This is a genomic window from Bacteroides sp. 1001136B_160425_E2 (assembly GCF_015559655.1).
Classification (GTDB): domain Bacteria; phylum Bacteroidota; class Bacteroidia; order Bacteroidales; family Bacteroidaceae; genus Bacteroides; species Bacteroides luhongzhouii.
This window is the reverse complement of record NZ_JADMQH010000004.1, coordinates 230,687-288,357: the sequence shown is the minus strand read 5'-3', so window position 1 is coordinate 288,357 and position 57,671 is coordinate 230,687. Positions and strand designations below refer to the sequence as shown.

Genomic DNA, 57,671 nt, shown 5'->3' with positions numbered 1-57,671 from the left:
GTCGTCGGGAAATATTATTGCAGTTGGAAGAAGAGGGAGTCTTGACGTTGAATAAAGAACTTGAAATGCCGGTTCTTCCTCAACGTGTTGCCGTCATTTCTTCGGCTACTGCGGCCGGATATGGAGATTTCTGCCATCAGTTGCAACACAATCCGGGGGGATTCTATTTTTATACAGAACTTTTTCCGGCTTTAATGCAAGGCAATCAAGTTGAAGAGTCTGTATTGGCGGCTTTAGACCGTATCAATGCCCGTGTCAATGATTTTGACGTAGTGGTCGTTATTCGTGGCGGTGGGGCTACTTCCGATTTATCTGGTTTTGATACTTATCTACTAGCAGCTGCATGTGCGCAATTTCCATTACCTATCATTACCGGTATTGGTCATGAACGCGATGATACAGTGCTTGACTCTGTGGCTCATACCCGGGTAAAGACTCCTACGGCTGCTGCCGAGCTTCTGATTCATCAGGTAACGGAAGTAGCAGAGCATCTGGAGGAATTATCTGTACGTATCCAACAGGGAGCTTATATGCTTCTTGATCAGGAACAACGAAGGTTGGAGGCGCTCCAAATCCGTATTCCCAATCTTGTTCACCGCAAACTAGCGGACGCTCGTTTTTCTTTGCTGGCAGCAAAGAAAGATTTATCACAAGTGGCGAAAGCATTGTTGGCCCGTCAGTCTCACCGGTTGGAACTTTTACAACAGCGAATAGCAGACGCCTCTCCTGATAAACTCTTGAGCCGGGGATACAGTATTACAATCAAAGACGGGAAAGCGGTGACGGATGCATCTTCGCTGAAATCGGGAGATCGCTTGACAACCCGGTTGCTGAAAGGAGAAGTGCAATCTGTGGTGGAAAAGTAACTATCCGTCGACTGTGTATTTGTAAGAACATTCATCATTAACCATTAAATATCAATCATCGTGGCAGCAAAAAAAGAAACATATTCCCAAGCAATGGAACGTCTCGAAAAGATCGTTCGCCAGATAGATAATAACGAACTGGATATCGACATTTTGAGTGAGAAAATAAAAGAAGCCAATGAGATTATTGCCTTTTGCAAGGATAAACTGACAAAAGCCGACCGGGAAGTCGAAAAATTATTGCAAGAAAAGAGGCTATCTGAAGAATAAAAGTTATTTTTGCGTTTCAATGCAATAGAAAATAAACTAATACATAACAATATGAAAGAAATAGACTGGGCGAATCTGTCGTTTGGATACATGAAGACAGATTACAATGTGAGAATCAACTTCCGTAATGGTGCATGGGGAGAATTAGAGGTTAGTAGTGACGAACACCTCAATTTGCACATGGCGGCAACCTGTTTGCACTATGGTCAGGAAGCCTTTGAAGGACTGAAAGCATTCCGTGGAAAAGATGGTAAAGTACGTATTTTCCGTTTGGAAGAGAACGCTGCCCGTTTGCAATCTACTTGCCAGGGAATTCTGATGGCAGAACTTCCGACAGAACGGTTTAAAGAAGCAATTTTGAAAGTCGTAAAACTGAATGAACGTTTTATTCCTCCTTATGAAACCGGTGCTTCTCTTTACATTCGTCCGCTGTTGATCGGAACAAGTGCCCAGGTAGGTGTACATCCTGCTGAAGAGTATATGTTTGTTGTGTTCGTAACTCCGGTAGGTCCATATTTCAAAGGTGGTTTCTCTACCAATCCGTACGTTATCATTCGTGAGTTCGATCGTGCCGCTCCTCATGGAACAGGTATTTATAAAGTGGGTGGCAACTATGCAGCCAGTCTTCGTGCTAACAAGAAAGCACACGATCTGGGTTATTCCTGCGAGTTCTATCTTGATGCGAAAGAAAAGAAATATATCGATGAATGTGGTGCTGCCAACTTCTTCGGTATTAAGGATAATACTTATATCACTCCGAAATCATCTTCTATCCTGCCTTCTATTACCAATAAGAGTTTGATGCAGTTGGCAGAAGATATGGGTATCAAGGTGGAACGCCGTCCGATACCGGAGGAAGAATTGGAAACATTTGAAGAAGCAGGTGCTTGTGGTACTGCCGCAGTAATCAGCCCGATTCAGCGTATCGATGATTTGGAAAACGGAAAATCATACGTTATCTCTAAAGATGGTAAGCCGGGACCTATCTGTACAAAATTGTACAATAAGCTGCGTGGAATCCAGTATGGCGACGAACCGGATACACATGGCTGGGTGACGATTGTAGAATAACTATATATAATGAAATAACACATTTATCAATTAATATTATTCACTATGTTAAAACTAAATTCAGAACTACGTGCTCAGGCACGTGAGGCACTTCGAGGAAAGTGGCCTATGGCAGCCGTTGCTGCACTTATTTATTCAGTTATTGCCGGTGGATTATCTGCTATTCCTGTGATTGGCGGATTATGCTCATTGTTTGTCGGACTTCCGGTTGCATACGGCTTTGCTATCGTGATGCTTGGTGTATTCAAAGGCAAAGAAATTGATTTCGGAGTGTTATTTGAAGGTTTCCAGGACTATGGACGTATTTTTGTAACGAAGTTGCTACAGGGTATCTATACCGCTTTGTGGATGTTGCTGTTGGTTGTACCAGGAATTATCAAGCACTATTCTTATGCAATGACCGACTATATCTTGAAAGAAGAACCCGAAATGAAAAACAATGCAGCTATTGAGAAAAGTATGGCTATGATGGAAAACAACAAGATGAAACTGTTCATGCTTGATTTGAGCTTTATCGGTTGGGCTATCCTTTCTCTCTTTACTTTCGGTATCGGATTCTTTTTCCTGCAACCTTATGTGCAGGTTGCTCATGCAGCTTTCTATGAAGATTTGAAAGCACAACAAGGTGGAAATGTAGAAGTAAACGTTGAGGTGAATGTTGAGATTTAATAACACGAATCATTCAATATTATAGAAGAATGGAGCATAGAGAAATCTGTGCTCCATTTCTTTTTGTCGGTTGCGTCAAAATCAGTACCTTTGCGGCCTAATCAGGATTGATATGGGAAAGAATAAATTAGAAAAGTTTGCCGATATGGCGAGTTATCCACACGTGTTCGAATATCCTTATTCGGCAGTAGATAACGTGCCTTTTGACATGAAGGGAAAATGGCATAAGGAGTTTTTTAAGAACGATCATCCGATTGTGCTCGAACTAGGCTGTGGACGTGGTGAGTATACCGTCGGCCTGGGTAAGATGTTTCCCGAAAAGAACTTTATAGCAGTTGATATAAAAGGTGCCCGTATGTGGACGGGAGCGACGGAGTCATTACAGGCCGGAATGAAGAATGTCGCTTTCCTGCGTACCAATATTGAAATCATTGAGCGTTTTTTTGCCGAAGGCGAAGTAAGTGAAATATGGCTTACCTTCTCTGATCCGCAGATGAAGAAAGCAACCAAGCGGTTGACTTCTACCTATTTTATGGAACGGTACCGTAAATTTTTGCAGCCGAATGGCATTATCCACCTGAAAACGGACAGCAATTTCATGTTTACCTATACTAAATACATGATTGAAGCGAATCGTTTTCCAGTTGAGTTTATGACCGGAGATTTATATCATTCCGATTTGGTAGATGATATTCTCGGTATCAAGACTTATTATGAACAACAATGGCTCGATCGTGGTTTAGCTATTAAGTATATCAAATTCCGGCTTCCGCAGGAAGGTCAATTGCAAGAACCGGATGTTGAAATAGAACTCGATCCTTATCGTAGCTACAATCGTAGCAAACGTAGCGGATTAAGTACAAGTAAATAGTTTTGTGCAGGAACAATCGCCTTAAAAGTGAACTGACACTTAATCGAATGGTGATTTTAAATAGTAAATAGTAAATCGTCAAATAGTAAATAAAATGACTCTCTATCCTAAATTGATATTAGATGCATTGGCAACGGTGCGTTATCCCGGTACGGGAAAGAATCTGGTGGAAGCGGAGATGGTTGCCGATAATCTTCGTATTGATGGCATGACTGTCAGCTTTTCATTGATCTTTGAGAAACCGACTGATCCGTTTATGAAATCAATGTTGAAAGCTGCGGAAACAGCTATTCATACGTATGTCTCTCCTGATGTGCAGGTAACGATTACAGCGGAAAGTAAGCAAGCTGCCCGTCCGGAAGTTGGCAAGCTTCTTCCACAAGTGAAGAATATAGTCGGCATATCTTCCGGTAAAGGTGGAGTAGGCAAGTCTACAGTGTCTGCTAATTTAGCCGTTGCTTTGGCTAAATTAGGTTATAAAGTCGGTTTGCTTGATGCCGATATTTTTGGTCCTTCTATGCCGAAGATGTTTCAGGTGGAAGATGCACGCCCTTATGCTGAACGTATCGACGGTCGTGATATGATTATTCCGGTAGAAAAATATGGAGTGAAATTATTATCTATCGGTTTCTTTGTCGATCCGGATCAGGCAACTTTGTGGCGTGGTGGAATGGCTAGTAATGCGTTGAAACAGTTGATTGCTGATGCAGCTTGGGGAGAACTGGATTATTTTCTGATAGATCTTCCACCCGGAACCAGTGATATTCATTTGACAGTTGTTCAAACACTGGCCATGACAGGGGCGATTGTTGTCAGCACTCCGCAGGCAGTAGCTTTGGCAGATGCCCGTAAGGGAATCAATATGTTTACCAACGATAAGGTAAATGTGCCTATCCTTGGTTTAGTTGAAAATATGGCTTGGTTTACTCCTGCCGAACTACCTGAAAATAAATACTATATCTTCGGAAAAGAAGGCGCAAAGAAGCTGGCTGAGGAAATGAATGTTCCTTTGTTGGGACAGATACCTATCGTACAAAGCATTTGCGAAGGGGGAGATAATGGTACACCTGTTGCGTTGGATGAAGATTCCGTGACCGGACGTGCTTTCTTATCCCTGGCTGCCAGTGTCGTTCGTCAAGTAGATAGACGGAATGTAGAGATGGCTCCGACTCAAATCGTGGAAATGCATAAATAAGTGGAATCTGGAGTTGGATAGCTTTGCAGTAAGTTATCCATAGGATATAAAACGAGCTTCTGTAGTCTTCTCAAAGACTATGGAGGCTCGTTTATTTATTGGGATCATATAGAATTCGTTGTTGGCGGATTCTCTTCTACAAAATAGTGACGCTATCCAATACAAATAGTGACGGTATATGACAACGATACCGTCACTATCCTAAGCATATACCGTCACTATTTTTTTCTATATCAATCAGGAACCTTGCGTTCATTTATGGCGTCTGTCGGCAACGATTTCTGTTTGGTCCATTTTTAACTTTGAATTACTTATTCAAAGCTTTCATAAGCTCTTTTTTCATGGTGTCTATTCCAGGAAATCCAGTTTGTTTGAAGGTGATATTACCTTCCGGATCAACAATGAAATAAGTGGGAACTCCCCGGATATTGAAGCTGGACATCAGAAAACTCCATTGTTCATTTGTCACACGGAAATGCTCACCATGAATGTCGGTAATCATATTTTCCCAGGTGCCTTTGGGTGAAGTTTCGCCTGTGATGTAGAGGTAGATAATATCCTTGTTTTTTAATTCCTCTTTCATTGGAGTGATGGCTTTATTGGCTGTGCGACAAGGGCCACACCAGGTTGCCCAAAAATCAACTAACAGCGTATGTCCCCGGAATTTAGAGATAATAGATGGGAATAAGTCCTCATTGGAGACTTGTCCCGTCTCGTTTACAGTGAAGCCTGTCTTTCTTTTATTTAATTCTATTTTCTTTATTATTTCTTTGTTCGTTTGAGTAAGCATCTCTGCATATGCCGGGGAAGAAAAAGTTTTTAGTTCGGCATTCTGCTCTGCCGTTAACGGGGTAAAATCCTTTATGGACTGATACAGCTTATTAAATTTAATGTTATCGAATAAGGGTCCTTGTCCCGTTCCCAGTGTCTCTTTAAGTACATCTGAAGAATTTGGCAGAAAACTTATCAGGTATATTGTTGACGCGTAATATTTACCGTATAGGGCTTTCAGAGTGTTGATAGAAGTGAACTCTTTCAATATATCATAGTATCCTGCAGGAATATCGATACGGGTATTGTAGAAATACTCGTCAGTCTGTTCCTTATTCAGTTTATTAACAGCGATATATGCTGATTTTAGTTCTCTCTCTGTTAAGGCGATCTTACCTGTTGCAGCCAGATCTACCTGAATATTTAATAGCTCTTTACATGCATTGCTGTATGAGGATTGTGCAATTTTTTTTCGAATGGATGGAAGATGCTCCAGTACATAAGCCTTGTATTCATCTGCGCTTTTCCCGGCAATGTCGTTGTACATGTCCATGTAATAAACGCTTTTTAATACAATATCTATATCTACGGATGCTAATTCTTGTTGTAGGCTAGCCAGATAGCCATTAAAGTATACAGGTTCTCCATACGTTTTATCCTTTCTTTGCAGATGCGCCTGTCTACGGCATAGTTCCTTTGTATTGATGATGAGTGATGTCTCTTCGTTGGGAGCTATCAGACACTCGATCCAACCAAAAGGAAGTTCTAATGCTACACTTGTAACGGACGCTACTTTGACCTCCGCCTGAAAAGTGCCGTCTTCTTTGATCTTTATGATATTCTGTTCATTGTGGACATTCAATGCAGGACTTTCTATATGCATCTTCACTTGCTTTATCATATCTTTCTGATAGTCCAGCATTTTCCCTTTGAGTGTAGCAGTCCCATAAACTAACTTAGGAGTAGGTAATATCGCTTTCTTGTTTATTTTGTGTATGACTGCTTCTTTGGGAAGTTTTTGTTTATAGAATGTATCTTTGTCTAATTGTATTCCCCATATCTTATAGGCCCCGTCGAAGTCCCCTTCCGAAAAATCCAGGCTGGTTACATTTTCAGGTATTGGGGGAAATAAGAGTTGAAATTCCGCTTCTCCCGATTCCGGCATCCAGAATTCCTTATCCAATGTGATTCCAACTCCCTTTCGGATGGGATAAAGTATCCCGTTATTATCTTTCAGAAAACTGCCTGTTGCTATTTTAATCCAGTATTTAGGACGATAAAAAGCCTTTATATACACTGTTGTCACTGTATCACTCATGACAATTTTATCAATCTCAATACTATTGGAACTCCATGCTAGAAAAGGAGGCCGCTCGATAACTCTGTCTTTGGCTTGTATGGTGCAGATTGTGCAGAATATTAAACCGATAATCCATGCGAATCTTTTCATGTGAATCATGTTTTATTACACGAACAAATATAAGGATCTTTTTATAACTATCCTTGTGAAAATCGGAAAAAGAAATGACTTTTTTCAGCACCGGGGAAAGATACGTCCGGCACCGGGGAGGAGAGAGTTCCCCACCGATGAACGCCCCTTTCCTCACCGATGAGGAAAGGGAGCGGTATCGGGAAAGTTATTTATTGTAACCGGAACGTGATAGGGAGGGTATACTTAACCGGGACTGCCTGTCCTTTTTGTATTCCCGGTTCCCATTTAGGCATGTTGCCCACTACACGAATGGCTTCTGCATCCAGTGACGGAGATACGCTGCGTAATACTTTTACGTTTGACAAATTACCGTTTACTCCGATAATCATTTGTATGATCACTCTGCCTTGTTCTTTGTTTTTTTGAGCAATGACAGGATATTTGATACTTTTAGCAAGATAATGCATCAATCCGCCTTGTCCTCCCGGAAATTTGGGCATTGTTTCTACTACCGTGAAAACTTGGTCTGCGTTTTCTCCTTTCACGCCCACTGCTCCCGGAGTTGAATCTTCCTGTGGTTCATATCCCACTACAACTACTTCATCCAGATCAGATTGTTTGATTTCTTCCGCCTTGGGTGGTTCAGGATCGGATAGTCTGAAAGCAACGGGAACTGTAAACCTTACATTTACTGCTTCCCCTCTTTGTTTGCCAGGTTGCCATTTAGGCATGGCGGCAATGACACGCATAGCTTCTTTGTCGAGATACGGATTGACACTTCGTTCTACTTTTGTGTCGGCTATACTTCCGTCCTTTTTAACAGTAAAGCTTACAATTACACGTCCTTGTGCGCCGATTGCATGTGCTTCAACCGGATATTTGACATTCTTCGACAAGTAATCCATCAATGCCTTCATCCCTCCCGGGAAATCCGGCATTTCTTCTACAACCTGAAAGACAACGGAATCCGGTACACTTTTAATTTGAGTTTCCGTTATTTCCTTTTCTTTTGTACCCTGCGGAAGAGTGATTTCTTTTGCAAATTTTTCAGTAGTACGTGCTACCATTTCGATGTTACTGACAATCATCAAGATGGCAGCCAAGGGAAGCAACATCAGATATTTTGTTCTTCCTATTTCTTTCGTTCTTCGTTTATTCATCATTTTAATACGATTTTTGAGTGGTAAAACATTGAAACTATTTGATAAATTTGCTGCAGCCTTGTGATGTGCCAGTCCCAATAAGTGGTACTGGTATGATTTACTATCATGTCCCGTCTCCAATACACGATGGTCTGCCATGTATTCGAGGTTTCCTCTGACTTCCCGTTTCATTAACCAGATAAATGGGTTGAACCAGCAGAATATGCACATTATTTCGCTGAAAAGCACATCCACCGAATGGTATTGACGGGCATGTGTCTCTTCATGCGTAATGATTTCACTGATTTCAGATTCCGTATGTGATTGCGGGTGTATGAATATCCAGTGGAAGAAAGAAAAAGGACCTGTTTCTTTCTTTAATAGATGTACGCGTACTCCTTGTATATTGTTTTTTGAGCATTGGAAATGCAATCGGATGATGCTACCCAGTTGTATGAAGAAACGCGCGGCAAGTAATAACATTCCGCTCCAATAAATAATTTTTGCGAACTGTATGATAACCTCTTGCCAATTTATGACAGTTTCTTGTGAAGGGGTAACAACTTGCTCCGGAAGCAGGATGGTTGCATAAAGATCTGCCATTGCCACCATCGGTTCGTGGGCTTTTATCCATCCCTGAATATTCAATAGGGGGTAAAGCAAAGAGATGGCAAAGAAACATAACAAAGCCATTCTGCGCCAGTGGAAGAAGGTGTCTTTATGGAAAAACAACCGATAGAATGCGTAGAACAGAGCTATCGCTACATTTATCTTTAGAAAATAAGCTAGTTCCGGAGTCATGATGATGAATGTTTTCTATTAATCTTCTTTTCCTTTTTCAATAAGATCGATAATGTCTTTGAGATCATCGGTCGAAATCTTCTGGTCTTTGGCAAAGAAAGAAACCATTTCTTTGTAAGAGTTCTCAAAGTAGTTACGAACTACACTACTCATGAAATGACGTTTATATTCATTTTCACGAATGGCGGGAGTATATTGGTAGGTGTTACCCACACGTTTCGGTGTGACATATCCTTTCCGCTCCAGGTTCTTTACGATAGATGCTACTGTGGTATAAGGAGGTGCCGGTTGCGTATACTTTGCAACAATGTCTTTTACGAAACAGCATTGTAACTCCCAAATGTAGATCATTACTTCTTCTTCTTGTATAGTTAACTTTTCCATGGAGATGTTGTTTAATTACGAATATTTCGCAAATCTACGAATATTTCGTAATCATGCAATAGCTAGTCGGTTAATAATTGTAAATGTATAAATCTTGCAAGAATATTTTGATTGTGATATTATCCTGAAAATATTTAGGCATAAAAACAGACCGGATGAGCATTATTTTTGCCTAAATAGTCACACTTTAATAACATTTACGTAATAAATATAGTATCTAGGATTTTTTTATATAAAATAAATGAAATATATTTGCGGCTACAAAATATACGTTAAATACGGAAGGGTGCGTTTCAATACTGGATAAGTAACGAATAATTCCCCGCACTTAAGAACAAAACTATAAACTAACAATGCTGACCAAAGGGAAGAGGAAGGCAACTAAAAAATGAATGATATGAAAAAAGGTTTGATTTTTGTGCTATTTGCACTTGTTTCTATCGTTTCTTATTCTCAGATTTCTTGGAATGCCAAAGTAGGTATGAATATGAGTAATTTTACTGGGGATATGGATACTGACATGAAGATTGGATTCAATGTAGGTGTTGGCATGGAATATCAGTTCTCTGATATGTGGTCAATTCAACCTTCTTTGATGATTTCTCAAAAAGGTGGTAAATCTGATCTTGGAGAAGATGGAACAGTGAAATATAATCCAATGTATCTTGAAATACCTGTATTGGCAGCTGCAAGATTTGCCATAGCTGATAATCAGAACATTGTAGTGAAAGCTGGTCCTTATTTTGCATTTGGAATTGCTGGTAAGGCAAAATATGAATATGAAGGCGAAAGTGAAAAATTTGACTTCTTTGGTGATGGTGATGATCAAGAAGGAGCAAAAAGATTTGATTTAGGCTTGGGAGTAGGCGTTGCTTATGAAATAGGTAAGTTCTTTGTCAGCTTGGATGGAGAATTTGGATTGACAAAAGTTATGGATTTTAAAGTTGATGGAGTAAGTAACCCGAAGAACATGAACTTCTCTATCGGTGTAGGTTACAAGTTCTAAACTTATTATACTCTCTTTATAATATCTTTAAAATCCCTCGTTCTATACTCTCTTGGAACGGGGGATTTTTTTATGTTCTTATTCCCCCAAAAGAAAAACGGCATACCCCCCCCTATGGAAAAGATACACCGTTGATTCTCTCTCTCTTGTAATTCTTGCTCATTAATTACTTGTCTGCTTGGATAAGTTTTCTTTCTCTTTTAATTCTTTGTATCGCTCTATTGCATGTTTACGGCTCATTAGTATTTGCCAGCGGTATACCCAACAGGTGGTAAGGAAATAAATGCCAGCTTGCAACCACAAGGCCTTATATTCAAAAGCTACTTCACTAAGGGTAGCTCCCATATTATTGATTTTTACAAAGCCGTTAATTCCAAAGGTAGAGGGGAAGATGTAAGATATATACTTCCAAAACGGGGGAATAGCTGCTCCCGGCCAAGAGATTCCGGAAATAAATAACAAGGGGACTGACGTGAATACAAAAATCAGCATACACGTCTCCCGGTTGCGGATGGCAATGGAAGCTGTCATGGCAAAGAAGATACAAGCCGCAAGGTAGGGGACAACAAATAATACTAATGAGCTGGGCTGTCCGATCTGGTTGAGGCTAAACAATCTTGGAACCACATAAAGTACATAGAAAGCTACCAATATATAAACCAAGAAATAACTCAAGCCTTTTCCTAATACAATTCGTAGCGTTCCGTTGTAATGGCGGTTAATAGGTACAAGGTCTTTAAACCTGTTGTTTTCACGTGCTGTTCCCGCAGCGAGACCGATGCCGAGTAATAATGTTTGTTGGATAATCAATACCAGCACGGCAGGAATCAGGAAAGCGGCGAATCCGGCAGTCGGGTTGAAGATGGAAATCTCTTCATATTCGATCGGATAAGCGGTGATTTCATCCTGCCGGTCGGTTGTATTTCCACTGCGTGCAATCTTGATATCCTTATTCATATTCAGAGAAACCGCCGTGTTGGCAAGAAGCATCGATTTATAATACAACAAACCGCTCATGTCGCAATAGATGCTCACTTGTGTCTGTTTCCCTTTGGCGATATTGTCACTAAAATCCGAAGGGATATAAATGATGCCGTATGCACGCCGGTTTTTCAGCATTTGTTTAGCCTCTTCCATATCGGCACAGTAAGAGACGATTTGAATATCGGGCGTAGCATCTACCTTACGCAGATATTCGCGGCTAAGAGATGAATGTGAATCGTCTACAACAACAGCAGGAACTTCACGCACTACTTCATTATCATAGATGAAGCTATATAGCAACGGATAACCTAATGGGACGAGTATAAAGAATATCAGTACCCCCTGGTCGCGGAAAGTTGTCTGAAACTCCCGTTTCCAGATATAAAACAGGTCATTGATGCCTTGAGCTATCTTATCTTTTAATTTTATATCTTTCATTTAGGGTATATATTTATAGTAAACCAATGCTTCCTTCAGGCGGTGAACCACAAAGAAGGGGAGCATCATAAATATTAATAGTGCCATATAGTTGGTCCATGAGTAAGCCATACTGTACCCGTTAAGCGCCTGGTCGACATAAATAAGGAAATAGTGCCGCAACGGGAATAGATTGCTCAAAGCCTGTAAAACAGGATGCATAGCCATGACCGGGAATGAAAAACCGGAAATGGAGAACGATATGACTCCCCACAGGGAAGCAAAGCTTAATCCGAGTCGTAGAGTAGGCAGGGTTCCTATCATGACAATACCACAACATTGGGATGCCAGTACGAGACACAGCGTGGCAAATATCATTGGAAATATACCGCTGTTGCAAGGAAAATGCAGGAATCCATACAGGTATACATTATAAAATATCCCCATGATGAAAAAGACTACAGTGTGGGGAAGCAACTTTCCGGCCAATGCAATATATATGGAGTTGTTACTCATTCGTAACCATTCGCGAGCCGTACGGTCTTTGATTTCTACGCCGATTGAATAAACAGTTACCATAAATATTAATAGCATGAGTACTCCCGGTATTAGTGTATTGCATAAGTATACCGAATAGTTCAGCCACGGATTATTCAGTGGGTGCGTGTCGATAACAATTGGTTGCAAATACGCCATAGCTTGATCCTCTGTTGCACCTTTGGCGTACAACATGGTCCTTGCAGCGGCTCCCGAAGTGAGTTCTCCCATCATTTTCATATCTCTGAACAATAGAGAACCTGCGATCAGGTAGGAGTAATTGGTGTAGAAGGAGATTGTCGGTTGACGTTGGCTCTGTGCCTCTGCCGATAAACCTTTGGGAAGGTAAAAGAATCCATAGATTTTCCCCTCCTGCATGGCAATACGTGCATCTGTCACATTACTGTAATGAGCTACAACCCCTGTTTGTGAAAAAGCATCCAGGTTGCGGACAATATTACGGGAAGTAGACGAATCATCCATGTCTACTACTCCTGCAGGAAGATCCTTAGGAAGTCCTGAATCCATTAAGGTAGTGAAAAATATATAGCAAAACAGTGGCGCGATGACCATACAGAAGAGGTAGAGCGGGCGTGATACCAATCGCCGGCACTCTCTTTGCATGACCTGCCACAGGGCTATATATTTCTTTTCTCTCTCTTTCATGATTACTTGTCAATGATAACAGACATACCCGGACGGAGATTTTCTACCTTCTCTATCGGAAAAGCTTTCACTTCGAATGTTTTCAGGTCGAACTGTCCGGTTGTTTTGGTCGCTTTCCAGGCGGCATAAGTGCCTAAGTCTTTCAGATAATATACTTTGAGATTGATCTTTTTGTTATCCAAAGCAGGAATGACTGCCTCGAACTCCGACCCCATTGTTAGATTTTTGAGCAGATCCTCGCGTACGTTGAATGTTATCCACATATCGTCGAGTTCAGCAATATTCATGATAGGAGCACCGGTACCCACCAGTTCGCCTACTTTCGGGAAAATCTCTGAAACTTCTCCCGCAGCTGGAGCAATAAGATAAGTCTCCTTAATATATGATTCAACTTCGGCAACAGCACCTTTTGCCCGGTTTACCAAAGCTTCCGCAGCCATCTTATCTTCACGTTCCGCTCCGTTCTTTGCCATGGTGTATTGCGCTTTGGCTGCTTTTTCTGTAGCAATGCTTGCATCCCGTTGCGCAGTGACTTCATCCAATTTCTGTGCAGGCATTACTCCCTGCTCATAGAGATTCTTTATGCGTTGATATGATTTCTCGGCAATGGTGACGCCTGCTTGGGCTTTTTGCCACATTTCATAAGCTGCCTGGATTTGTTCCTGACGCGCGCCCTTGATTGCTTTTGCGTTTTGTGCCTGTGCGGCAGCTTCGGCAGCACGTGCCTGTTCCATTTTTGCCACTACGTCAGGAGCTTCCAAAATGGCCAGCGTATCTCCTGCATTGACACTTTGCCCTTCTTTCACGCGAAATTCCAATATACGTCCCGGAACTTTGCTCGAAACGCGATACTCGGTAACTTCAGCCTGCCCCTGTATGATTTCAGGACCTTTGCGAAGCATGAAGAAGCCAACGACTGCAACGATTGCAATAACTCCCAGTAGAGTAAGGAATGCAAGCAGCATATTGCTGTTTTGTGATTTTATAGGTGCCATATGATTTATGAATTATGATTTATGTTTTATGGATTGTGAATTAGTTAGGATTTGTTTTTTCTGATTGGGTTTTTGACTTTGATTTTTCTGCTTCTTATTTATTTCAGTGTTCCCAAAGACTTCTTCAGATAGATTTCTGTTAATTTCACATCTATTTGTGCGTCAATCTTTTCTGAATGGGCGGACAGCCATGCCGTTTGTGCTTCGAGAACATTACTGGTGGCAATCACTCCCTCTTTAAAACCAAGCGTTGCATAGCGCAGATTCTCTTCCGCTTTTTCCATGTTTTTGGAAGACATTACCAGTTTCTTTCCAGCCTCCTTTACCTTGAAAGCGGCTTGATTGACCTGCAACTCTATTTTTTCGCGTGCGTCCTGAAGCTGGTATTGTGCAATGCGGGCTTCGGCTTTTGCCGCTCTGGTTTTATAAATACCTTCTCCCCAGTGCCATATAGGTATCTGTACCATCACTCCCACATTCCACATGCCTTTGAATTTGTTTTCAAAGCTGTTGAAGACAGAAGGATTGGTTACCATATAATTCCCCATCAATGCGATGGAGGGAAGATGTTCGGCACGGGTTACGTTTACTTTCTGTTTATAAATCTGTGTCGCTAATTCGAGACTACGTATTTCCGGACGATTCTCATAAGCGGTAGATAAATCGAAATGAGGGTCTGTTGTCAGTAATGGAATATCTTCCATATTTTCATCTGCCAGAGTGATGGGTGAGCTAAGATCAATGCCACATAGTTGACACAACAACATTCGGGCAAGGCTCAATCCGTCTTCCACTTTGGTGAGTGTCATTTCCGCTTCATTAACCTTGACGCGTACAGATAAACCATCCGCTTTGGTGGCTACTCCTTCATTAATCATTTTTTCCACATCACCGTCCAGCTGTTGCAAGAGCTTTAAATAGCCTTCTGCCAACTTCTTCTTATTAACCAGTGAAATAACTTGCCAATAAGCCTGATCTGTACTCATGATTACTTCCTGCATGCCACCGTGGTGTTGTTCTTGAGCCAACTCTTCGGCATACTTTGTTATTTTGTTGTACGCCCGGATTTTTCCACCCATGTATAAAGGCTGCGTTAATGTAATGGCACCGGCATAAACATTTCTGGTATCTGTGCGGAGCGCATCCACTAGAGAGTTTCCTGCTTGGTCAAGAGCAGGCAGAACCGCCCCTAATTTTCCGCTTAAGGAGGAAATTAGTGGTGCCAAATCAGGATGTGCTGTTGCGATCTCGGTTGCGGCCTGTTGGATAGGACCTGCCAGATTAGTTCCTAATCCTGAAAGCGCAGCTTTCTGGTCATTGTTCAGTAATGAAAACTCTTTCTGGTTTCTCATGTACGCTCCGGTTGCCGAGAAGTTGGGCAAATAATTCGTAAATGCGGCTTTCCGTTGATAATGGGCAGCATTTATTTTCTCATTGCTTATCAACAAATCTTTGTTGTTGGCAAGAGCTAATGCGCGGCAACTATCCAGACTTAGGAAGCTCTGCGCTTTTACTATAAAAGTGAAACTTAGCAGAATTGTCAGAAGAAATACTTTTTTCATCGCATCTTGCATATTAATAAGGTGATACTTCTATTTTAAATAACCCGATTCTCATGTAATTTGTTTATTGAAGTAGTCTGTTTTTTTGAACTTGTTTACTTAAACAATAATTGCATAAACAACGATGCAAATGTATGAGCTTTACTTGAAAGCGCAAAATGAATTAGCTTTTTTTAAAATATAGTGGGGTAGGATTCTGTAGAAAAGAAAGAAGGCTGTCCCTCGTAGTGAAGAACAGCCTTTCTTGATATATAAAGTAAGGGGATTAATTACAGAGCACCTACTTCTTTCAAAGCAGCGTTCGTTCCGTGAACAGCTTTTGCGCTAGCTGCGAACTTAGCTTTTTCATCTTCGTTCAGGTTCAGTTCAACGATCTTTTCGATACCGTTTTTGCCAAGAATAACAGGGACACCGATGCAAAGATCTGATTCACCATATTCACCTTCCAATAATACAGAACAAGGAACCATCTTCTTTTGGTCGTGAAGGATAGATTCAACTACGAATGCTCCTGCCGCACCCGGTGCATACCATGCAGAAGTACCCAGCAATTTAGTCAGCGTAGCACCACCTACCATAGTAGCAGCAGCAACTTCTTCCAGCTTCTCTGCAGAGATGAAATTAGCTACAGGCATACCTTTGTAAGTAGCGAAACGAGTCAAAGGAATCATAGTAGTATCACCGTGACCACCGATAACCATACCTTCTACTTCATTAGCATTGCAGCCGATAGCTTGAGACAAGAAATATTTGAAACGAGAGCTATCCAAAGCACCACCCATACCGATCACACGATTTTTCGGCAAGCCCAGAGCCTTCAATGCCAAATAAGTCATTGTATCCATCGGGTTAGAAATAACAACGATGATAGCGTTAGGAGAATATTTCAACAGGTTTTCTGCTACCGATTTAACGATACCAGCGTTCACACCGATCAATTCTTCACGAGTCATACCCGGTTTACGAGGAATACCTGAAGTAATCACAACAACGTCAGAGTTAGCGGTCTGAGCATAGTCGTTAGTGCAGCCTACCAATGTAGTGTCGAAACCCAACAATTGAGCTGTCTGCATCATATCCATTGCTTTACCTTCTGAAACGCCTTCTTTAACGTCCAGCATTACTACTTCGTCTGCTACTTCATTAAAAGCAAGTACATTTGCACATGTAGCACCTACGTTACCTGCGCCTACTACGGTTACTTTTGACATAATACTATATATTTAAAAAGTTGATAATTTGTTTTATCTTTTAGCGCGACAAAATTACAACGATAATCCTGATTAAAGAAATTTTTCCGTAATAATTTTAGTTAAAGGTCTAACTTCCCCATAATATAATAAGTATGGTGGGAAGTTGTTTTGGGTATGGTTATAAACCGAATGTAGTCATGGTAAGAATGTACTATTATGGCAAATGATTTATTCTGGTGTTTTTTATAATTGCTTGCCTATCCGGATTTACTTTGTTCGCTACTCTTACTTCGTTCCACTATAGTTACCCTTGCGTCCCACTATAGTCTCCTTTGCGTTACACTATAGTGGAACGCAAGGGTAACTATAGTGGAACGAAATAAGTGTGGGTAATGAAATTAATAATATTAGGCAACGACAGAAGTTTAACTGGCATCTTGGCGAAAAAAAGTGTTTGAGCACTTTGTATCTGCTGATCTGAATAAGTTAGTAAGTAAATAAGTTAAAATTGTATGGATTAGCAGAGGGTTATGAAAAAACTCTCTGTTTTTCTGCTTGACTTCTGTTGCGAAATGATTACTTTTGCGCACGTTATCAATTCACAACTGAAACTATGAGTAAAAAAAGCCTTCTTATTGCGGCCGTGGCTGTCTTAGTGATAGCTATTATTGGTATTACTTATTTATTGTTTACCGAGAAACAAGCTAACCGGGAGTTAGTGCAGGAATTTCAATTAGACAAGGAAGAACTGGAAAACGAATATAGTCAGTTTATGCAAAGGTATGATGAGTTGAAGTTTACAGTTACTAATGACTCTTTATCACAATTGCTGGAACAGGAACAATTGAAGACACAGCGTCTTTTGGAAGAGCTCCGCACGGTAAAGAGCTCGAATGCGACAGAAATTCGTCGTCTGAAGAAAGAGTTGGCTACTTTGCGTAAGGTATTAGTAGGCTATATCAATCAGATTGATTCATTGGATAGGATTAATAAACAGCAGAAGCAAGTCATTGCAGAAGTAACACAGAAATATAATCAGGCTTCACAGCAAATCAGTAATCTTTCCGAAGAAAAGAAAAATCTGGATAAGAAAGTGACATTGGCGGCACAGCTTGATGCAACTAATATTCGTATCGAACCGCGCAATAAACGCGGCAAAGTGGCGAAGAAAGTGAAAGACGTGGTGAAATTGGCTATCAGTTTCACGGTCGTGAAGAATATAACAGCTGAAAACGGGGAGCGCACCATTTATGTACGTATAACCAAACCGGATAATGATGTGCTGACCAAAAGTGCATCCAATACTTTCCCTTATGAAAATCGTACACTGGTCTATTCTATCAAAAAGTATATCGAATACAATGGCGAAGAACAGAATATAAATGTATTCTGGGATGTAGAAGAATTCTTGTATGCCGGCAACTATCGTGTTGATATTTTTGAAGGTGGTAATCTGATAGGTTCTCAGACGTTTACATTAAATTAATCTGTAATATATAATTGATGTAGGCTAACTGTCGAAATTTTCAGTTTATGACTATGTCAATATGAATGTCAGAAGAATTTATGCTTATTCTGCTATAACTTGTTGTTATATATGACTGCTTTATCGGTTTAATGGTCGAGAAGCTATTTGCTGTGAATAGTTCTCTCCTTTCTATATTACCGTCTGCCGTCTGCTCCCCACATCATTTTGCTGCGGAGTGTATCGAAAAAGATATGATTAAAGCGTTTTACTACTTTTACGCTATAATCTGCCTGGCGGATAGTGAGTTGAGTTGTTTCTTTACAGGTTTCGCTCCGTCCGTCAATGGCAACGAGGAAGTTATGGCTCCGGCTTTCCACATCCAATGTGATTTCCCAGTCGTCACGGATAACGATAGGACGGACGTTGAGGCTATGCGGAGCTACTGGAGTAATGACAACGGTATTGGAATGAGGAACCATAATTGGACCGCCTACGCTCAACGAGTAAGCGGTAGAGCCAGTAGGAGTCGCAATCACCAGCCCGTCAGCCTGATAAGTGTTCAGATAGGCACCATTGATTGCTGTGCGAATACTAATCATTGATGAACTGTCCCGTTTGAGAATAGCAATTTCATTGAGAGCATAAGGAGAATCTTGAAGACGTTTCTCGTCACAGATAAGTTGGAGCACGCTTCGTTCCTCCACACTGTATCTTCCGGCTTGGATTTCATCGAACGTTTCTTCCATTTCCTCAGGAGAAATATCTGCCAGAAAGCCCAAACGGCCTGTATTAATTCCCAAAATAGGAATTCCTTTTCTCCCTACGCGGCGGGCAGCTTTCAGGAATGTTCCGTCGCCTCCAATACTGATTACCATATCAGCGTCAAAATCATTTCCGTCAAACAAGTGATCGGCATGAATGTCCATTTTGAGCTCTGTAGTCAGGAATTGATAAAAGTCCCTGCACATACAGATTTCTGCTTTCTGTCTTCTCAATAGTTGGAACAGTCTTAGCGCATGAGAGGATTTTTTAGCCTGATAAGTATTTCCGAAAATGGCGAATTTCATAAGCAATATCATTAGTTCAGGATGCAAATTTGGCATTTTTTCTTGGATTTCTACTTTAAATAACCAAAAAAGAACCCATAATGCGTTTCGTATTATTAGGCAACTAATAATAATATTTGTATTTTTGCGGCAAATATAACGTAGAACTATGACTAAATTAAGTGTAAACATAAACAAGATTGCTACGCTCAGGAATGCTCGCGGAGGAAATGTCCCCGATGTAGTAAAGGTGGCGCTTGATTGTGAATCTTTTGGTGCAGACGGTATTACTGTTCATCCTCGTCCCGATGAACGCCACATTCGTCGTTCAGATGTATATGATTTGCGGCCTTTGTTGCGTACGGAATTTAATATCGAAGGTTATCCCGCTCCGGAATTTATTGACCTTGTGTTGAAAGTTAAACCTCATCAGGTAACTTTGGTCCCCGACGATCCTTCACAGATTACTTCCAATTCTGGTTGGGACACCAAAGCAAATCTGGAATTCCTGACTGAAGTTCTCGATCAGTTTAACAGTGCCGGTATTCGTACTTCCGTTTTTGTGGCAGCCGATCCTGAAATGGTGGAATATGCAGCAAAAGCAGGGGCGGATCGCGTTGAACTGTATACTGAACCTTATGCAACGAATTATCCGAAGAATCCGGAAGCTGCCATCGCTCCTTTTATCGAAGCCGCGAAGACTGCCCGTAAACTGGGTATCGGATTGAACGCCGGACACGACTTGAGTCTGGTTAATTTAAATTATTTCTATAAAAACATTCCTTGGGTGGATGAAGTCTCCATCGGACATGCATTGATTAGCGATGCGTTGTATCTGGGACTCGAACGTACCATTCAGGAATATAAAAACTGTCTACGCTCATGAATGCAATGATCTTGTTAGCCCAAGGGGCTATGAATATGGCCGACTCGCTGGCTACTGCCAACCCCGTATTGACGGAGGTGAACGCTCCTGAAATGAACATGCTTGATATGGCTATCAAGGGTGGATGGATTATGATTGTGCTGGGTGTATTGTCAGTGATCTGTTTCTATATCCTGTTTGAACGTAACTATATGATTCGCAAGGCGGGAAAGGAAGATCCGATGTTTATGGAGCGGATTAAGGACTATATCCATAGTGGTGAGATCAAAGCGGCTATAAACTATTGCCGTACGATAAACACTCCTTCGGCACGTATGATAGAAAAAGGTATCAGCCGTTTGGGACGTCCTATTAACGATGTACAGGTAGCTATTGAAAATGTAGGTAATATTGAGGTTGCGAAACTGGAAAAAGGATTGACTGTAATGGCAACTATTTCCGGAGGTGCTCCGATGCTTGGATTCCTCGGTACGGTGACCGGTATGGTACGTGCATTCTACGAAATGGCGAATGCCGGAAGCGGAAACATTGATATCACTTTGCTTTCCGGTGGTATCTATGAAGCTATGATTACTACGGTCGGTGGTCTGATTGTCGGTATCATTGCTATGTTTGCCTACAATTATTTGGTGATGCTGGTAGACCGTGTGGTAAATAAAATGGAGTCTCGTACAATGGAGTTTATGGACTTGTTGAACGAGCCGGCAAAATAATAGGCTGATGGGATTAAAAAGAAGAAATAGAGTATCGCCCAATTTTAGCATGGCTTCCATGACGGACGTCATCTTCCTGTTGCTGATATTCTTTATGATAACCTCTACGGTAGTGTCGCCTAATGCTATCAAAGTCTTGTTGCCGCAAGGTAAGCAGCAGACTTCGGCCAAACCGCTGACAAGAGTGGTTATCGATAAAGACTTGATTTTTTATGCCGCTTTCGGCAATGAAAAAGAGCAGCCGGTGGCACTGAACGATCTGACTTCATTCTTGCAAAGTTGCGCGGAGAAGGAACCGGAAATGTACGTGGCATTGTATGCGGATGAATCGGTACCTTACCGTGAGATCGTAAGGGTATTGAACATTGCAAACGAGAATCATTTTAAGATGGTGTTGGCTACACGCCCGCCTGAAAACAAATAAGAAACAATGGACAGAAGAAAAAAGGGTGAATACATAGGAGCACTGGGTGCACTGTTGGTGCATGTGGCAGTGATTGCTCTTTTGATTCTGGTGAGCTTTACTGTCCCCCAACTGGATGAAGATGCGGGCGGAGTGCCTGTGATGATGGGAAATGTAGACGCAGCAAGTGGTTTCGATGATCCCTCTCTGGTAGACGTGGATATCATGGATGAAGATGCGGCAGCACCTGCGGAAACAGTACCGGAACTTCCTTCGGAACAGGATTTATTGACACAGACCGAAGAGGAAACAATAACTCTGAAACCTAAGACGGAAGAGCCGAAAAAAGAAACGGTGAAACCTAAAGAGGTAGTCAAGCCGAAAGAACCGGTGAAGAAGCCCGAAAAAACGGAAGCGGAAAAAGCCGCGGAGGCGAAACGACTGGCAGAAGAAAAAGCGGAGCGTGAACGTAAGGCTGCCGAAGAAGCTGCCAAAAAGAGAGTGTCCGGTGCGTTTGGAAAGGGAGCGCAAATGACAGGAAATAAAGGAACAGCAGCCAGTGGCACGGGAACCGAAGGTAGCAAGGAGGGTAACTCTTCTACCGGAGCGAAGACCGGAACCGGAGGTTATGGAACATTTGACCTTGGCGGACGTTCTTTAGGTACGGGCAGTTTGCCGAAACCTGCATATAATGTACAGGAAGAAGGACGTGTAGTGGTGAATATCACCGTGAATCCTGTAGGGCAAGTGATATCGACCAGCATTAACCCTCAAACGAATACGGTAAATTCCTCTTTGCGTAAGGCAGCGGAGGACGCAGCGAAAAAAGCCCGTTTTAATACGATAGATGGGGTGAATAACCAGACAGGGACAATTACCTATTATTTTAACTTGAGATAGTATCATTAACCAAATATATTAAGCATTATGGGAACTGTATACGCTTTTTTTGCAGATGGTTTTGAAGAAATTGAAGCCTTTACTGCTATTGACACGTTGAGACGTGCCGGACTTAATGTAGAAATCGTATCCGTTACGCCGGATGAAATTGTAGTGGGAGCACATGACGTATCCGTCCTTTGCGATATCAACTTCGAGAATTGCGATTTCTTCGATGCTGAACTATTGTTGTTGCCGGGAGGAATGCCGGGAGCTGCCACACTTGACAAGCACGAAGGGTTACGTAAATTGATCCTTGATTTTGCCGCAAAAGGTAAACCTATTGCTGCCATTTGTGCTGCTCCGATGGTGTTGGGTAAGCTGGGACTGCTGAAAGGAAAAAAGGCTACCTGTTATCCGAGTTTTGAACAATATCTGGATGGTGCAGAATGTGTAAATGAACACGTTGTACGTGATGGAAACATCATTACCGGTATGGGACCGGGTGCTGCCATGGAATTTGCTTTGACAATCGTTGACCTGTTGGTAGGTAAAGAAAAAGTGGACGAACTGGTAGAAGCGATGTGCGTTAAACGCTAAACCGCCCATGAAGAAATATGTAATCATTGTTGCCGGTGGAAAGGGCTTGCGAATGGGAAGTGACCTCCCGAAACAATTCCTTCCCATGGGTGATAAACCTGTATTGATGCATACCCTGGAAGTATTCAGGAGATATGACGAAACACTCCGAATCATAGTAGTGCTTCCGCGGGAACAGCAGGACTTTTGGAAGCAACTTTGCCAAAAACACAGCTTTGCGGTGGAACATACCCTTGCCGATGGAGGTGAAACACGTTTCCATTCTGTAAAGAATGGGCTGGCACTGGTGCAAGGACCGGGGCTCGTAGGAGTACATGATGGTGTACGTCCGTTTGTGTCGGTAGAGGTGATTCGCCGTTGTTATGACTTGGCAAACGTGCAGAAAGCGGTGATTCCTGTGGTGGATGTAGTAGAGACACTTCGTCATCTGACAGATGCCGGTAGTGAAACGGTCAGCCGGAATGATTACAAGCTGGTGCAAACTCCGCAGGTATTCGATGTAGAGTTGTTGAAACAAGCCTATGCGCAAGAATTTACTCCTTTCTTTACAGATGACGCTTCCGTTGTCGAAGCAATGGGAATGCCTGTGTATCTGGCAGAAGGTAACCGTGAAAATATAAAAATAACGACCCCTTTCGATTTAAAAGTAGGGAGTGCTCTTTTATAAATGTTTGATTTAGCCACACGCGACATAAAATTTATCTCCGGTGTAGGTCCTCAAAAAGCCGCTGTATTAAATAAGGAGTTGGAAATCTACTCCTTGCACGATTTAATTTATTATTTCCCTTATAAATATATTGACCGGAGCCGCATCTATTACATTCACGAAATAGATGGCAATATGCCGTATATCCAGTTGAAAGGAGAAATTCTCGGTTTCGAAACCATTGGTGAAGGACGTCAACGTCGTTTGACGGCTCATTTTTCGGATGGTACAGGAGTCGTGGATTTGGTGTGGTTTCAAGGCATTAAGTATATCTTAGGTAAGTATAAACTACACGAGGAATATATCATCTTCGGTAAACCGACAGTTTTCAACGGACGTATCAATGTGGCGCATCCCGATATAGACAAGCCGGAAGATTTGAAACTTTCTTCGGTGGGATTGCAACCTTATTATAATACAACGGAGAAGATGAAGCGCAGTTTCCTCAACTCTCATACGATTGAGAAGATGATGGCAACAGTGATTCAGCAAATACAGGAGCCTCTGCCTGAAACACTTTCTTCCAAATTGTTGGCGGAACATCATCTGATGCCTTTGACGGAAGCTCTCCGGAATATCCACTTCCCGACCAATCCCGATGTACTTCGCAGAGCGCAATATCGCCTTAAGTTCGAAGAGCTGTTTTATGTTCAACTGAATATCCTCCGCTACGCCAAAGACAGACAAAAAAGATATCGTGGATACATTTTTGAAAAAGTGGGAGATGTATTCAATACATTTTATGCAAAGAATCTTCCTTTTCAACTGACAGGTGCACAGAAACGGGTATTGAAGGAGATACGGAACGATGTCGGCAGTGGCAGGCAGATGAACCGCCTTTTGCAGGGAGATGTAGGAAGTGGGAAAACACTGGTTGCCCTGATGAGCATGCTATTGGCGTTGGATAATGGTTACCAGGCTTGCATGATGGCGCCCACTGAAATCTTGGCGAACCAGCATTATGAAACGATCAAAGAACTGCTCTTTGGCATGGATATCCGTGTCGAATTGCTGACGGGTTCTATTAAAGGCAAAAGGCGGGAAGCGATTCTGACCGGATTGCTGACCGGAGATGTGAAGATATTAATAGGAACGCATGCTGTTATTGAAGATACTGTCAATTTCTCTTCTTTAGGTTTCGTTGTTATCGACGAACAGCATCGCTTTGGTGTGGCACAACGCGCCCGCCTTTGGAGTAAGAATGTTCAACCTCCACATGTACTCGTGATGACTGCTACCCCGATCCCACGCACTTTGGCAATGACATTGTATGGTGATTTGGATGTGTCTATTATTGACGAACTCCCACCCGGAAGAAAACCGATTACTACCATCCACCAATTTGATAACCGCCGGGAAAGTATGTACCGTTCGGTGCACAAACAAATTGAAGAAGGGCGTCAGGTCTATATTGTCTATCCACTGATTAAAGAGAGCGAAAAGATTGATCTGAAGAATCTTGAAGAGGGATATCAACATATTCTGGAAGAGTTTCCGAAATGCACGGTTTGTAAAGTGCATGGCAAAATGAAACCGGCCGAGAAGGATGAGCAAATGCAGCTTTTTGCTTCGGGTAAAGCGCAGATCATGGTTGCTACTACCGTCATTGAAGTCGGAGTAAACGTTCCGAATGCTTCGGTGATGATTATTGAAAATGCAGAACGTTTCGGGCTTTCGCAGTTACATCAGTTGCGTGGTCGGGTAGGACGTGGGGCGGAACAGTCTTATTGTATTCTGGTGACGAATTATAAATTGACGGAGGACACCCGGAAACGATTGGAAATCATGGTGCGCACCAATGATGGTTTCGAAATAGCGGAGGCTGATTTGAAATTGCGTGGTCCCGGTGATCTTGAAGGTACACAGCAAAGCGGTATCGCTTTCGATTTGAAGATTGCGGATATTGTTCGCGACGGGCAACTGTTGCAATACGTTCGTGCCATAGCTGAAAGTATTGTGGAACAAGACCCTGCGGCACAGAATCCCGAGAATGAAATCTTGTGGAGACAGCTTAAAGCCTTGCGGAAAACGAATGTTAACTGGGCTGCCATAAGTTGAAAAACGGTTAAACATGCAGTTTATTTGCGTAAATGTGTTGCAAAACATATTTCGCCTCTATTCTCCCTATTTATAGGAGTTTAACGCCTCAATTGCCCCCTCTTTTCGTACTAAGCATCTGAAAAATAGTTAATGACTCTCTTGCCATTTCATAGGAAAATACTACCTTTGGAGGAATTTTTTTAGTAAATGTATTGTTTAACCATTTGCAAAGTCGAGTATTATGCTTGAAAAAACGCTGGTCATTTTAAAACCGTGTACCCTTCAACGGGGATTGGTTGGTGAGATTACTCATCGCTTTGAACGTAAAGGATTGCGGTTGGCTGGCATGAAGATGATGCAACTGACTGATGAATTGTTAAGTGAACATTATGCCCACCTTAGCGGCAAACCTTTCTTTCAGCGTGTGAAAGATTCGATGATGACAACTCCTGTCATTGTTTGTTGTTTCGAAGGTGTGGATGCTATTCAAACAGTCCGTACGTTGGCGGGACCAACTAATGGACGTTTAGCTGCCCCAGGCACCATTCGTGGGGATTACAGTATGAGCTTTCAAGAGAATATCGTTCATACTTCCGATTCTCCGGAGACCGCAGCTATTGAATTAACGAGATTTTTTAAACCGGGAGAAATATTCGATTACAAGCAGGCTACATTCGATTACCTGTATGCAAACGACGAATATTAATTGAATTGACAAAGAAGGAATGAATTTTAGCATTATTAAAACAGGATTGGTCGCTGTTGCGGCTATGGTCAGTCTGAGCTCTTTCTCGCAAGACCTGATTGCCCGCCAAGCACCGATAGACAAGAAATTAAAATCAGTAGACTCTTTGGCATTGCAGAAGCAAATCCGTGCCGAACAGTCCGAATATCCCGCCCTAAGTCTTTATCCGAACTGGAACAACCAGTATGTGCATGCTTACGGAAATGCTATTATCCCCGAAACGTATACAATCGACCTGACAGGTTTCCATATGCCAACTCCAAGTACTAAAATTACTTCACCTTTCGGTCCTCGTTGGAGAAGAATGCATAATGGATTGGACTTGAAAGTGAACATAGGTGATACTATTGTAGCAGCTTTTGACGGTAAAGTACGTATCGTAAAATATGAGCGTAGAGGATATGGAAAATATGTCGTTATCCGTCATGATAATGGATTGGAAACTGTGTATGGTCATTTATCAAAACAATTGGTTGAAGAAAACCAATTAGTGAAAGCCGGAGAGGTAATCGGATTGGGTGGTAACACCGGACGTTCTACTGGTTCGCATCTGCATTTTGAAACCCGCTTCTTGGGAATTGCAATTAATCCGATTTATATGTTCGACTTCCCGAAACAAGATATCGTTGCCGATACTTATACGTTCCGCAAAGCAAAAGGCGTGAATCGTGCAGGTTCTCATGATACTCAAGTGGCTGACGGCGCAATCCGTTATCATAAGGTGAAGAGTGGCGATACATTGTCCCGCATTGCTAAATTGCGTGGCGTATCAGTTAGTACACTTTGCAAGCTGAACCGTATTAAACCGACTACTACCTTGCGCATCGGACAGGTTTTGCGTTGTTCATAAAACAATATAGCTTATAAAACAGTAATACAATATCTTTAGAAGAGGGCACTTTAATATAATTTAGAGTGCCCTCTTTCTGTTTTTACTTAATTATTGTTACCTTTGCGCACTATTTGGAAGAAGATGAAAGATACCAAACAACAATTTGAACATGTCATCGCTTTATGCCGTGACTTATTTTCCAAGAAGCTGCACGATTACGGTCCTGCATGGCGTATCCTGCGTCCGGCTTCGGTGACTGACCAGATTTTTATTAAAGCCAATCGGATTCGTAGTATTGAAACCAAAGGAGTGACCCTGATTGACGAGGGAATCCGTGCAGAGTTTATTGCGATTGTCAATTATGGCATTGTCGGGCTTATCCAGTTGGAACTGGGTTATGCCGAATCTGCCGACATCAGTAATGAAGAAGCGATGGCTTTATACGATAAGTATGCAAAAGAGGCATTAGAGCTGATGCTTGCCAAGAACCATGATTATGATGAAGCCTGGCGGAGCATGCGTGTCAGCTCTTACACGGACTTGATCTTGATGAAGATCTACCGTACCAAGCAGATTGAGAGCCTGGCCGGCAATACATTGGTGTCAGAGGGAATTGATGCCAATTATATGGATATGATTAATTACTCTGTTTTTGGACTGATTAAGATAGAATTTGAAGGATAAGAACTTACATATCATTCAGGAGGTGGTGGCGAATACGTGTCGCTTTCTTTTGGCGGCATCGTTCATCTTTTCCGGATTTGTAAAGGCAGTTGATCCGCTGGGTTTCCAGTATAAGATACAGGATTATCTGACTGCATTCGGAATGGCTTCCTGGTTCCCTTCATTTTTCCCTTTATTGGGAGGTATCATTTTATCTGCCGTTGAGTTTTTTATAGGTATCTCTTTGTTTTTTGCAACGAGAAGAACATTGGCTACCTCATTGGCTTTGATGCTGATGATTTTCATGACACCACTGACTTTGTATCTTGCCATCTTTGATCCGGTTTCGGACTGCGGTTGTTTTGGTGATGCCTGGGTGTTGACGAATTGGGAAACATTTGGAAAGAACATCATTTTGCTGTTTGCGGCAATAATGGCTTTTCGTCACAGAAGGATGCTGATTCGTTTTATCAGTGTGAAGATGGAGTGGCTGGTTTCTCTCTATACGCTATTTTTCGTGTTTACTTTGTCGTTCTATTGTCTGGACCGTTTGCCTGTTTTAGACTTTCGTCCTTACAAGATCGGAAAGAATATTCTGGAAGGAATGACAGTGCCCGAAGGAGCCAAACCAAGCGTATATGAAAGCATCTTTATCTTGGAGAAGAACGGTGAGAAGAAAGAATTTACGTTGGATAACTATCCGGATAGTACCTGGACATTTATCGATACACGTACCGTCCTTAAGGAAAAAGGGTATGAACCGGCTATTCATGATTTCTCTATGATAGATCTGAATACGGGGGAAGATATCACAAACGATGTATTGACAGATATAGGATATACTTTCCTGTTGGTTGCCCATCGCATTGAAGAGGCGGATGATAGCAACATTGATTTGATTAATGAGATATATGACTATTCGGTGGAGCATGGCTACAAATTTTATTGCCTCACTTCTTCACCGGAGGAACAGATAGAATTGTGGAAGGACAAGACAGGAGCCGAATACCCTTTCTGCCAAATGGATGATATTACTTTGAAGACGATGGTTCGTTCCAACCCGGGATTGATATTGATTAAGAACGGAACAATTCTGAATAAATGGAGCGATGAGGATATACCGGATGAATACGTACTGACGGACAAACTGGAGAATCTGCCGCTAGGAAAGCAGGAAGTGAGCAGTGACGCTCATACGGTAGGATATGTCTTCCTGTGGTTTGTTATTCCGTTGTTGTTAGTGCTTGGGGTGGATGTTTTAGTCGTTCGCCGCCGAGAACGGAAAACCGCGAAGCGGAAGCAACAAGAAGAGATGAAAAGCAAAGAACCGGAAACAAAGAATCAAGGAATAGAAGAACAAGAATAAGAAATAAATGATAACGAGCGACCCTCTGTAACGAACACTAACCTGAATCGTTCAATCGTCAATCGTCCAATCGTAAATTTATTAACTCTTTAAAATAAAAAACAAAATGAGAAAGAACATTGTTGCAGGAAACTGGAAAATGAACAAAACCCTTCAAGAGGGTATCGCTTTGGCTAAAGAGCTGAATGAAGCATTGGCTAATGAAAAGCCTAACTGTGATGTTATCATCTGTACTCCGTTTATCCACCTGGCTTCTGTTACTCCGTTGGTAGACGCAGCTAAGATCGGTGTAGGTGCTGAAAACTGTGCAGACAAAGCATCAGGTGCTTATACTGGTGAAGTTTCTGCTGAAATGGTTGCTTCTACTGGTGCAAAATATGTAATTCTGGGACACTCTGAACGTCGTGCATACTACGGTGAAACAGTTGCTATCCTTGAAGAAAAAGTAAAATTGGCTTTGGCTAATGGTCTGACTCCGATTTTCTGTATCGGTGAAGTGTTGGAAGAACGCGAAGCTAACAAGCAAAACGAAGTAGTAGCTGCACAGATGGAATCTGTATTCTCTTTGTCGGCTGAAGATTTCTCTAAGATTGTATTGGCTTACGAACCGGTTTGGGCTATCGGTACAGGTAAAACAGCTTCTCCTGAACAAGCACAGGAAATCCATGCTTTCATCCGTTCTATCGTAGCCAACAAGTATGGCAAAGAAATCGCAGACAATACTTCTATCCTTTACGGTGGTAGCTGCAAACCTTCTAACGCTAAAGAACTGTTCGCTAACCCGGACGTTGATGGTGGTTTGATTGGTGGTGCTGCTCTGAAAGTATCTGATTTCAAAGGTATCATTGATGCTTTTAATTAATTGATAGTTGAATAAATGATAGTTGATAGCTGTTATACAGTATAGCTTGGCTATCAACTATCGTTTATCATTCTCAATTATCATTTTTCAATTGCCATTTATCAATCATCAACTATTAACTATAATGAAGGTTTTACTTACCCTATTGTTTGTCTTGGCAGCTACCTTTGTGCAAGCGCAAAGTATCGTCAAGAGTCTGGAACGTAACGTTCCGGGACAAGGAAAGGTGACTATCCATCAAGATCCTCGCATTGAGGCTTTGATAGGTATGGAACGTCCTGCAACAGGTGAACGGAAAGTAATAAAGACTTCCGGATTCAGAATACAGGCGTATGCCGGTAACAATACTCGTCAGGCTAAGAATGATGCTTATCATGTAGCATCACGCGTTAAAGAGTATTTTCCTGAATTAACGGTATATACTTCGTTCAATCCACCTCGTTGGCTTTGTCGTGTAGGTGATTTCCGGAGCATTGAAGAGGCAGACGCAATGATGCGTCGGTTGAAGTCTACCGGTGTGTTCAAAGAGGTTTCTATTGTAAGAGACCAGATCAATATTCCTTTATAATTGTATCATGTTAGAAAAAGAAGAAATTGTTTCTCCGAATCTGGAGGAGTTGAAGAGTCATTATCGTAGTATTATAACTTTGTTGGGTGAAGATGCCGAACGGGAAGGGTTGCTGAAAACTCCGGAACGGGTGGCTAAAGCAATGTTAAGCTTGACGAAAGGGTATCACATGGATCCTCATGAAGTGCTTCGCTCAGCTAAATTCCAAGAAGAATACAGTCAGATGGTGATTGTGAAAGATATCGATTTCTTCTCTCTTTGTGAACATCACATGTTGCCGTTCTACGGGAAGGCGCACGTGGCTTATATTCCTAATGGCTATATCACCGGGTTGAGCAAGATAGCCCGTGTAGTCGATATATTCTCTCATCGCCTGCAAGTGCAGGAACGCATGACGCTGCAAATCAAAGAGTGTATTCAGGAAACACTGAATCCGTTGGGTGTAATGGTGGTAGTGGAAGCCAAACACATGTGTATGCAGATGCGTGGTGTAGAAAAACAAAACTCTATTACTACTACTTCAGACTTTACTGGGGCTTTTAATCAGGCAAAGACTCGCGAAGAGTTTATGAATCTGATTCAACACGGGACTTTGTAGAGAAAAACTTGTAAGAAACGCTATTTTGTTCCGGTACCGGGGAAGGTAGGCTTCAGCACCATGAAGACATCTCTCGGCACCGATGAGGAATCATCGCAAAACAACCCTGTCTCCCAAACGTTTTGCCATGATGCTTTGTACGGTTTTCAATTCATTAAAGCGTTTCATAAGCGAGTCGCATTTTTCATTATTATGGGCGAGAGCTGGGTCTTGCAGAGCATAAAGCATGTGCTTCAATTCCTCTGTTACGATTGCGTATTTAAAATTAATCATTAACATCGGAACCATTTCGTAGAGGCGCTCTTCATCCGTCACGATCTTTTGGGATTTGGAGTGGTATTTACTAAGTTGATAACGCACATTAATCAAATCTACACTCAATTTGCTGATTACCGGATCAGGATGTGCCAGGAAATAACGTTCAGCTATGAAATTGGAATCGTGCATGTGTGCAGCAGCTTCTGATAGCATTTGGCGGTGCAGCGGATTATGAAAGGCTAACTCATCTTCCTTCAAATCATTAATCACATATTCTATAACGGTTACCGGAATTTCGTTTCCTTCTTCGTCCGTCAGGTTACACATGATTTTTTCTCCATACCGGACTACCGCCTGTAATATCAGGCGTTCGAACTTGTAAAATTCCTGTCCTTCCTTTCCTTCCTGGGGGATAAAAGAAGCATAGTTGTCTTCCTGCAAAGCGGGAGGAACTTCTGTATATCCGCTATCTACTTCAGGGGGCAACGGAATATCTCCATTAGACATGGGCATATCTTCAGAAGGAGTAGCTCCTTGAGACATCATAGCTGTTCTTTCGGCCATCCGGCGTTCCCGTTCCGTCTGTTCAGCTCGTTTCTCCGCTTGAGTTTCCCGTCTTTTGGCAACTTCCGATACCAGTAACTTGTCTTCTACATGAAGTAGCTGGGCACATTCTTTGATGTAGACATCTCTGACAATTGCTTCCGGAATGACGGAAATACTTTGTACCAAGTTACCAATCAGTTCCGCACGCTTGATGGGATCTTTTCCTGCATCTTCCAGCAGCAAGTTCGTTTTGAAGCGGATAAAATCCGTTTCATGTTCCGAGATGAAAGCCTGAAATTCTGTTGAGTTATGTTTGCGGGCGAAAGAGTCCGGGTCGTCCCCATCGGGAAGAAGACAGACTTTGATATTCATACCTTCCTCCAATAACATATCAATTCCCCGGATAGAAGCCTTGATACCTGCTGCGTCACCGTCGTAAAGCACAGTCATGTTGTTGGTGAACCGGTGAATCATACGGATTTGTCCCGGTGTAAGGGCTGTTCCTGAAGAAGCAACCACATTCTCTATGCCGGATTGATGCATGGAGATTACATCCGTGTAACCTTCAACCAAAAAGCAACGGTCTTGTTTTACAATAGCCTGCTTGGCGAAATATATACCGTATAGCTCGTTACTTTTATGATAGATTTCCGATTCGGGCGAATTGACATATTTTACTTTGATTCCTTTCGTTGCACTGGCAAGTACACGTCCGCCAAAAGCCACTACTTTACCGGAAAGCGTATGGACAGGGAAAATAACACGTCCCCAAAAACGATCCCGTAACCGATGGTCATCCGTTTCGTAGCAAAGCCCGGTCTTTACCAAATACTCTTTCTTATATCCTTTTTGGATTGCCTCTTTAGCGAAAGCGTCGTGACTTTCAGTACAGTAACCTAATTGGAATTTCTCAATAATGTCATCACGAAAGCCACGGTTGCGGAAATAGGCCATACCGATGCTACGTCCGTCTATATGATTCTTTAGTATGTTTTGGAAATAGTCGCGCGCAAAGTTGTTGACGATAAACAGACTTTCGCGTTCGCTTTGCACAAACTTCTCTTCATCGCTTAATTCCCGCTCCTTGATTTCAATATTGTATTTCTTGGCAAGGTATTTCAGTGCTTCCGGATAAGACATCTGCTCGTGCTCCATAATGAAATGGACTGCGTTTCCGCCTTTTCCACAAGCAAAACATTTGCATAATCCTTTGGCGGGAGAGACATAAAAAGAAGGGGTTTTATCACTATGAAACGGACACAAACCGACGTAATTGACACCACGTTTGCGCAGGGTGACAAAATCCGAAACGACATCTATGATTTGTGCCGCATCCAATATCCGGTCTATGGTAATTTGATCTATCATTCTTTCTCCTGTGAATCCGTTTTTGCGGATACAAAGGTACACATAAAAAAATCCCCTGCAAAGAACTTTTTTACAGGGGATCGTTAAATCTTATCTATGTCGGTACGGATTATTTGATCTTCTCCCGAATCTTTGTCAGATACTTTTTCATTCCTTCCGCATCCTTGTTCTCGATAATTTCAAGAAGGTTCTTCAACTCTGTCCGGATATTAGTCACTTGTCCCGGAGTGCGTGGGTTAAACAGAATTTCCTGAAGCAGGTAGTCGTCTTCGCTTAATAGACCTTTGGCAATTGCCATGTGTTTTTTGAACGTAGTTCCCGGAGCTTCCTGATGTTTCATTACGGCAGCAAATACAAAAGTCGATACGAACGGAATAGAAAGCGAGTAGGCTACTGTTTCATCGTGTTCGTCGAACGTATATTCGAAGATGTTCAAACGCAATGTCTGATAGAGGTCTTTGAAGAATATTTTTCCCAAGTGGTCGCCTTCACTGATGATGATGGCATTCTCGCTGCTCAGATTGCTAAGACTAGCAAAAGTAGGGCCAAACATCGGGTGGCTGGAGACATAACGGAAACCACTTTCTTCATAGAACTTCTTTAGTCCTGTTTTTACAGAGGCAATGTCACTAATGATACAGTCTTTCGGCAACACAGGCAACACCTTATGAAAGGCATCCAGCGTGTACTTCACTGTAACGGCATTAATAACCAGTTCCGGTTCAAATTCCTTAATCTCCTCCAATGTGGTGAAACGATACGTGTTATAGACAAAACGCAACTGGTGCGGGTTGACGTCGAACACGGCCGTCTCATGTTGAAAGCTTAATATATCAGTAAAGAAAGAGCCCATTTTACCGGCTCCAAGGATTAATATTCTCATAATGTTTATTTAATAATCTTTTCTCTAACCCTCTTCCAAGGAGAACAGACTGAAAGTTACTCTTGTCAATATGAACAGGAGATTGCTTTCTTTCCTCTCTTTGGAAGAGGGTTGGGGAGAGGCTGCTTTTTATTTATTAATAATTTCCATCTGTTGACGAACCGATTCTTCATGGATGGCTTCGAAAATCTTCTTCATAAACTCGCTGTCCATACCGCATTGTTCGCCCTGTGCGCCACGTTTTTCCAAGATTTCATTGTAACGTCCGGCTTGGAGAACGGTGATTCCATGTTCCTTTTTGTAGGTACCGATTTCGCGGGCTACGCGCATCCTTTTTGATAGTTCCTGAATGATATTGTCGTCACATTCGTCAATTTGTTTACGGAGTTGTGCCAGACTTTCGGTAGATTGCGTTTCAGTACGGATTACCAACAGATTGAGGATATAGTCGAGTACGTCCGGAGTAACTTGTTGAGAAGCATCACTCCAAGCACAATCCGGGTTACAGTGGCTTTCTACGATCAGACCGTCGAAGTTCAAGTCCATCGCCTGTTGGCAAAGTGGAGCTACTAATTCACGTTTTCCACCGATATGGCTCGGATCACAGAAAATCGGAAGATTAGGGATGCGACGACGCAGTTCGATAGGAATATGCCATTGGGGAAGATTACGGTAGATCTTCTTGTCATAGCTGCTGAAACCACGATGGATAGCACCTAGGCGTTTCAAACCAGCGTTGTTGATACGTTCCAATGCTCCGATCCATAATTCGAGATCCGGATTCACCGGGTTCTTAACCAATACGGGGATATCAACACCTTTCAGTGCATCAGCGATTTCCTGTACGGCGAAAGGATTAGCAGTGGTACGCGCACCTACCCAAAGAATATCGATACCTGCTTTCAGGCATTCGTAAACATGTTTGGCTGTTGCTACTTCCGTAGAAACATACATTCCTGTTTCTTTCTTTACCTCTTTCAACCAGGCAAGACCTTCTACACCGATACCTTCGAAACCTCCCGGTTTTGTACGCGGTTTCCAAATTCCGGCACGATATATTTTCTGTCCTTTAGCAGCCAGTTGTTTGGCTGTATCCATTACTTGTTCTTCTGTTTCTGCGCTGCAAGGGCCGGCAATGACAATTGGTCTTTTAGTTTCAATGCCCGGTAATAAAATTGATTCGAGTTCCATATTCTTATTTGTTTTTTATTCTTTTAATAACTTGTTTTCGTTGAAATTATTCTTTCCAATGCTTCCGCTAACTTATTGTCTTTGCAACAAAGAGAGATACGAATATACCTTGCTCCGTTACTGCCGAAAATAAATCCCGGAGTGATAAACACTCTTGCTTCATGCAACACCTTTTCCGTCAGTTCCTCTACATCCTTGCAGGAGGCGGGAATCTTTCCCCAAAGGAACATTCCTACTTGTTTTTCGTCGTAGGTGCATCCCAATGTTTTCATAATTTCACCGGCGAGGTGACGGCGGTTGCGGTAGTTTTCGTTATTGCCTTCATACCAGTCTGCTTCTGCTTCAAGAGCAGTTGCTGCAGCCAGTTGCATGGCACGGAACATACCGCTGTCGATATTACTTTTCACTTTCAATATCCATTGCACGAACTCCGCGTTCGATGCCAGCATACCGATACGCCATCCGGGCATGTTGTGGCTCTTGCTCATAGAGTTAAACTCGATGCAACAGTCTTTGGCTCCCGGTACACTCAGAATACTGATAGGCTTATCGTTCAGGATAAAGCTGTACGGATTGTCGTTCACAATCACGATATTCTTTCGGCGTGCAAAATCAACGAGACGTTCATATAATTCCGGAGTAGCATTGGCTCCTGTCGGCATGTTGGGATAGTTGGTCCACATCAGTTTTACGCGGCTAAGATCCATCTTTTCCAGTGCTTCAAAGTCAGGCATCCAACCGTCTTCTTCTTTCAGGTCATAGTTGATAACTTCCGCGCCAAGTATTTTACTCAAAGAAGTATAGGTGGGGTACCCCGGATTTGGGACTAACACCTGATCACCCGGATTGACAAATGCCAGCGTAACATGGAGGATTCCTTCTTTCGAACCGATCAATGGTTGTATTTCTGTATTCGGATTCAGTTCCACTCCGTACCAGCGTTGATACCAATTGGCGAAACCTCTGCGCAGTTCAGGGATACCTACATACGGTTGATAACCGTGTCCGTTGGGATCATGAGCATTGTTACACAATGTTTCGATGGTTTTCCTAGAAGGAGGCATATCAGGACTGCCGATGCCCAGACTGATGACATCTTTTCCTTCAGCATTCATCTGTGCTACTTCTTTGAGTTTCTTTGAGAAGTAGTATTCGCTAACACTTGCCAATCTGTCGGCAGGAGCGATTTTATACGTTTGATTTTCCTTCTGCATATTCGCCTAATAATTTAAGTTCTTTGGTTAATGGAGTGATTGCGGCAATAGATTGCTTGTATCTTAGATAATCGTTGAAAGCTACATCTACGTAAAATTGGTATTCCCATTCCCGTCCGATGATTGGCAACGATTGGATTTTTGTCAGATTGATATTATAGAACGATAGAATAGACAAAACCTGCGACAGACTGCCTTCCGTGTGCGGGAGAGTGAATACCATACTCGCCTTGTTGGTTGCATTGACATGATGTTGACGGAGTTCATCTACTTGCCAGGGATCGGCAACTACCAGAAAACGGGTGAAATTATGTTTGTTCGTTTCAATGCCTTCCTGAAGGATCTTCATGCCATAACGTTCGGCTGCAGCTTTGGAGCAGATGGCGGCGTGCCCTTTCAGGTTTTCATTCTTGATGATTTCCGCGCTACGGGCAGTATCTTCACCTTCCACTACTTTCAACTGTGGATGTTGATTCAGAAATTCGCGACATTGCATCAGGGCGATAGGGTGAGAGTTGACTTCAGTCAGATCTTCCCAGTTCTCATCAGGGAGACAGACGAAGCTGTGCGAGATACGCAGTTTGTATTCACCAATGATCTGTGTGCCGCTTTGTCGCAGTAACTCATTGTTGTGCAGCAAGCTTCCCGCAATCGTATTCTCGATGGCTAGCATTCCGATAACCTGGCTGTCTTTTCGTATCGAAGTAAACACGTCTTCGAAGTTGGCACAACAGATTAACTCTATTTCTTCTCCCTCGAAGTACTTGTGTGCGGCGATATCATGATATGAGCCGAGTGTTCCTTGAATTGCTATTTTCTTCATTGTTCTAAATGTATTATATAAAAAAATCCCGCATCCATATTGGAGCGGGATTCATATGATTGATTTCTCTATTCAGTCCTTAAGCATCACTGTCACTTGATACATACAAACTCCCGCTCTACTTTGTTGCTAAAGTAAAAGTAAAAAAAGAAGTAATATGCATAAGTAAATGATCTCATTTGAATCTTTATTTTTTTGCTTTGGTTTTTAATTCTGGGGCAAAAGTAATAAATTTCTGTTAGATGCAAATAAAAAACGATATTTTTTTTGTTTTTTCATCAAAAACAAATGAAAAGGTTATTCAGTATTACATTTGCGCTTCTGTTTTAAGTGATACTTGTTTCTTGGTTTCCGGTATTTAGAAGATACCCGGAAGTGCCTCCGGTTTTGGTCCCAAATTTTTGAATTCTCCGTTCAGACCAGCTTCTTCTTTCGGATTCAATTCCAGAGATTTCTTCATGTCTTCTACGGAGCCATCCTTATCACCATTCAGCAATTTAGCACGTCCGCGTTCTTTGTAGGCTTCTGCAAAGTTCGGATTCAGTTCGATGGCTTCATCAAACAGCCCGATGGCTTCCACCAACTTCTTCTGATTGATATAAAGTTGTCCTAAATAAAGGTAAGCCTGTTCGTTGAACGGGTTTATTTCCGTTACCAGTTTGTAATCCTCTTCCGCTTCCTCGTCCTGACCGTTGGCTTCTTTCACTTTTCCACGTAGGAGCATGGCAGTTTCTTCTTCCGGATTTTGGGCAAGTACAGCATCTATATCTTCCATCATTTCTTTATACTGTTTCAGATTTAACAAGGCTTCCGCACGTAACAGACGGGCTTCGATGAAATCGTCTTTCAAAGTGATCGCTTTGGTGAGATGGGCAATAGTCATCAGATCGTCGTTCTGTCCCTTGCGGGCTTTTCCTAACAGAAAATGAGCTACGGCATTTCCCTCTTCGATGGCAATCGCTTTATTGGCAGCCTCTTCCATAGCTTGATAATCTTCCTGGATGAAGCATACATTTGCTAGTGTCAGGAAAGTACTCGTGACATGAGGCTCCATTGCAGCCATTTTCTCCAACAGTTCGCGGGCTTTTGCCGTTTCTTCCATGTGGATGTAGAGTTGGCTAAGATAGCCCATTGTTTCAAACTCTTCCTGGATGGCAAGAGCTTCAGTAAAACATTTTACTGCATAATCCGGACGTCCCATGCGTTGTGCACGTAAACCGTCGTATTTGAAAATCTCGAAATTTTTCTGATCGTTTTTCTGTTTTTCACTTTCCGGAGTTTCTGATTTACCGGAGAAGAATGATTTAAAAAAGTTCGGCATGGTTGTGTTATTTTTGAGTTACCTCGCAAAGGTAGTAACTTATTTTGAAATATGTATCATTCCGTCCTGCATCTTCCACTCGCCTTCTTCCAATAAATATTGGATGACTTCACTGATTTTCTCTGTCTCCGCTTCTATTTTCTCGGCTATTTCTGCCGGTGTATGCGGCTTTTGAGTAAGTAATTCGGCTATTCTCTTTTTCAGTTCTTCAAGAGATTCCCCGGTCAGTGTATCTGTTACACGGTGACTAAGGCAAACATCACATTGTCCGCAGTTATGCTCGTTTTTCTCTCCGAAGTAGCGGAGCAGCATCCGGCTTCGGCACACATTCTCCGAAGTGACATATTCTTCCATCGCCTTGATGCGAGCTTCATATCGGGCTTTGCGCTCTTCGTAGACAGCAGGGGGAATGTGCACAAAACGAAGTTCCTGCCGTTCGCGCGTATATATAATATAAGGAGTCTTTTTGTGCGGAATATAATCCACGATGCGACGTTTGGTAAGCGTGACCAATATGTTATAAATCTGTTCGCGGGTCAGTCCGGTACGTACGGAAAGGGTGGCTTCGCTGATATAGGCATAATCGGTAAACACTCCGGTGTAAGAACGGAGAATCATCTGTATCAGTGCTTCAGCTTCCGTTCCCATTTCCCGAAGTTTGTACAATTCGTCCCGGCGAATCGTAAAAAGGATGCGTGAGGCGTTGTCCTGTTCGTCCGTATATTCCAGATAACCGGCTTGAGTCAGTATTTTCAGTGCACTGTCTACCGGAACCGGGAAGTATTTGAACTTCCGGCAAAACTCTTCCAGGTTAAATTCACGGACACATTGGAAACCGTCGCCCATTGCCATCTGATAGTAATATTGCAGATGTTCATACACATTGAGAATGTAGTCTTTATCGGGAAAAGTATCCACTACACGCTTGTGTAACGTCGTTCTGTCCGTTTTAGTATATAAGATTACGGCATACGCTTTCTCACCGTCTCTTCCTGCACGTCCGGCTTCTTGAAAGTAGGCTTCGAGAGAATCGGGGAGATCAAGATGTAATACGATACGCACGTCGGGCTTATCGATCCCCATTCCAAAGGCATTTGTTGCTACCATTACACGAACTTCGCCGCTTTGCCAGCGTTTTTGACGCAGGTCCTTTACGGCATTATCCAGTCCGGCGTGATAAAAGTCGGCGGTAATATCTTCGTTTACCAGTAATTCAGTGATTTCTTTGGTCCGTCTTCTGTTGCGGACATAGATAATGGCGCTGCCCGGTACCTTTCGTAAGATATGCAGCAACTCTTGAGTCTTGTTATCCGTTTGTCGGACCATATACGCCAGGTTTTTCCGCTCGAAACTCATGCGGAAAACATTCTCTTCACGGAAATCCAAGCGGGTTTGAATATCTTTCACCACTTCCGGAGTGGCGGTGGCGGTCAGTGCCAGTACTGGAATTCCCGGTAACAGTGCCCGTATCTCGGCAATTTTCAGGTAAGCGGGGCGGAAGTCATATCCCCACTGTGAGATACAGTGACTTTCGTCAACTGTAATCATGGAGACTTTCATCGACCGCAGTTTGGTGCGGAATATTTCCGTGTCCAGACGTTCAGGAGAAATATAGAGGAATTTGTAATCACCGAAGATGCAATTTTCCAGTGCCGTGAGAATTTCCTGCCGCGTCATGCCGGAGTATACGGCAAGAGCTTTGATGCCGCGTTTGCGCAGATTCTGCACCTGGTCTTTCATCAGGGCAATGAGCGGAGTAATGACAATGCAAATCCCTTCCTGGGCGAGAGCAGGCACTTGAAAGGTGATGGACTTACCGCCTCCGGTGGGCATGAGCCCCAGTGTATCTTTGCCTTCGCCGATACTGGTGATGATCTCCTCCTGCAAGTCGCGGAAGGAGTCATATCCCCAATATTGTTTTAAAATCTCCTGATACTTATTCAATCGGTTTTATATCCTCAATTTGAAGTTGAACTTCGCCACGCTTATGCGTGTTTTCTTCAATAGTGTAACAGATGTCGAACGAACGTTTTGTTTTGATATAGCGCACATGCGAACTCTGTCCGAACGCAATGCCGTTCATTACATTATTCGATTTGTTATCAACCAGTTCGAGCTTGATATGTTCCTGATCGCGTCCCACCACTTTACTCGTTCCATAATCATAAACGTGATGAGTGCAGAAAATGGGTTTCGTGTTGTCGGGACCGAAAGGATTAAACTTCTTCAGGTCGTTGAAGAACTTGGACGAAATATCCCTGAAGTCGATTTCAGCATCAATTTCGATGACGGCACTGGTTTGTTCCGGCAGGATATGCCGTGAAACGTAGTCTTCGAACCGTTTGGTAAAAGCATCCACATTCTCCACTTTCATTGATAGTCCGGCGGCGTATGTATGTCCTCCGAAGTTTTCCAGCAGGTCGCGGCAATATTCGATTGCTTTATATACGTCGAAACCGGAAACAGAACGTGCGGAACCAGTTGCCATGTCATCCGTCCGTGTCAGTACCACGGCAGGGCGGTAGTACACTTCCGTCAGGCGGGAAGCTACGATACCGATCACTCCTTTGTGCCATTCTTCGTTGTAGAGCACAATAGAGCGGCGGTCGGCTAATCCTTCCAGATTGGCAACGATGTTGTTTGCTTCCTCCGTCATACTCTTGTCGAGGTCTTTCCGGGTTTCGTTGTACTGGTTGATTTGTCCGGCTTTCTCAAGTGCCGCCGAGAAATCTTTTTCCGTCAGTAGGTCTACAGCTTCTTTCCCATTCTGAATACGTCCCGATGCATTGATGCGCGGTCCGATTTTAAACACAATATCGCTGACGGTGATTTCTTTTTCAGAAAGTCCGCATACATCGATAATGGCCTTCATACCGATACTCGGGTTACTGTTCAGTTGTTTCAGACCGTGGTAGGCGAGAATACGGTTTTCACCCATAATCGGAACGATGTCCGATGCGATACTAACGGCTACGATGTCGAGCAACGGAATCAGGTGATGAAATTCGATGCCGTTACTAATGGCGAATGCCTGCATAAACTTGAAACCGACTCCACAACCGGAAAGGTGGGTGTACGGGTACGTGTTGTCCAGGCGTTTGGCGTTCAGGATAGCTACGGCAGGCGGGAGAATATCATCCGGCACGTGATGGTCACAGATGATAAAGTCAATCCCTTTCTCTTTGGCATACGTGATTTCCTCTACTGCTTTTATTCCGCAATCAAGTACAATAATCAATCCTACACCGGTTTCAGCGGCGTAGTCCACTCCTTTTTTAGAAATGCCATACCCTTCGTTGTAGCGGTCGGGTATGTAATAATCAAGGTTCGAATAGAACTGTTGAATAAACTTGTAGACCAATGCCACGGCAGTAGTACCGTCTACGTCATAATCTCCATAAATTAGAATACGTTCTTTCTTTCCCATCGCCCTGTTCAGACGTTCTACTGCAATATCCATATCCTTCATCAGGAACGGATCGTGCAGGTCGGGCAACTGCGGGCGGAAAAACTTCTTGGCATCTGCTGCCTTCGTAATTCCCCGCTGTACCAAAAGTTGTCCAAGAATCGGGCTAATCCCTAATTCCTGGGCCAATGTCTGGCTTGTCTCTGCCTGTTCGGGTGTAATGGGTCGATAATTCCATTTGTGATTCATTTTATATATTGTTTTTTCTTTTTCTGTTCTCGAGGGTTGGAAAGGCACTTCTTCCCAACAAGGGGTAAAAGTACGAAAAAAAGCGGAAGTGTATAGTAGATAAGACGAAAATATTTCAAGGGCAGTGGAAAACCGGAAGTTTGATATGGGGTGTCTTTTAGTTTTTATAGTTGATTTTTGAAAGATAACTTTTTTGGTTTATCTTTGCTCCACCAATAAGAATCTGATAAATGAGAAAGCCGGGTAACGTCACAGACTCCAATATGACATTTGATAATATCTATTCAGAGTATTATCAACGTTGCTTTCTATTCGCCAAATCCTATCTCCATGATGAAATGCTGTCGAAAGATATAGCTTCCGAAGCGATGATTACCTTATGGACTACGATGAAAACGGAAGAAGTGGATAATATCCGTGCTTTCTTGATGACCGTAGTAAAGAACCAATCGTTGAATCATCTGCGAAACGAACATCTGCGGATGGAAGCTCGTGAGAATATCCTGAATGACGAACTCTATGAGCTTGACTTCCGCATCTCTTCTTTGGACGCCTGCAATCCGACGGATATTTTCTCGGAAGAGATTAACAGGATTGTCAATCGGACATTGGATACATTGCCGCTGCAAACCCGGAATGTTTTCAGAATGAGCCGCTATGAGAACAAATCTATAAAAGAAATAGCCGATACGTTGAATATCAGCGTCAAAGGTGTCGATTATCATATAGGTAAGGCGTTGAAAGCCTTACGTGTTAATCTGAAAGATTATCTTTATCTCTTCTTCATTTAATAAAGTACTGCTTTATTCCCAGTCTATTAATAGATAACTTCTTTTGTATTAAGTCTAAACTTGTATTTCATTAGTTGCAAACTTCTTTTTGATTACTTTCAAACTATAAACGCAAGTTCTGTTTTTATAATCAAAGCTTGCATTTATAGTTTACAGTTAGGCAAGTGCAACTTTACTATTGGATAAGAGGAAGTTTATACCTAATAGACAGCAACTTTTCTATTAATATATAAGGAGTGAAGAAGTACTGTCCTAAGCATTAATAACCTGTTGATTGAAGAATAACTCACTTTTTCATCTTTTCAACTAGTGAACTTCTTTCCTGGTGTGTCTATTATGTACAGGGCGGATAAATGCTTTGGATAATAGAACGCTATATGGACATAAGACTACTTAATAAATATATTGCCGGTGACGTACTTCCCGAAGAAAAGAAAGAAGTGATACGCTGGATGAAAGAGAGCGAAGAACATCGTGAACAACTGATGCAGTTACATCGCATTTATAACGCAACCCTTTGGAACGGAAACGTTGACGGACAGAATACGAAGAATACGGAAAAGAAGAAGCCTGTAATGCGGTATCTCTGGACGTCGATGAAGATAGCCGCGGTAGTTGCCATGCTCGCTTTCATCATCCATAAGGAATATCAGGGCTATCGGTTGGAGCATTCTACCGACATGCAGACTGTGACCGTTCCAGCAGGACAGCGTGCCAATCTGATATTGGCTGACGGGACAACAGTTTGGTTGAACTCCAACTCCACATTGAAATACCCCGCTAACGGCTTCCACTCTAAAAACAGAAAAGTGGCTTTGGAAGGAGAAGGATACTTTGAAGTGGCGCACGACGAGAAACACCCTTTCATTGTTGAAACGCAGAAATATGATATCCGGGTATTGGGAACCACCTTCAACGTATCCGCCTATCCGAATTCCGATATGTTTGAAACGTCTCTGATAGAAGGAAAAGTAACCGTCTACCAGCCGGATACGCAAAACGAAATAGTGCTGAAACCGTATGAGAAAGTAGAAGCGAGAGACGGTAAACTTTATAAAGAGGCATTCACTTCGGACAACGATTTCCTCTGGCGGATGGGAATCTATTCCTTTAAGAATGAACCTTTGGAAACGGTATTCAAGAAATTGGAGCAATATTATGAAGTGAAGATTATCAACAATAATCAAAAGATAGCTTCCCGTCCGTGTACAGGTAAGTTCCGGCAGAAAGAAGGTATTGAGCACGTGATGAAGGTATTGCAGAAGTACGTTAAATTTAACTATATGCAGGATGATGAGAAGAATCAGATTATCATCTATTGATAAAGAAGTATGAATCCTAAAATGAAAAACATGAGAACAAGAGCACCTGTCTGTTTAAAACGAAAATATCGGTAAATGCTGCAACATTTACCGATATGTGAGAAGTCAATAAAAAGACTCGACTTTCATTCCAAATCTTTATGTATTAACTTAATAACTCTAGGCAAAGATATGAAAAATAATCTTTGGTGTGGACGTATTGTCCATAGAAAAACACACTCTACTCAAATTTTAAGAATTATGAGGTTAACTGTCTTTTTCCTGTTATTCATTATTTTTGAGACGTATGCCCTGGATGGCTATTCTCAGAATCAAAAAGTTACGATGAATAAAGGAACCGCAACATTCGCCGAAATCATCAGGCAGATTGAAAAACAAACAGACTATTTGTTTATCTATAATGAACACGAGATTGCTTTGGACAAACAAATAGCAGTATCTACTCGGGAAACCACGGTTGCCGAAATTCTTAATAGAGTTTTGCAAGGAACAGGTTTCTCGTATACGATGGAAGGCAACCATATTATTCTGGTGAAAAGTATGGAGAAAATGAAAAACGTAACTCTCGGTCGGAAGATAACAGGAACTGTGAAAGATGATTTGGGAGAGGCTATTGTCGGTTGTAATGTAGCTGTTAAAGGTGAGAAAATAGGAGCCATCACCGATATGGATGGAAGATATACTATCGAGGTTCCGGACAATAGTATATTGGTTTTCTCATTTTTAGGTTATAAGAGCGTTGAATCTCCAGTCAAGAATAATTCGGTTATCAATATAACCATGCAAGAAGACTCCAGATCTTTGGAAGAAGTGGTGGTTGTAGGTTATGGAACACAGAAGAAAGTCAATTTGACAGGTGCCGTGTCTGTGGTTGAGGGGGATCAATTGGCAGGGCGTTCTGCTTCGACTATGTCTCAATTACTGCAAGGAGCAGTTCCTAACATGACTGTCTCTTTTTCTTCCGGTCGTGCAGGAGATGGAGGTTCGTTTAATATCAGAGGTGTGAATTCCATTAGTGGTTCTGCCAAACCGTTGGTCCTTATTGATGGAGTGGAGGGAGATGTGAATCGTGTCAATCCGAATGATGTCGCCTCTGTTTCGGTCTTAAAAGATGCGTCGTCTGCGGCAATTTATGGAGCACGTGCCGCCTATGGAGTTATTCTGGTAACTACAAAAACGGGAGAAAAAGGCAAAGTCACTCTTAATTATAACGGACGATATAGCTTTAGTGATGTAACTACGTCGACAGATTATGAAACCCGTGGATATTATGCGGCCGGTATTAGTGATATGTTTTTCTCTACCTGGCAAGGGACACCATTGCTCACATATACGGAAAAGGATTATCATGAGTTGTGGATCAGGAGAAATGATAAGACGGAACAACCCGAACGGCCCTGGGTAGTAACTGAAAACGGACAGTATAAATACTATGGGAATTTTGATTGGTATAATTATTTATATGACCATAAACGTCCGACGCATGAACATAATGTAAGCATTTCCGGTGGAAGTGAACATTTGAAGTTCAGGCTTTCCGGAGGATATTATAATCAGAAAGGAGTTCTTAAAATACAACCGGACAAGTATGAACGCTATAACTTCAAATCAAGGCTGGAAGCCAAAGTGACTCCATGGTTATCCGTCAGTAATAATACCTCTTATTTCAAATCGAATTACTCCTATCCGGGACTTGGTGGAGTGAATACAATATTTAAGAATGCAAGCTATCGTGCCTTGCCTATATTAGTGCCTGTACATCCTGACGGTACACTGGTGTATGAAACTAATATAATGAACTATACTTTGGCGGGTACCACCGTTGCATTATCTAATAAGAAACATAATAATAAAGATGAGATAGACGAGTTTATGACCACATTTGAAGTCGTTATAAATCCGGTAAAACATGTTGAAATCATAGGGAATTACACATATTCGAAATATGACAAGAAATGTACCAATAGAAGTGTAGACATGCAATACTCCAAGGTACCGGGTGTTACGATTACCATGCCCGAGAGTACAAGCGGAGGGAATAAACTGACTGTGTTGAATACAAAAAATCTGTATTATGCATATAATGCTTACGGAACTTATGGTAACTTGTTTGCCGGCTCTCATAATGTGAAACTGACAGGCGGTATCAACTATGAGACAAAATCTTATGAAGATCTGACTGTGAGTAAAGATGGACTGTTATCTGATGAATTGAATGACTTTAATCTGGCTAAGGGAGAAAATACAGTAGTCACCGGAGGAAAGAATAAATATGCTTTATTTGGCGTCTTTTATAGGGCAAACTATGATTATAAAGGAAGATACCTGTTTGAGGCGAGCGGAAGATACGATGGCAGTTCCCGGTTTAAAAAAGGCCATCGGTACGGCTTCTTCCCATCGTTCTCCGCCGGATGGCGCATTAGCGAAGAGCCTTTTTATGGAGCATTGAAAAATACAGTAGATAACCTAAAGTTACGACTGTCTTATGGAACTTTGGGCAATCAGCAAGTTGGTTATTATGATTATCTGCAGCAAATAGAAACAGGAAAAGTTCTTAATTATTCGTTTGGTGATAAAGAAAAAGCCTCGTATGCCTATGAAACCGCTCCTAATGCTTCCGACTTGACATGGGAAACCGTAGTTACTAAAAATATTGGTCTTGATATCGGTATCTTCAATAATAGATTGAATGTTTCGGCAGATGCTTATATAAGGGATACAAAAGACATGCTAATGCCCGGCAAAGCATTACCGTCTGTCTATGGCGCAAAATCTCCTAATATGAATGCTGCTGACTTAAGGACCAAAGGTTGGGAATTGGTCGTTGCCTGGAATGACCGTTTTAATGTAATGGACAAACCTTTTAACTATGGTGTTTCGTTTGGAATCGGGGATAATGTCTCCAAGATTACGAAATATGATAACCCTAATAAAGAAATCAGCTCTCCTTATGTCGGTCAGAGACTGGGAGATATATGGGGGTATATGGTTGATGGCTATTTTGCGACAGATGAAGAGGCAGCTAATTATGGAGTAGACCAGAGTGTCGTAAACTATATCATCAATAATGCCGTTGTCGATAGAGGACTGCATGCTGGAGACATGAAATATCTCGATCTTGATGGCAATAATAAGATCGAACAAACTGTCAGTGCTAATGATATTAAGGACCAACGGATTATAGGTAATTCTCTTCCGCGCTATACGTATAGTATCAGACTTAATGCAGAATGGAATGGCATTGACTTTTCCGTGTTCTTTCAGGGAGTGGGGAAACAAGACTGGTACCCATCCAGTGATGCATTTGCCTTTTGGGGACCGTATAGTTCACCAGCACCAAGTTTCATTCCGAAGGATTTTCTGGCAGACGTATGGAGCGTAGACAATCCTGATGCTTATTTCCCCCGCCCCAGAGGATATATCGCATGGACTGATGGCCGTTCCTTGTCATCGGTTAATAACAGATACTTGCAAAGTCTTGCCTATTGCCGACTGAAAAACCTGACCGTAGGATATACGTTACCTGTTAAATGGTTATCAAAGATACATGTACAGAAAGCCCGTCTCTATTTCAGTGGTGAGAATCTGCTCACATTAGACAGGCTGGATACGGATTATATTGATCCGGAAGCGGCTGCTGCCGGAACAAATTGGAAAACAGGTAAGACTAATGCACTCTCTTATCCGTTCTCAAAGACTTATTCTTTTGGTATTGATATTACATTCTGATAATAACTAATATATCTATATATGAAAACCAAGTTTTGTATCATATTTATGTGGTTGTTTACCATTCTTTTTATATCGTGTGATAAACTGGACCTTTATCCTGAAGACAGTTTGTCTCCAACCACCTATTTCAAGAATGAAAACGAACTTCAACTGTATAGTAATCAGTTTTACTATAATATACTGCCTACGGCAGCAGATATTTATAAAGATAATGCAGATGTATTGATTGTTTCTCCGTTGGATGATGAGGTAACTGGGCAACGGATCATTCCATCGACGGGTGGAGGATGGAATTGGGAGGCATTGAGAAGTCTTAATTTCTTGTTAGAGAATTCTCATAATTGTGAAGATCAAGATGTACGTAATAAGTACGATGCAATCACCCGTTTTTTCAGGGCTTATTTTTACTTTAAGAAAGTACAGCGATTTGGAGATGTCCCCTGGTATGATAAAGTACTGGATTCGTCTGATGCTGAACTGTTGTATAAACCCCGGGATTCCAGAGAGTTTGTGATGCAGAAAATCATTGAAGATTTGGATTTTGCTATTACTACTTTATCCAAAGATAAAGAACTTTACAGAGTCAGTAAATGGGCTGCATTGGCACTGAAGTCAAGAGTTTGTTTGTTTGAAGGCACTTTCCGTAAGTATCATGGGATAGCAGACTACGAAAAATATTTGGATGCGTGTATTACTGCTTCCGATGACTTTATGAAGAATAGTGGATATAGCTTGTATAAAACAGGCAGTACTCCTTATCAGACTCTTTTTTCTTCCTTGAATGCCATTCAGCAGGAAATTGTTTTGGCTAGAGACTATAATGGGACACTGAATATCCGTCACGACGTGCAAGGTTTTGAAAATACAGCTTCGAAAGGCAGACCCGGATTATCGAAAAAGATTGTAAATATGTATTTGAATAAGAACGGTTCCCGTTTTACGGACATGCAAGGATATGCCACTAAGGTATTCTTTGATGAATGTCAGAACAGAGATCCTCGTTTGGCACAGACCATCCGTACTCCCGGATATATACGTCCGGGAGAAACGAAACAGTCGGGTCCTAATTTCTCTTCGGCAATGACTGGGTATCATTTAATTAAATATTCGGGTGCCACCAAATATGATGTAGGTGACACGTCTGAAAATGATTTTCCTATTTTCAGGACGGCGGAGGTTTTTTTGAATTATGTGGAAGCCAAAGCGGAAAGGGGAACGTTGGAACAGAATGATATTGACAGGACGATTAAATTAATAAGGGATAGGGTAGGAATGCCGAACCTGAATATGAGTGACGCTAATACGGACCCCGATCCTTATCTGCTGAATGTCTATCCTAATGTCTCTGAAACGAATAAAGGAGTCATACTGGAAATCCGTCGTGAAAGAGTCATAGAATTGTTAATGGAAGGCTTCCGTTATTATGATTTAATGCGTTGGAAAGCGGGGAGTTGTATGGATGATGAGTTTTTGGGAATGTATTTCCCCGGTCCGGGTAATTATGACCTGAATCATGACGGGACTATTGATGTCTGTCTGTATAAAGGAGCAAAGCCTGGTGGTGTCAATGCGCTTGAATATCTGGAGATTGGAGTTACGGTAGAACTGACAGAAGGAGAATCCGGGAATGTGATTTGCTATAAAGATGTTCCTCGCCAGTGGAATGAAGAACGGGACTATTTATACCCGATTCCAAGGCAGGACCGTATTTTGACAAATGGAGCTCTGACACAGAATCCGGGATGGAATGATAATTTAAACTTTTAATTTGATTGGTCATGAAAGAATATAGAATAATGATATTACTAGTTTCTACGCTTTTTATAATAGCTATCAGCTGCTCCAGCCAACTGGACAATGAAGATTTCAGCGATATGATAGGAAAGGGACAGAATTATACTCCTCCTCCTATCCCGGTTGAAGAACCGACATTGAAGGACAAAGATGGCTGGAAAATAGATTCTATTGACGGAAAGAGTTTTATATGGTACTCCTATAATAAAGGGGCTTTCAATGCCCAACAACAAATAAATGTGCTTGAAATCGACCTGTCGAGTCCTGATTACGAATTGGAGTTTGTTTCGGCTCCTCAACTCGATTCTTTGTCAAGCGTTGCTCTGAAACATGATGCGGTAGCCGGAATTAATGGTACGTATGAACTTGAAGCCTCTTTCGTAAAAGTCAATGGCTCAATAATTTCACCGATCACTCTTCCCGAAGGTCATTTAAGATATTGGAAACATGAAGGGGCCATAGCTTATGACGGCTATAAGGTTGAAATTGGATATGGAACAAAGGAATCATATTCCTATAATTCAATGCCTAACATATTCTCGGGAGCACCAGTCTTGATAGATAATTATCAACCGGTAGGTGAAACATTTATTGGAGATATAACCGGAATCAACCTGAATTCCCTGGATGGAGAGGATTACCGAAGACATCAGGGAGTACGTCATCCCCGTACCGCTGTGGCTTTGACAGAACAGAATAAACTTTTGTTGGTAACAGTGGACGGTCGTGCGGATTTGGCGGCAGGAATGACTGCCAAAGAGCTTACCTCCTTTATAAACCAGTATTTTAAACCACAGCATGCCTTGAACGTAGACGGGGGAGGGTCTACAACGATGTATATACGCGACAGTAATCTTTCAGCCACAGATGTAGTCAACTATCCGTGTGATAATAAAAAGTTCGATCATTACGGACAACGCAGTGTCAGGACTTTCATCTTGGTAAAGAAGCATAGCAACGGGCAGTTGTTTGACTCTGGTGACGGTTCGGAGGATAATCCTTATATTATAAAAACGGCGAGACATATGCAGGATATGCATAAGGTCAATTATTCTAAAGGAATGGTTTATTTCAGAATGGAGGCCGATGTGAATATGTCAGGGATTGATTGGCAGGCTTTGAATGTGAGTGAGCCTTATGACAGACTCGTCCATTTTGACGGAAACGGGCATGTTATAAAAGGCTTGAAATCGCAAGGTAACTATGCCAGCTTGTTCGGGGTGTTATGTGGAGTCTGCAAGAATTTGGGAATTGTGGATGCAGATATTGTGGCACAAAATGGAGGCGGAATATTAGCCGGTTATGTAGGGATAAAAATCCCGACTTCGGACGTATTTACCGGAAGTGTAGAAAATTGTTATACGAGCGGAAAGGTATCGGGATTTGATATAATTGGCGGTATTTCCGGTAATATCGGTAAACCGAGCGGCTCTGTGTATTCGTCCATTAAGAATTGTTATTCTACTGCTACGGTTACAGCGAAGAATGAAACAGGAAATTCACGTGCCGGGGGGATAGTAGGTATTGTCTGGGCTGGTGGTATATTGGAGAATTGCTATGCGGCAGGTGAAGTTATTTCAATGAATTCCGGAGCAGCAGGTATCGGAGCTTATTTTGATACTGCACCTAAAAGATGCGTTGCTTTGAATAAATTAGTGGAAAATAAGAAAAATGGTGTAAATTTGGGGCGTATTGCCGCCTTCATGGGAGCAGCTAATATGACGGTTGTTGATTGTTGGGCAACAGACGATATGAAGATTTTGAATGCCGGAGTACCTAAAACCGAATTTTCCGGTGAATTAGTCGGTGTGAAGCAACCCCACGATGGGGAAACTAAGTCGAAGGAGTTCTTATCGAATATGCAGAACTACCTTGATGCAGGATGGGGAAACTCATGGTATTACAAGGTAAATGCGAAAGGATATCCTATTCTGTTATGGCAATATAATCGGGAAGATTATAATACGGACATTACTGGTCATTAAGACTAATATATATTATACTTAACACATTTATTCGTTAGTTTATGAAGAAAAACTTGTTAATCGTCGTTATCCTGGCTGTGTGCTCCATTGAAATGGTAAAAGGGCAGACAGTAGCGGATTCATTGGCAATTGTATCTGCTTGTTGGAAGATAGAAAATCCTCAAAAAGGAATTGTATATAAGTATGCTTCTATCCCTCAATTATATCAAGGTCCCCAATCTATCAGCCTGATAGAAATTGATCCTGTTGCAGGTTTGAAAGTCGGTGTTGCCGTTTCGGATAAAATGAAAGAAACAAGTAAGATTGCTTCTGAATATAACGCCATTGCAGCCATTAATGGCTCCTATTTTGACATGAAACGGGGAAACTCGGTCTGCTTCCTGAAGACGGATCGCCAGGTTATTGATACAACGATGCAGAGTGAGTTTAAACTGCGTGTTACAGGAGCTATTAATGTGCGCAAAGGGAAGATAAAGTTAATCCCTTGGAGCAAACAGATAGAAAAGGAATATGAAGGGGAAACAGGTATAGTACTTGCTTCCGGTCCGCTGATGCTGAAAGACGGACAGATTTGCGATTGGAATTCATGTGGCACGAATTTTATCCGAACCAAGCATCCTCGTAGTGCTGTTGCCACCACTAAGGAGGGGAAAATATTGTTGATAACCGTAGACGGACGTTTCCCGGAGCAAGCCGAAGGAGTGAATATTCCGGAACTGGCACATTTGATTCGTATTTTAGGAGGTGAGGATGCGTTAAATTTGGATGGAGGCGGGTCTACTACCCTTTGGCTGTCCGGTGCATCGGATGATGGAGTTGTTAATTATCCTTGTGATAATGGGCGGTTTGACCATGCTGGGGAGCGTAAGGTGCCTAATATTCTTTGTATACATTAATACTACTCTTTAATGAGAGTATTTATTTAGCTCAATAACGGATGGGAGAGTGCTTCATCCAACTGTTTTACAGTTATGAGCATAATCGTGATATATTCTTTCCTCCATAAAGTTGAAAAAACATAGAAGTATCTGCCGCAGGTATCTGTAACGCTCCAACTGTTTGTCAGCTAGCGTATTACGCGCTTTTTGTTGCAGGTGGCAGATACTTCTATGTTTATTCAACTTTATAGTAGGCAAATGTGGTTCAAGCCAGTTAGTCTTTTATCTTGCGTAACTTCGCCTTTTTGATAAAGAACTTGGCTAATTCTCTTCCTGCTTTGGCATACGTTTCCTGAACGCGATACCCGGAAGTGAAATCAGTACCCCAAAAGTTGTTGGCAGAAGCATTACGGATTCTGATAGAGGCTACTTGCTCACCTGTTTCAATCTTCTTCACTTTGCAGCTTAGGTCGACAGATGCATTCTGACGCATGACACCCACATTCCAACCCGGCTCGGTGAAGTCTGTATTGATTTCGATTCGATATTGAGCACCTTCCGTACCTGCTGTGATACCAACTTCGCTCATATATTTATCGAAAAGTTCCAAGAACTTTGGCTCAAATCGTTCTTTACGGTCGCCATACCAGGCAGCTTTCCATTGATCTCCTTTGCCCTCTTCTTTTGCATTATATTCGGAGCTTTTTTTATCTACATATTCGCTTTCTGTCAGTTTTCCTACCAGCATTTCGTCATAAGAGAAAGTGAATTGTATCACTTGTTGGTCCTTGATGAAGTCGATAGTTCCTGAAGTCATAACAATGCTTTGCGCAAATGAAAATGCAGTAATGCAGCTCAATAGTAGAAGTGTTGTGATAGTCTTTTTCATGGTTCGAATTTGATTTATTGTTTGTTTGTTGTTAAAAGGTACAGACAAACAGTAGATTTAGAATTCAAAACCGAATCTGACTCCTACTCCGTGTAACTCCCATGTATCATCCCAGCTGTCATGATAATAATGACCTCCATAACTGTAACTATAATCAGTTGTGGTGTCATAATCTTGGAAATTGTACATCAAAGCTAAATTCAAGGCCTTTTTCCCTTTTAAAGAAAAACGTACTCCTACTCCTATCGAAGCATACGCTCCTTCTATGTCTCCTACAGCATATCCGGTTTTTACATCGGCAAAAGGCGTCACTCTTTTGTTGATGAAGTTAGCCCTGAAGTTAGCATAGATTGGCGCTGCAACAAGATCAGCATCCGTATAGTAGTTGAGAGCAACACCACCACCAACGAAGAAATAATTATTGAATTGATAACCGTGTGAGGTTGATAATTCAATTTTGGAGGCATTGTAGTCGCTGACATCACCGATGTATGCAAAGTCCACGAAACCTTTATAGCCTTTTAATGTATTTCTTGCGGCTTTGCGGTTGTTGGCCTCTTTGCGGTAATCTCTTGTATACCGTTCTTCTTTAGTGATTTTCTCCACATCACTCATCTGACAGATGATGAGGCTGCCATCACTTGTTTTAATTTTTAAGGAAACATTGGGTACTTGCTCAATGATAACCCCTTTGATAATGCTGCCATTCTTTAAATACACTACTTCTGTGTAATTTTGTGCTGCGACATAAGTACTGATACTTAACAGTAAAGTCAGCAATAATAGTAGTTTTCTCATGTTTATATATATTATTGGTTTATAATTTCTTGAGTGCGCTATAAATAGAGCCTGCCCAGTAGTTGCGCAATCCGAAACCACGTGCTTTTCCATCTGTTATCCATTCTTCAATGATCTCCTTTGTTTCAGTATTGAAGAATACGACTTCATACGTACCTCTGGCGTTTGATTTATCCAGGAACTGTGCGATAAATACCATACCTATGCCCGGCGTTTTCTGAATAGGTAATGCTTTGATAGCCGCTTTGATTTGTTCTTTACTAAGGCTATATTCTCTTTTGGCAGTCATCAGCTCGGCCACGTTGATGTTTTCGTTCACTTGATTGACTGCATCCAATGAGATTTCCGTTACCTCTTTTCTCAACTGCTTTCCTACGTTATATTTCTTTGCTTCTGTGATAAAAAGCTCATTGATACGTCTGAAAGCATCTTTGAATTGCACCGGTGATTCATCTGCACCGAAAACTTTAGCTTGGGAGTAGTCCACTCCATAGAACTTGATAGACTGGATGTCTTTCAATGCACTCTTGCCTTGTCCGAAACAGAACAGGCTTGTACTTAAGAATAAGAATAGAATAAGTTTTTTCATAAACGTTAATGTTAAAGTGATATAGTTAGTTTATAAACTCCAAAAGTAGAGAATAATTATCGTAAATCAATGAATTTTATCGTTTTTCGACTCATTGGAGGCATTTGAATTTTTGCAATGTATTCTGCCGACTCAAAATTAATACTTGGAGCCACTCTGACTTTCGAACGAAACAGGTCTTTTATCTCCTTGGCAAAACCTTCGCTACGGTTTTCGCTCCCGATACGGATCAGAATTTCATCCGTTCCCAATTCGTTGGTGTAAACTTCAATGATGTAATTCTTTACCGAAGGAATATTGTCCAGTATGTCGAACAGTGCAGGTGGATACAAAGTAGTCCCTTTATATTTAATCATTTGCCCTTTTCGTCCGAGAATGGAACTAAGGCGAATCGTATTTCTTCCGCAGGCACAAGGCTCGGTATGATGGTAACAAATATCACCAGTCTTGAAGCGGAGCAGCGGCATACCTTCTACTCCGAGCGTCGTGATCGTCACTTCGCCAGCTTCTCCCTCTGCGACAGGACGATTATTGTCATCCAAAAACTCTACGATGATAAGTTCCGGTTGCAAATGCCCGCCGTGGAATTCGCTACATTCGGTAAAAGACGACTGCATTTCGGTGGAAGCATAGGTGGAATATAGCTGTAAGGCAGGCCATTTGTCATGTATCTTCTGTCCGAGCGTATTTAACTGAAACTCCTGATTGCGCAAAGCCTCACCGATACAGATACATTTCTGCATCGAGCACGCATTATGGTCGATATGATTCTTCTCGGCAAACTCTATCAGTTTGATAAGGAAAGAAGGGACGACCATTCCACAAGTCGGATGAATCCGGCGAATCGTGTCCCATTGCAGTTCGGGGATGCCGTTACCTACCCGGATCACTCCCATGCCGAGTTCGCGTGCTCCCATATAATAGGCAAGTCCTGCCATGAAGCGGCGGTCGATGGTAGTCATGAGTTGCAGAATATCCTTTTTACTGCATCCGGTGGTGGTGAAAGACAGGTACTCGTTGTAAGATAAACGGTCCAGGTCCTCGGAAGTGAGAACGAAAGTCACCGGATCTCCCAGTGTGCCGGAAGTCGTTACATAGTCAATGATTTGCTCCTTGTCTACACAGATGAAGTCGTCGTTATGAAGTTGCAAGTCTGTCTTGGTGGTGACAGGTATTTGTTGCAGGTCTTCAATCTTCTTTATCTGATTGATGTCAATGTGGTGTTCTCCGAACATTCGTTGGTAGAACTTGGAGTGTGCTTGCAGGTAGGTCAACGTTTGGGTTAACCGTTCTTCCTGATAGCATTTGATCTCTTCCGGTGAGCGGAACTGAATTTCAGGATTCTTTTCCATCTTTGGATTGTTTTTGAATTTTCTGTTGGATACGTTCTTTCTCTTGCAACTTGGGAATCGGTTTCTTTAATGCTTTTTGCCAGTATACGATGGCTTGTTGCGGTTGCTGCATAGCCTCGTAATAATTTCCTATCACTTCATATACATAATATAGAGAAGGATTAGAGGCTTCGTATGTTTTTAAAACATGCTCTTCTATTTTCTCCTTTTTTCTGATCTTCTTCAATAGGAGCGGAGTCAACTTCTTATAGGTAAGAAGATGCTGGAACTCCGGTGTTTCGGCGAATTCATCTGCCGGAATGGTCAGGTTAGAACTGTATATTTCGTGTTGCAAGTTAATCGTGTCGTTAAATATCTTATTCAGGTCATAAGCTACATACTTTCCACATTGCCAGGGAGAGGTAGATACCCACATCAATCGTTTTTCTGGTTGGAAGATAACGGAATGATGAGCAATGAATTGATTGATAGCCATTTCGTTAGCCAGTCCCAAGTCCGCATCTTGCAAACCCTTGTGGTTGCGCAGGATAGAGGCGGCTTTAGAAGCATCTATCGGCAGATTCTCATTGATGAGTTCTTTCAATCGTGCAAAACGGTATGGACTGTCCGAAGTACGGATATTTTCCATGTTTCGTTCATCCTTACTGAATTCCTTCGATTGGTAATGATTGGTGCAGATGAGCCGGTCGGCTTCTTTTTTTCCTTTAAAGAGCACTGTCTTCTCCGGAGATTTCTCAATGATAGCGGCTTTGCCATCTTTGGCAGAACCTATCAAGATGGATTCGGAAACGAATGTCTTCCGTTTCTTAGCAATGGCAAAAGCCTCATCAATCGTTGACGCATATTGCAGTATTTCTCTGGTTAGAATGGAAATAGGAGTGGCGGAACCTGTTGGAACAGCAGACTTGGCGGCATTGATCGTGACGGTCAGCCCCGTTTCGTTCATGCCGGATAGTACGCCTATCATACCGGGCCATCCTACGGAAGCGAATTTATAACCTTGATCCGGTGTATAAAAAGCCACTTGCTTATTTTCTGCGAAGGCATCTCCCACGTAGAAATCGAAGTTGCGTCC

General features: G+C 42.0%; 50 protein-coding genes (2 of these 50 running past the window's edge). 28 read left to right on the top strand and 22 right to left on the bottom strand.

What is annotated here, in order from left to right; all coding sequences use genetic code 11:
• The 6 genes from xseA to I2I04_RS05660 all read left to right on the top strand — a co-directional run.
• Nucleotides 1-866, top strand: partial view of an exodeoxyribonuclease VII large subunit gene (gene xseA, locus I2I04_RS05685; protein WP_410489762.1) — the 3' portion only. Its footprint begins 424 nt before the window's first position; 866 of the gene's 1,290 nt are visible here — the last part of the coding sequence; its start codon lies off the left edge, out of view; it ends in the stop codon at nt 864-866.
• A gap of 60 nt (nt 867-926) precedes the next feature.
• Nucleotides 927-1,136, top strand: coding sequence for an exodeoxyribonuclease VII small subunit (gene xseB, locus I2I04_RS05680; protein WP_004314727.1), 210 nt, complete (start codon nt 927-929; stop codon nt 1,134-1,136).
• 39 nt (nt 1,137-1,175) lie between these two features.
• The gene (locus I2I04_RS05675; protein WP_255344345.1) at nt 1,176-2,207 is read left to right on the top strand and encodes a branched-chain amino acid aminotransferase; all 1,032 of its coding nucleotides are present in this window, start codon (nt 1,176-1,178) and stop codon (nt 2,205-2,207) included.
• Between the two features lie 45 nt (nt 2,208-2,252).
• On the top strand, nt 2,253-2,876 hold the full coding sequence (locus tag I2I04_RS05670; protein ID WP_009038989.1) for a DUF975 family protein: 624 nt from the start codon (nt 2,253-2,255) through the stop codon (nt 2,874-2,876).
• 112 nt (nt 2,877-2,988) lie between these two features.
• Nucleotides 2,989-3,747, top strand: a complete 759-nt coding sequence (gene trmB, locus I2I04_RS05665; protein WP_195654563.1) for a tRNA (guanosine(46)-N7)-methyltransferase TrmB — start codon at nt 2,989-2,991, stop codon at nt 3,745-3,747.
• A gap of 94 nt (nt 3,748-3,841) precedes the next feature.
• On the top strand, nt 3,842-4,942 hold the full coding sequence (locus tag I2I04_RS05660; RefSeq protein WP_004309381.1) for an Mrp/NBP35 family ATP-binding protein: 1,101 nt from the start codon (nt 3,842-3,844) through the stop codon (nt 4,940-4,942).
• Nucleotides 4,943-5,249: 307 nt separating this feature from the next.
• On the opposite strand, the gene I2I04_RS05655 is transcribed toward I2I04_RS05660, so the two are convergent.
• The 3 genes from I2I04_RS05655 to I2I04_RS05645 form a co-directional block, all read right to left on the bottom strand.
• On the bottom strand, nt 5,250-7,163 hold the full coding sequence (locus I2I04_RS05655; RefSeq protein WP_195470264.1) for a TlpA family protein disulfide reductase: 1,914 nt from the start codon (nt 7,161-7,163) through the stop codon (nt 5,250-5,252).
• 191 nt (nt 7,164-7,354) lie between these two features.
• The gene (locus I2I04_RS05650) at nt 7,355-9,088 is read right to left on the bottom strand and encodes a M56 family metallopeptidase (RefSeq protein WP_195654562.1); all 1,734 of its coding nucleotides are present in this window, start codon (nt 9,086-9,088) and stop codon (nt 7,355-7,357) included.
• Nucleotides 9,089-9,106: 18 nt separating this feature from the next.
• A complete protein-coding gene (locus tag I2I04_RS05645) occupies nt 9,107-9,472 on the bottom strand; it encodes a BlaI/MecI/CopY family transcriptional regulator (RefSeq protein WP_141408856.1) in 366 nt (121 codons plus the stop codon).
• 397 nt (nt 9,473-9,869) lie between these two features.
• Here I2I04_RS05645 and I2I04_RS05640 point away from each other — a divergent pair, with 397 nt between their 5' ends.
• A complete protein-coding gene (locus I2I04_RS05640) occupies nt 9,870-10,478 on the top strand; it encodes a porin family protein (protein WP_195654561.1) in 609 nt (202 codons plus the stop codon).
• 162 nt (nt 10,479-10,640) lie between these two features.
• Here the strand turns inward: I2I04_RS05640 and I2I04_RS05635 are convergent, their stop codons facing one another.
• The 5 genes from I2I04_RS05635 to mdh form a co-directional block, all read right to left on the bottom strand.
• Nucleotides 10,641-11,900 (bottom strand): ABC transporter permease, encoded by a 1,260-nt coding sequence (locus I2I04_RS05635; RefSeq protein WP_195654560.1) that lies wholly within the window; start codon nt 11,898-11,900, stop codon nt 10,641-10,643.
• Entirely contained in the window at nt 11,901-13,082 is a 1,182-nt protein-coding gene (locus I2I04_RS05630; RefSeq protein ID WP_015532297.1) for an ABC transporter permease, read from the bottom strand. It abuts the gene before it with no gap.
• 2 nt (nt 13,083-13,084) lie between these two features.
• Nucleotides 13,085-14,077 carry an HlyD family secretion protein gene (locus tag I2I04_RS05625; RefSeq protein WP_143259027.1) on the bottom strand — a complete coding sequence of 331 codons (993 nt, stop codon included), beginning with the start codon at nt 14,075-14,077 and terminating at the stop codon, nt 13,085-13,087.
• Between the two features lie 98 nt (nt 14,078-14,175).
• Entirely contained in the window at nt 14,176-15,639 is a 1,464-nt protein-coding gene (locus I2I04_RS05620; RefSeq protein ID WP_143259028.1) for a TolC family protein, read from the bottom strand.
• 269 nt (nt 15,640-15,908) lie between these two features.
• Nucleotides 15,909-16,850: a malate dehydrogenase gene (mdh, locus tag I2I04_RS05615; RefSeq protein WP_004297234.1), complete on the bottom strand. Its 942-nt coding sequence runs from the start codon at nt 16,848-16,850 to the stop codon at nt 15,909-15,911.
• A gap of 595 nt (nt 16,851-17,445) precedes the next feature.
• Between mdh and I2I04_RS05610 the strand changes: the two genes are divergently transcribed.
• Nucleotides 17,446-18,318 carry a hypothetical protein gene (locus I2I04_RS05610; protein ID WP_143259029.1) on the top strand — a complete coding sequence of 291 codons (873 nt, stop codon included), beginning with the start codon at nt 17,446-17,448 and terminating at the stop codon, nt 18,316-18,318.
• Nucleotides 18,319-18,494: 176 nt separating this feature from the next.
• Here the strand turns inward: I2I04_RS05610 and I2I04_RS05605 are convergent, their stop codons facing one another.
• Nucleotides 18,495-19,403, bottom strand: a complete 909-nt coding sequence (locus I2I04_RS05605) for an NAD kinase (protein WP_195654559.1) — start codon at nt 19,401-19,403, stop codon at nt 18,495-18,497.
• A 112-nt stretch (nt 19,404-19,515) separates the two neighbouring features.
• Between I2I04_RS05605 and I2I04_RS05600 the strand changes: the two genes are divergently transcribed.
• From I2I04_RS05600 to folE, 14 genes are all read left to right on the top strand, one after another.
• Nucleotides 19,516-20,232 carry a pyridoxine 5'-phosphate synthase gene (locus I2I04_RS05600; RefSeq protein ID WP_004307837.1) on the top strand — a complete coding sequence of 239 codons (717 nt, stop codon included), beginning with the start codon at nt 19,516-19,518 and terminating at the stop codon, nt 20,230-20,232.
• Nucleotides 20,229-20,945, top strand: a complete 717-nt coding sequence (locus I2I04_RS05595; RefSeq protein WP_143259031.1) for a MotA/TolQ/ExbB proton channel family protein — start codon at nt 20,229-20,231, stop codon at nt 20,943-20,945. Before I2I04_RS05600 ends, I2I04_RS05595 begins: the two co-directional genes overlap by 4 nt.
• Before the next feature lie 7 nt (nt 20,946-20,952).
• On the top strand, nt 20,953-21,369 hold the full coding sequence (locus I2I04_RS05590) for an ExbD/TolR family protein (RefSeq protein ID WP_195654558.1): 417 nt from the start codon (nt 20,953-20,955) through the stop codon (nt 21,367-21,369).
• Nucleotides 21,370-21,375: 6 nt separating this feature from the next.
• A complete protein-coding gene (locus tag I2I04_RS05585; protein WP_195654557.1) occupies nt 21,376-22,248 on the top strand; it encodes a cell envelope integrity protein TolA in 873 nt (290 codons plus the stop codon).
• A 27-nt stretch (nt 22,249-22,275) separates the two neighbouring features.
• The gene (locus I2I04_RS05580; protein WP_004307840.1) at nt 22,276-22,827 is read left to right on the top strand and encodes a DJ-1 family glyoxalase III; all 552 of its coding nucleotides are present in this window, start codon (nt 22,276-22,278) and stop codon (nt 22,825-22,827) included.
• A 7-nt stretch (nt 22,828-22,834) separates the two neighbouring features.
• On the top strand, nt 22,835-23,494 hold the full coding sequence (locus tag I2I04_RS05575) for a 2-C-methyl-D-erythritol 4-phosphate cytidylyltransferase (protein WP_195654556.1): 660 nt from the start codon (nt 22,835-22,837) through the stop codon (nt 23,492-23,494).
• Nucleotides 23,495-25,591, top strand: coding sequence for an ATP-dependent DNA helicase RecG (gene recG / locus I2I04_RS05570; RefSeq protein WP_195654555.1), 2,097 nt, complete (start codon nt 23,495-23,497; stop codon nt 25,589-25,591).
• A gap of 223 nt (nt 25,592-25,814) precedes the next feature.
• A complete protein-coding gene (gene ndk / locus I2I04_RS05565) occupies nt 25,815-26,279 on the top strand; it encodes a nucleoside-diphosphate kinase (RefSeq protein ID WP_143259035.1) in 465 nt (154 codons plus the stop codon).
• 19 nt (nt 26,280-26,298) lie between these two features.
• Entirely contained in the window at nt 26,299-27,168 is an 870-nt protein-coding gene (locus tag I2I04_RS05560) for a peptidoglycan DD-metalloendopeptidase family protein (RefSeq protein WP_143259036.1), read from the top strand.
• Nucleotides 27,169-27,291: 123 nt separating this feature from the next.
• On the top strand, nt 27,292-27,834 hold the full coding sequence (locus I2I04_RS05555) for a DUF1599 domain-containing protein (protein ID WP_015532310.1): 543 nt from the start codon (nt 27,292-27,294) through the stop codon (nt 27,832-27,834).
• Nucleotides 27,824-29,179 carry a BT_3928 family protein gene (locus I2I04_RS05550; RefSeq protein WP_143259037.1) on the top strand — a complete coding sequence of 452 codons (1,356 nt, stop codon included), beginning with the start codon at nt 27,824-27,826 and terminating at the stop codon, nt 29,177-29,179. Before I2I04_RS05555 ends, I2I04_RS05550 begins: the two co-directional genes overlap by 11 nt.
• Before the next feature lie 106 nt (nt 29,180-29,285).
• Nucleotides 29,286-30,041: a triose-phosphate isomerase gene (gene tpiA, locus I2I04_RS05545; protein ID WP_004297259.1), complete on the top strand. Its 756-nt coding sequence runs from the start codon at nt 29,286-29,288 to the stop codon at nt 30,039-30,041.
• 124 nt (nt 30,042-30,165) lie between these two features.
• Nucleotides 30,166-30,609, top strand: a complete 444-nt coding sequence (locus tag I2I04_RS05540; RefSeq protein ID WP_143259038.1) for an SPOR domain-containing protein — start codon at nt 30,166-30,168, stop codon at nt 30,607-30,609.
• A 7-nt stretch (nt 30,610-30,616) separates the two neighbouring features.
• Nucleotides 30,617-31,207, top strand: coding sequence for a GTP cyclohydrolase I FolE (folE, locus tag I2I04_RS05535; protein ID WP_004324710.1), 591 nt, complete (start codon nt 30,617-30,619; stop codon nt 31,205-31,207).
• 90 nt (nt 31,208-31,297) lie between these two features.
• Here the strand turns inward: folE and dnaG are convergent, their stop codons facing one another.
• From dnaG to recJ, 8 genes are all read right to left on the bottom strand, one after another.
• Nucleotides 31,298-33,379 carry a DNA primase gene (dnaG, locus tag I2I04_RS05530; protein ID WP_195654554.1) on the bottom strand — a complete coding sequence of 694 codons (2,082 nt, stop codon included), beginning with the start codon at nt 33,377-33,379 and terminating at the stop codon, nt 31,298-31,300.
• 109 nt (nt 33,380-33,488) lie between these two features.
• The gene (locus tag I2I04_RS05525; RefSeq protein WP_143259040.1) at nt 33,489-34,262 is read right to left on the bottom strand and encodes a prephenate dehydrogenase; all 774 of its coding nucleotides are present in this window, start codon (nt 34,260-34,262) and stop codon (nt 33,489-33,491) included.
• 129 nt (nt 34,263-34,391) lie between these two features.
• Entirely contained in the window at nt 34,392-35,453 is a 1,062-nt protein-coding gene (locus I2I04_RS05520) for a bifunctional 3-deoxy-7-phosphoheptulonate synthase/chorismate mutase type II (RefSeq protein ID WP_143259041.1), read from the bottom strand.
• 23 nt (nt 35,454-35,476) lie between these two features.
• Complete coding sequence (locus tag I2I04_RS05515; protein ID WP_143259042.1) at nt 35,477-36,667, bottom strand: pyridoxal phosphate-dependent aminotransferase; 1,191 nt, start codon at nt 36,665-36,667, stop codon at nt 35,477-35,479.
• Nucleotides 36,642-37,490, bottom strand: a complete 849-nt coding sequence (locus I2I04_RS05510; protein ID WP_143259043.1) for a prephenate dehydratase — start codon at nt 37,488-37,490, stop codon at nt 36,642-36,644. Before I2I04_RS05510 ends, I2I04_RS05515 begins: the two co-directional genes overlap by 26 nt.
• Nucleotides 37,491-37,848: 358 nt before the next feature.
• A complete protein-coding gene (locus tag I2I04_RS05505) occupies nt 37,849-38,811 on the bottom strand; it encodes a tetratricopeptide repeat protein (protein ID WP_143259044.1) in 963 nt (320 codons plus the stop codon).
• 39 nt (nt 38,812-38,850) lie between these two features.
• Nucleotides 38,851-40,755: an ATP-dependent DNA helicase RecQ gene (locus I2I04_RS05500; RefSeq protein WP_195654553.1), complete on the bottom strand. Its 1,905-nt coding sequence runs from the start codon at nt 40,753-40,755 to the stop codon at nt 38,851-38,853.
• Complete coding sequence (gene recJ, locus I2I04_RS05495; RefSeq protein ID WP_195654552.1) at nt 40,748-42,466, bottom strand: single-stranded-DNA-specific exonuclease RecJ; 1,719 nt, start codon at nt 42,464-42,466, stop codon at nt 40,748-40,750. Before recJ ends, I2I04_RS05500 begins: the two co-directional genes overlap by 8 nt.
• 263 nt (nt 42,467-42,729) lie before the next feature.
• On the opposite strand from recJ, the gene I2I04_RS05490 reads away from it, so the two are divergent.
• From I2I04_RS05490 to I2I04_RS05465, 6 genes are all read left to right on the top strand, one after another.
• On the top strand, nt 42,730-43,257 hold the full coding sequence (locus tag I2I04_RS05490; RefSeq protein WP_032841961.1) for an RNA polymerase sigma-70 factor: 528 nt from the start codon (nt 42,730-42,732) through the stop codon (nt 43,255-43,257).
• Nucleotides 43,258-43,634: 377 nt separating this feature from the next.
• Nucleotides 43,635-44,579 carry a FecR family protein gene (locus tag I2I04_RS05485; protein ID WP_195654551.1) on the top strand — a complete coding sequence of 315 codons (945 nt, stop codon included), beginning with the start codon at nt 43,635-43,637 and terminating at the stop codon, nt 44,577-44,579.
• 171 nt (nt 44,580-44,750) lie between these two features.
• On the top strand, nt 44,751-48,308 hold the full coding sequence (locus I2I04_RS05480; protein WP_195654550.1) for a TonB-dependent receptor: 3,558 nt from the start codon (nt 44,751-44,753) through the stop codon (nt 48,306-48,308).
• A 21-nt stretch (nt 48,309-48,329) separates the two neighbouring features.
• A complete protein-coding gene (locus I2I04_RS05475) occupies nt 48,330-50,078 on the top strand; it encodes a RagB/SusD family nutrient uptake outer membrane protein (RefSeq protein WP_195654549.1) in 1,749 nt (582 codons plus the stop codon).
• A 29-nt stretch (nt 50,079-50,107) separates the two neighbouring features.
• Complete coding sequence (locus tag I2I04_RS05470) at nt 50,108-52,090, top strand: phosphodiester glycosidase family protein (RefSeq protein WP_223225880.1); 1,983 nt, start codon at nt 50,108-50,110, stop codon at nt 52,088-52,090.
• A 41-nt stretch (nt 52,091-52,131) separates the two neighbouring features.
• Nucleotides 52,132-52,986 carry a phosphodiester glycosidase family protein gene (locus tag I2I04_RS05465; RefSeq protein ID WP_143259052.1) on the top strand — a complete coding sequence of 285 codons (855 nt, stop codon included), beginning with the start codon at nt 52,132-52,134 and terminating at the stop codon, nt 52,984-52,986.
• 256 nt (nt 52,987-53,242) lie between these two features.
• Here I2I04_RS05465 and I2I04_RS05460 read toward each other — a convergent pair whose 3' ends face one another.
• The 5 genes in view from I2I04_RS05460 to I2I04_RS05440 are tightly spaced (at most 57 nt apart) and all read right to left on the bottom strand, a layout consistent with a single transcriptional unit that may run on beyond the window.
• Entirely contained in the window at nt 53,243-53,857 is a 615-nt protein-coding gene (locus I2I04_RS05460; RefSeq protein WP_049701827.1) for a hypothetical protein, read from the bottom strand.
• A gap of 57 nt (nt 53,858-53,914) precedes the next feature.
• Entirely contained in the window at nt 53,915-54,655 is a 741-nt protein-coding gene (locus tag I2I04_RS05455; RefSeq protein WP_138293810.1) for a hypothetical protein, read from the bottom strand.
• A 19-nt stretch (nt 54,656-54,674) separates the two neighbouring features.
• Nucleotides 54,675-55,244, bottom strand: a complete 570-nt coding sequence (locus I2I04_RS05450; protein WP_195654548.1) for a hypothetical protein — start codon at nt 55,242-55,244, stop codon at nt 54,675-54,677.
• A 56-nt stretch (nt 55,245-55,300) separates the two neighbouring features.
• The gene (locus I2I04_RS05445) at nt 55,301-56,596 is read right to left on the bottom strand and encodes a phenylacetate--CoA ligase family protein (RefSeq protein WP_195654547.1); all 1,296 of its coding nucleotides are present in this window, start codon (nt 56,594-56,596) and stop codon (nt 55,301-55,303) included.
• Nucleotides 56,580-57,671: the 3' portion of a C45 family autoproteolytic acyltransferase/hydolase gene (locus I2I04_RS05440; RefSeq protein ID WP_195654546.1), read on the bottom strand. 648 nt of this gene lie beyond the right edge of the window; only the last 1,092 of its 1,740 coding nucleotides appear in the window; the start codon falls outside the window, past its right edge; it ends in the stop codon at nt 56,580-56,582. The genes I2I04_RS05445 and I2I04_RS05440 overlap by 17 nt, the downstream gene beginning before the upstream one ends.

What these genes read in the sequence shown, in the direction of transcription:
- I2I04_RS05585 (WP_195654557.1), top strand. Translation starts at nt 21,376, where the DNA reads ATGGACAGAAGAAAAAAGGGTGAATACATAGGAGCACTGGGTGCACTG.
- trmB (WP_195654563.1), top strand. Translation starts at nt 2,989, where the DNA reads ATGGGAAAGAATAAATTAGAAAAGTTTGCCGATATGGCGAGTTATCCA.
- I2I04_RS05670 (WP_009038989.1), top strand. Translation starts at nt 2,253, where the DNA reads ATGTTAAAACTAAATTCAGAACTACGTGCTCAGGCACGTGAGGCACTT.
- I2I04_RS05490 (WP_032841961.1), top strand. Translation starts at nt 42,730, where the DNA reads ATGACATTTGATAATATCTATTCAGAGTATTATCAACGTTGCTTTCTA.
- I2I04_RS05635 (WP_195654560.1), bottom strand. Translation starts at nt 11,900, where the DNA reads ATGAAAGATATAAAATTAAAAGATAAGATAGCTCAAGGCATCAATGAC.
- I2I04_RS05630 (WP_015532297.1), bottom strand. Translation starts at nt 13,082, where the DNA reads ATGAAAGAGAGAGAAAAGAAATATATAGCCCTGTGGCAGGTCATGCAA.
- I2I04_RS05475 (WP_195654549.1), top strand. Translation starts at nt 48,330, where the DNA reads ATGAAAACCAAGTTTTGTATCATATTTATGTGGTTGTTTACCATTCTT.
- mdh (WP_004297234.1), bottom strand. Translation starts at nt 16,850, where the DNA reads ATGTCAAAAGTAACCGTAGTAGGCGCAGGTAACGTAGGTGCTACATGT.
- I2I04_RS05455 (WP_138293810.1), bottom strand. Translation starts at nt 54,655, where the DNA reads ATGAGAAAACTACTATTATTGCTGACTTTACTGTTAAGTATCAGTACT.
- I2I04_RS05480 (WP_195654550.1), top strand. Translation starts at nt 44,751, where the DNA reads ATGAAAAATAATCTTTGGTGTGGACGTATTGTCCATAGAAAAACACAC.
- I2I04_RS05445 (WP_195654547.1), bottom strand. Translation starts at nt 56,596, where the DNA reads ATGGAAAAGAATCCTGAAATTCAGTTCCGCTCACCGGAAGAGATCAAA.
- I2I04_RS05595 (WP_143259031.1), top strand. Translation starts at nt 20,229, where the DNA reads ATGAATGCAATGATCTTGTTAGCCCAAGGGGCTATGAATATGGCCGAC.
- I2I04_RS05575 (WP_195654556.1), top strand. Translation starts at nt 22,835, where the DNA reads ATGAAGAAATATGTAATCATTGTTGCCGGTGGAAAGGGCTTGCGAATG.
- I2I04_RS05515 (WP_143259042.1), bottom strand. Translation starts at nt 36,667, where the DNA reads ATGCAGAAGGAAAATCAAACGTATAAAATCGCTCCTGCCGACAGATTG.
- I2I04_RS05485 (WP_195654551.1), top strand. Translation starts at nt 43,635, where the DNA reads ATGGACATAAGACTACTTAATAAATATATTGCCGGTGACGTACTTCCC.
- I2I04_RS05555 (WP_015532310.1), top strand. Translation starts at nt 27,292, where the DNA reads ATGAAAGATACCAAACAACAATTTGAACATGTCATCGCTTTATGCCGT.
- recG (WP_195654555.1), top strand. Translation starts at nt 23,495, where the DNA reads ATGTTTGATTTAGCCACACGCGACATAAAATTTATCTCCGGTGTAGGT.
- tpiA (WP_004297259.1), top strand. Translation starts at nt 29,286, where the DNA reads ATGAGAAAGAACATTGTTGCAGGAAACTGGAAAATGAACAAAACCCTT.
- I2I04_RS05540 (WP_143259038.1), top strand. Translation starts at nt 30,166, where the DNA reads ATGAAGGTTTTACTTACCCTATTGTTTGTCTTGGCAGCTACCTTTGTG.
- I2I04_RS05450 (WP_195654548.1), bottom strand. Translation starts at nt 55,244, where the DNA reads ATGAAAAAACTTATTCTATTCTTATTCTTAAGTACAAGCCTGTTCTGT.
- I2I04_RS05605 (WP_195654559.1), bottom strand. Translation starts at nt 19,403, where the DNA reads ATGCCAAATTTGCATCCTGAACTAATGATATTGCTTATGAAATTCGCC.
- I2I04_RS05460 (WP_049701827.1), bottom strand. Translation starts at nt 53,857, where the DNA reads ATGAAAAAGACTATCACAACACTTCTACTATTGAGCTGCATTACTGCA.
- I2I04_RS05660 (WP_004309381.1), top strand. Translation starts at nt 3,842, where the DNA reads ATGACTCTCTATCCTAAATTGATATTAGATGCATTGGCAACGGTGCGT.
- I2I04_RS05525 (WP_143259040.1), bottom strand. Translation starts at nt 34,262, where the DNA reads ATGAGAATATTAATCCTTGGAGCCGGTAAAATGGGCTCTTTCTTTACT.
- I2I04_RS05560 (WP_143259036.1), top strand. Translation starts at nt 26,299, where the DNA reads ATGAATTTTAGCATTATTAAAACAGGATTGGTCGCTGTTGCGGCTATG.
- I2I04_RS05465 (WP_143259052.1), top strand. Translation starts at nt 52,132, where the DNA reads ATGAAGAAAAACTTGTTAATCGTCGTTATCCTGGCTGTGTGCTCCATT.
- folE (WP_004324710.1), top strand. Translation starts at nt 30,617, where the DNA reads ATGTTAGAAAAAGAAGAAATTGTTTCTCCGAATCTGGAGGAGTTGAAG.
- recJ (WP_195654552.1), bottom strand. Translation starts at nt 42,466, where the DNA reads ATGAATCACAAATGGAATTATCGACCCATTACACCCGAACAGGCAGAG.
- I2I04_RS05650 (WP_195654562.1), bottom strand. Translation starts at nt 9,088, where the DNA reads ATGACTCCGGAACTAGCTTATTTTCTAAAGATAAATGTAGCGATAGCT.
- I2I04_RS05590 (WP_195654558.1), top strand. Translation starts at nt 20,953, where the DNA reads ATGGGATTAAAAAGAAGAAATAGAGTATCGCCCAATTTTAGCATGGCT.
- I2I04_RS05600 (WP_004307837.1), top strand. Translation starts at nt 19,516, where the DNA reads ATGACTAAATTAAGTGTAAACATAAACAAGATTGCTACGCTCAGGAAT.
- I2I04_RS05645 (WP_141408856.1), bottom strand. Translation starts at nt 9,472, where the DNA reads ATGGAAAAGTTAACTATACAAGAAGAAGAAGTAATGATCTACATTTGG.
- I2I04_RS05620 (WP_143259028.1), bottom strand. Translation starts at nt 15,639, where the DNA reads ATGAAAAAAGTATTTCTTCTGACAATTCTGCTAAGTTTCACTTTTATA.
- I2I04_RS05610 (WP_143259029.1), top strand. Translation starts at nt 17,446, where the DNA reads ATGAGTAAAAAAAGCCTTCTTATTGCGGCCGTGGCTGTCTTAGTGATA.
- I2I04_RS05505 (WP_143259044.1), bottom strand. Translation starts at nt 38,811, where the DNA reads ATGCCGAACTTTTTTAAATCATTCTTCTCCGGTAAATCAGAAACTCCG.
- I2I04_RS05580 (WP_004307840.1), top strand. Translation starts at nt 22,276, where the DNA reads ATGGGAACTGTATACGCTTTTTTTGCAGATGGTTTTGAAGAAATTGAA.
- I2I04_RS05640 (WP_195654561.1), top strand. Translation starts at nt 9,870, where the DNA reads ATGAAAAAAGGTTTGATTTTTGTGCTATTTGCACTTGTTTCTATCGTT.
- I2I04_RS05655 (WP_195470264.1), bottom strand. Translation starts at nt 7,163, where the DNA reads ATGAAAAGATTCGCATGGATTATCGGTTTAATATTCTGCACAATCTGC.
- I2I04_RS05625 (WP_143259027.1), bottom strand. Translation starts at nt 14,077, where the DNA reads ATGGCACCTATAAAATCACAAAACAGCAATATGCTGCTTGCATTCCTT.
- ndk (WP_143259035.1), top strand. Translation starts at nt 25,815, where the DNA reads ATGCTTGAAAAAACGCTGGTCATTTTAAAACCGTGTACCCTTCAACGG.
- I2I04_RS05510 (WP_143259043.1), bottom strand. Translation starts at nt 37,490, where the DNA reads ATGAAGAAAATAGCAATTCAAGGAACACTCGGCTCATATCATGATATC.
- dnaG (WP_195654554.1), bottom strand. Translation starts at nt 33,379, where the DNA reads ATGATAGATCAAATTACCATAGACCGGATATTGGATGCGGCACAAATC.
- I2I04_RS05520 (WP_143259041.1), bottom strand. Translation starts at nt 35,453, where the DNA reads ATGGAACTCGAATCAATTTTATTACCGGGCATTGAAACTAAAAGACCA.
- I2I04_RS05470 (WP_223225880.1), top strand. Translation starts at nt 50,108, where the DNA reads ATGATATTACTAGTTTCTACGCTTTTTATAATAGCTATCAGCTGCTCC.